Source organism: Streptomyces sp. MI02-7b, assembly GCF_033793585.1.
Taxonomy (GTDB): domain Bacteria; phylum Actinomycetota; class Actinomycetes; order Streptomycetales; family Streptomycetaceae; genus Actinacidiphila.
Window position 1 is genome coordinate 55,473 of sequence record NZ_JARAWX010000002.1, and the last position, 57,030, is coordinate 112,502.

Here is a 57,030-nt window from a genome sequence, read left to right on the forward strand (position 1 = left end):
TAGCGGACCGTGCCGGCCTCCCGCAGCGACGCGGGGGCGGCGCCCAGTTCCTCGGCGGTGCGGCGTGCCGCGGCGACGAAGGGCGGCTCCTGCGGGTAGGGGTGGCCGCAGCAGGTGTTGGACCACACGCCGGGGGAGTGGTACTTGCCGAGGGCGCGGCGCTGCAGCAGCAGCCGGCCCTCGCCGTCGAAGAGGAAGACCGAGAAGGCCCGGTGGAGCCGGCCCGGCGGCAGGTGCGCCGAGAGCTTCTCCGCGGTACCGATCGTCACGCCGGTCTCGTCGACCAGTTCGAGCATGATCGGAGCCGAGGCGCCGTTGGAGGAGGGGTCCGGGGCAGGGCTGAGGGGCCGGCCGGCAGCGGGACTCGTGGGCATGGCCATCCTTTTCATCGACGACTGGACCTCAGTCTGCCTCACGCGAGGGGCCGGGACGTCGTCGCAGCGCGCTCAATGTCGGTCACCGTGTGTCGATCGGCGCTGTCGCCGGGTCAGTGGCACAGCCGCGCCTCGTGCTCCGCGTGGCCGCCGGGTTCCAGCTGGAATGTGCAGTGCTCCACGTCGAAGTGGGTGCCCAGGCAGCCCTGCAGGTCGTGCAGCACCTTCTCGTGGCCCACGGCGTCCAGGGTCTCCGGGCTCACCACCACGTGGGCGGAGAGCACCGGCATGCCCGACGTGATGGTCCACACGTGCAGGTCGTGCAGCCCTTCGACACCGGGCAGCCCGAGGATGTGGCTGCGGACCTCGGCCATGTCGACGTCCCGGGGGGCGGCCTCCAGCAGCACGTCGATGGCCTCCCGCAGCAGCTTCCATGTCCGCGGGACGATCATCACACCGATCAGCAACGAGGCCCCCGGGTCGGCCTGCTGCCACCCGGTGGTCAGGATCACCACGGCCGCCACGACCACCGCGAGCGAGCCCAGGGCGTCCGCCATGACCTCCAGGAAGGCCCCGCGCACGTTCAGGCTCTCGCGCTGGCCGCGCATCAGCAGAAGGAGTGACACCGAGTTGGCCACCAGGCCGACCACACCGAAGACGACGGTGAGCCCGCCCTCGACCTCGGCCGGGGCGATCAGCCGGGAGACGGCCTGGTAGAAGATGTACGCGCCCACGCCGAACAGCAGCACGGCGTTGGCCACCGCCGAGAGGATCTCCGCCCGGGCCAGGCCGAAGGTGCGGCGCTCGCTCGGCGGGCGGTTGGCGAAGTGGATCGCCACCAGCGACATCGCCAGGCCCGCCGCGTCCGTGGCCATGTGGCCCGCGTCGGCGAGCAGCGCGAGGGAACCGGTGAGGGCGCTGCCCACCACCTCCGCCACGAGGATCAGCAGCGTGATGCCGAGTGCGATCCGCAGCCGGCCGCGGAACTCCGCCGCGGCCGTGCCGGTCAGCCCGGCCGCGGATCCGTGCGTGTGGCCGTGGTCGTGCGCGTGCCCTGCCCCCATCGCCTGGGACTCCCCTCTCGCCGTCCGTGCTCACACGCCCGCCGGCGTCGGCCGGCGTGCCCCAGTGAACAACGGTGACCGTCCGTGGGCAACTCGCCACTGGTCACCGTTGTCATGTGCGGTGACCTGCGGCGATGGTCCGGGTACGGGGCGTGTTCCGGAGAACGGCGCGGAGTCAGGGGCGGCGGGCCTCCGGATGGCGCAGGCACCAGCCCTGCCACGCCGACTCGACCATCTCCCGCACCCCGCGCACGGCGGTCCAGCCCAGTTCCTTCCGGATCAGCTCGGCCGACGCCACCACGCTCGCCGGGTCCCCGGCACGCCGCGGGGTGACCACCGGCGTCACCTCCGGGTAGCCGGCGACCTCGGTGACGAGGTCGATCAGTTCACGGACGGAGACGCCCTCGCCGCGGCCGATGTTGACGGTCAGGTCCTCGGCGGCCTCGCGGCCGGTGACCCAGCGGGCGGCCGCCAGGTGGGCGTCGGCCAGGTCCTCGACGTGGATGTAGTCACGCACGCACGTGCCGTCGGGGGTCGGGTAGTCGTCGCCGAAGATCAGCGGGGCCTCGCCCTCGGTGAGCTTCTGGAACACCATCGGGACCACGTTGAAGACCCCGGTGTCGGCGAGCTCCGGCACGGCCGCGCCCGCCACGTTGAAGTAGCGCAGACAGGCCGTGGAGATCCCGTGCGCCCTGCCCGCCGCCCGCACCAGCCACTCGCCGGCCAGCTTGGTCTCCCCGTAGGGGCTGATGGGCAGGCACGGCGTGGACTCGGTCACCAGCGGCACGTCCGGCAGGCCGTACACCGCGGCGGAGGAGGAGAAGACGAAACGGCCGATCCCGGCCGCCGCCACCGCCTCCAGGAGAGTGCCGAGGCCGCCCAGGTTCTCCCGGTAGTACCGCAGCGGCTGCTCCACGGACTCGCCGACCTGCTTCCGCGCCGCCAGGTGCACGACACCCGTGACACCGTGTTCGGCGATCGTGCGGTCCAGCAGGTCCCGGTCGAGTGTGGAACCGGTCACCCTCGGCACGTCGGCAGGGACCCGGGAGGCCACGCCCGCCGAGCCGTCGTCGTAGACCACCACGCGCTCCCCGGCGCGGGTCATCGCCCGCACGACATGGGAGCCGATGAATCCCGTGCCACCTGTGATCAGCCACGTCATGACGCTCACCCTATCGGCGGATGCGCACCGGGGGTTGTCCCTTCGCCCGCGACCGGTGATGATGATCGCGCCACCTGCGCGAAGGTCAGGGAAACAGTCGATGAACGGAACCTTCCGGGAATCCGATACCCTCGGCCGTCGCAGCCGCCCTGACATGGCGCGCCCGGGTGACCGGCGGGCATGTCCGGAGCCCGGCGCCGCCCGCCCGTCCATTGTGTGTCCCAGGGAGTGAGTCCGTCTGTCGACCGCCATCCTCACCGGTCCGCCGGTCGCGGGTTCACCGATCGAGGGCGACCTGCGCGGCCTCGGTTTCGACGTGGTCGCGGCGGACGACGCCGGTGCCCTCGCGGCACGCCTCGCCGCCGTCCCGCCCGCCGAGCGCGTCGCGGTCGTCGACCCGCGCTTCGTCGGCCATGTGCACGCGCTGCGGCTCGCGCTGACCGACCCCCGCTTCGACGCCGCCGCCGTGCCGGGTGCCCTGTCCGTCCAGCCGGCCGCCCGTCCCGCGCTCGTACGGGCGCTGGCGCCGGCCGGCGACCGGGAGCGGGTCGCGGGCGGTACCGCCGTCGCCGTCACCGCGAGCCTGCCCGACGAGCTCGCTGTCGCGCTGGACGCCGAGGGCGTCGCGGTGCGGCGTCCGGAACTCGGCGTCCTGGTCGCCCGGGTACCGGCCGACGCGGAGGAGCGGGTGCGGGCCGGCGAGGCCGTCGCCGCCGTGGACGACGAGGCGGTGCGCCTGCGCAGCGCCGTGAAGTCCGAGGACGGCTTCTTCACCACGCACTTCATCAGCCCCTACTCCCGCTACCTCGCGCGCTGGTGTGCCCGGCACGGGCTCACGCCGAACCAGGTGACGACCGCCTCCCTGCTGGTCGCCCTGGTCGCCGCCGCCTGCGCCGCCACCGGCACCCGTCCCGGGTTCGTCGCGGCGGGTGTGCTGCTCATCGCGTCCTTCGTACTGGACTGCACCGACGGGCAGCTCGCCCGCTACTCGCTGCAGTACTCCACGCTCGGCGCCTGGCTCGACGCCACCTTCGACCGTGCCAAGGAGTACGCGTACTACGCGGGCCTCGCGCTCGGCGCGGCCCGCGGCGGCGGCAGCGACGACGTGTGGGCGCTCGCCCTCGGCGCGATGGTCCTGCAGACCTGCCGCCACATGGTCGACTTCGCGTTCACCGAGGCCAACTACGACGCGGACGCGAAGACCAGCCCCACGGCCGCCCTGTCCGACCGGCTCGACCGGGTCGGCTGGACGGTGTGGATACGCAGGATCATCGTGCTGCCCATCGGCGAACGCTGGGCGCTGATCGCGATACTCACCGCGGCCGCCACACCGCGCGTCACCTTCGTGGTACTGATCATCGGCTGCGTCTTCGCCGCCTGCTACACCACCGCCGGCCGGGTCCTGCGCTCGCTGACCCGCAGGGCCGTACGCACCGACCGCGCCGCCGCCGCGCTGGCCGAGCTCACCGACACCGGGCCCCTCGCCGAGGCCGTCGCCCGCCTGCTGCGCGGCCGCGGTCTGCCGGCCGCCGCCGCGGTGGGCGCGGCAGTGATGATCGCCACGTCACTGGCGGCCCCGGCGGGCAGCTGGTGGCCGCTCGCGGCCGCCGCCGTCTCCGTCGTCACCTCGGGTCTCGCGGTCGCGGGATCGCTCAAGGGCGCTCTCGACTGGCTGGTCCTGCCCCTCTTCAGGGTGACCGAGTACGGCACCGTGCTGGCCCTCGCGGCCGTCTCCGATGTGAACGGGGCCTTGCCGGCGGCTTTCTGTCTGGTTGCCGCGGTCGCCTACCATCACTACGACACGGTGTACCGCATCCGCGGCGGTACCGGGGCGCCCCCGCGGGCCCTGGTACGCGCGACGGGCGGGCACGAGGGAAGGACGCTGCTGGTCGCGGCCGCGTCCGTGGCCCTGGCGCACAGCACGGGATTCACGGTGGCGCTGACGGTTCTCGCCGTCGTACCAGCCCTGCTGGTGCTCACCGAGAGCATCCGCTTCTGGGTGTCCTCGGGGGCGCCCGCCCTGCACGACGAAACAGGAGAACCCGCATGATCGGCCTCGTGCTGGCGGCCGGCGCCGGACGGCGTCTTCGCCCCTACACCGACACCCTGCCCAAGGCCCTGGTGCCGGTGGACCCGGCGGGCGAGGGCAGGACAACGGTCCTGGACCTGACCCTGCGCAACTTCGCCGAGGTCGGGCTGACCGATGCCGTCGTCGTCGTGGGCTACCGCAAGGAGGCCGTGCACGAGCGCCTCACCGCGCTGGAGGCCAAGTACGGCGTCAAGCTCCACCTCGTCGAGAACGACAAGGCCGAGGAGTGGAACAACGCCTACTCCCTGTGGTGCGCCCGTGACGTGCTGGCCGAGGGCGCGATCCTCGCCAACGGCGACACGGTGCACCCCGTCTCCGTCGAGCAGACCCTGCTGGAGGCCCGCGGCGGCGCCCGCCGCATCATCCTGGCCCTGGACACGGTCAAGAAACTGGCCGACGAGGAGATGAAGGTCGTCACGGCCGAGGGGCAGGGCGTGCGGCGGATCACCAAGCTGATGGACCCCGCCGCGGCCACCGGCGAGTACATCGGCGTCACGCTCATCGAGAGCGCCGCCGCCGCCGACCTGGCCGACGCGCTGAAGGCCACCTACGAGCGCGACCCGCAGCTGTACTACGAGGACGGCTACCAGGAACTGGTCGACCGCGGCCTGCGCGTCGACGTCGCGCCCATCGGCGAGGTCCCCTGGGTCGAGATAGACAACCACGACGACCTGAACCGGGCCCGGGAGATCGCGTGCCGGTACTGACGAGGCTCATACCCTCGCCGGTCGTCGTCGACATCCGTGCCGGGGCACTCGACGACCTGGCGGTCGTCCTGGCGGACCAGCGGATATCCAGCTCCGGCCGGCTGGCCGTCGCGGTCAGCGGCGGCTCCGGCCAGGTGCTGCGCGAGCGGCTGGCCCCGGCGCTGCCCGGCGCCGAGTGGTTCGAGGTGGCCGGCGGCACCATCGACGGCGCCGTCGGACTCGCCGAGGCCATGCGCGGCAAGCGCTACGACGCCGTGGTGGCCCTGGGCGGCGGCAAGATCATCGACGCCGCCAAGTACGCGGCCGCCCGCGTCGGCCTGCCGGTGGTGGCCGTCGCGACCAACCTGGCGCACGACGGCCTGTGCTCGCCGGTGTCCACGCTGGACAACGACAACGGCCGCGGCTCCTACGGCGTGCCGAGCCCGATCGCCATGGTGATCGACCTCGACGTGGTACGCGAGGCCCCGGCCCGGTTCGTGCGGTCCGGCATCGGCGACGCGATCTCCAACATCTCCTGCATCGCGGACTGGGAGCTGTCCCACCGCGAGACGGGTGAGCCCATCGACGGCCTGGCCGCCGCGATGGCCCGTACCGCCGGCGAGTCCGTGCTGCGCCACCCCGGAGGCATAGGGGACGACGAGTTCCTGACCGTCCTCGCCGAGGCGCTGGTGCTCACCGGTATCGCCATGTCGATCAGCGGTGACAGCCGGCCCGCTTCGGGCGCCTGTCACGAGATCAGCCACGCGATCGACCTGCTCCACCCGCGGCGCGCCGCCGCCCACGGTGAACAGGTCGGCATCGGCGCCGCGTTCGCGATGTTCCTGCGCGGCGCCGAGGAACAGTCGAAGCTCTTCGCGGAGACGCTGCGCACTCATGGACTGCCGGTCACGCCGGGCGAGATCGGCTTCACCGAGGACGAGTTCGTCGAGGCCGTCGCCTACGCACCACAGACCCGCCCGGGGCGCTACACGATCCTCGAGCACCTGGAACTTTCCACCGACGAGATCAGGGACGCATACGCCGACTATGCCAAAACCATCGGTAGCTGAACTGCGCCCGGTCGTTCACCCCGCAGGGCTGAAGGACCGCCGCAGCGGTGAGCACTGGGCCGGGCGCATCTACATGCGCGAGATCTCCCTGCGCTGGACCCGCCATCTGGTGAACAGCCGGGTGACGCCCAACCAGCTCACGTATCTGATGATCGTCGCGGGCATCGCGGCCGGCGCGGCACTCCTGGTGCCGGGGCCGGTCGGAGCGGTGGCCGCGGCACTGCTGATCCAGCTGTACCTGCTGCTGGACTGCGTGGACGGCGAGGTCGCCCGCTGGCGCAAGCAGACCTCGATCACCGGCGTGTACCTGGACCGGGTGGGCCACTACCTGTCCGAGGCCGCGCTGCTGATCGGCTTCGGCGTGCGCGCCGCCGACCTGTTCCACCGGGACGGCGCGAGCACGCAGTGGGGCTGGGCGTTCCTCGGGACGCTGGCCGCGCTGGGCGCGATCCTGATCAAGGCGGAGACCGACCTGGTGGACGTCGCCCGCGCCCGCAGCGGCCTGCCCGCGGTGCAGGACGAGGCCTCCGTGCCGCGTTCGTCCGGTCTGGCGCTGGCCCGCCGTGCCGCGGCCGCCCTGAAGTTCCACCGCCTGGTCGGCGGGGTCGAGGCCTCGCTGCTGATCCTGGCCGCCGGTGTCGCGGACTCCTTCCACGGCGACCTGCTGTTCACCCGGATCGCGGTGTGCGCCCTGGCCGCCATAGCCGTCCTGCAGACGCTGCTGCACCTGGTCTCGATCCTCGCGTCGAACAGGCTGAGGTGAGCGCGGTGGGGACGTCGGCGGAATCCGTCCGCCTCGGCGCGGTGATCATCACCATGGGCAACCGTCCGGAGGAGCTGCGCGACCTGCTGGACTCGGTCGCCAAGCAGACCGGCCCGGCGATAGAGGTCGCCGTGGTCGGCAACGGCTCGCCGCTGCCCGAGCTGCCGCCCGGCGTGCGGTCCGTGGAACTGCCCGAGAACCTGGGCATACCCGGCGGACGCAACGTCGGCATCGAGGTCTTCGGGCCGGGCGGCCGGGACGTCGACGTCCTGCTGTTCCTGGACGACGACGGGCTGCTGCCAAACGAGGACACCGCGGTCCTGGTCCGTGAGGCCTTCGCCGACGACCCCCACCTCGGCATCGTCAGCTTCCGGATCGCCGATCCGGAGTCCGGCGTCACCCAGCGCCGCCACGTCCCCCGGCTGCGGGCCTCCGACCCGATGCGCTCCTCGCGTGTCACGACCTTCCTGGGCGGCGCCAATGCCGTCCGGACCAAGGTCTTCCAGCAGGTCGGCGGGTTGCCGGACGAGTTCTTCTACGCCCATGAGGAGACCGACCTCGCCTGGCGGGCCCTCGACGCGGGCTGGCTGATCGACTACCGCTCGGACATGGTCCTCTACCACCCGCTGACCGCCCCGAGCCGCCACGCGGTCTACCACCGCATGGTGGCCCGCAACCGCGTGTGGCTCGCCCGGCGCAATCTGCCCTGGACGCTGATACCGGCGTACCTGGGCGTCTGGATGCTGTTGACCCTGCTGCGGCGGCCGTCGCGACCGGCGCTGCGCGCCTGGTTCGGCGGGTTCCGGGAGGGCTGGACGACCCCTTGCGGCCCGCGCCGGCCCATGCGGTGGTCCACCGTCTGGCGGCTCGCCCGACTGGGCCGGCCCCCGATCATCTGACAAGCTCGAAAGTCGACAGGACACGGCGCGTCCGGTGCCCCCGCCGGACGCGCACCCACGGGACGAAAGTGTCGACAGTGAGCGAGACAACGCACGACGGTACGGTCGCCACGGGTGCCGGATCGGCGTCGTCCGCGGACGACGGTCTGACCCCGGCCGAGCTCGCGGCCAAGTACGGCCTCGCCGTCAGCGGCGCCCGGCCGGGACTGCCCGCCTACGTGCGGCAGTTGTGGGGCCGCAGGCACTTCATCTCGTCGTTCGCCAGGGCCCGGGTCTCCGCGCAGTACACCCAGGCCCGGCTGGGCCAGCTGTGGCAGGTGCTGACGCCCCTGCTCAACGCCGCCGTCTACTACTTCATCTTCGGCCTGCTGCTCGGCACCGACCGCGGCGTGGACAACTTCATCGCGTTCCTGGTCACCGGGGTCTTCGTCTTCACCTACACGCAGTCCTCGGTGATGGCCGGGGTCCGCTCGGTCTCCGGCAACCTCGGCCTGATCCGGGCGCTGCACTTCCCCCGGGCCTCGCTGCCGCTGGCGCTCACGCTCGTGCAGTTGCAGCAATTGCTGATGTCGATGTTCGTGCTGCTGGCCATCGTGCTCATGACCGGTGAGGTGCCGCGCACGGCCTGGCTGCTCGTCGTGCCGGCGCTGCTGCTGCAGTCGCTGTTCAACGCGGGACTCGCGATGGTCATGGCACGGCTGGGCAGCAAGATGACCGACTTGGCGCAGCTCATGCCGTTCATCCTGCGCACGTGGATGTACACCTCGGGCGTGATGTACAGCATCACGCACTTCACGGCCCACGCCCCGGCGCCGGTCCAGCTGGCCCTGCAGCTCAATCCGGCGGCCGTCTACATCGACCTCGTACGCTTCGCGCTGATCGACAGCTTCACCGCGGACCAGCTGCCCCCGCATGTCTGGGCCGTCGCACTGGGCTGGGCTCTGGCGATGGGTGTCGGCGGTTTTGTGTACTTCTGGAAGGCCGAGGAGCGGTACGGCCGCGGCTGACCTCGAAATTCACCACGTGTTGGCCCCGCTGTAGTGAGGCGTGCGGTCGAAACGGTCATTCGGGACCTGTGTGGCTCCTGATTTTTACGGGACTTTGCCAGCACCCTGGAAGGCAACCCTCCGAATGTGCGTTGGAGCTTGCGGATCGACATCGTTGTGCACCCCGGCGCACGCCGGGGTGGCCCTGCGCCGTAAGCTGTAGCGGTACTCAATCGCCGGATCTCAGGTGATACGTCCGGAGAGTCGGTTCGGGTGCGCGGTGGCCCGGAGCAGGAGATATGGCAGCGGCGTGTCCGAAATTGGGTGTTATGGGCTATCAGTGTAGAACGGGGGATGTGACGGCTATGGCTCTGTGGACCCCTGGGGAGAAAGCGCCCACCGCCCGAACACCGGGATGTCCACGGTGACCGGCCTGCGCCCCGCGGCCTCGGGCGACACGGCCCCGGACACCCATTCACAGGCCGTCCTCGCCAAGGCGACCAGGGAGAACTTCCCCGTCGCCCCCTTCTTCCTGCCCCGCTCCTGGCGGGGTGACCTCATGGCGGTCTACGGCTACGCCCGGCTCGTGGACGACATCGGCGACGGCGACCTGGCCGGCGGCGGCCGCGAGGACGCCCTGCGCCTGGGGCTGCCCGCCGACGCCGCCGACGACCGCGTGGCCATGCTCGACGCCTTCGAGGCCGATCTGCGCCGGGTCTTCGACGGCCCGCCGGACACCGTCCGGCACCCCCTGCTCCGCGCCCTGCGGCCGACCGTGCAGCGGCACGGCCTCACCCCGGAGCCCTTTCTCGGCCTCGTGGAGGCCAACCGGCAGGACCAGCTCGTCCGCCGCTACGCCACGTACGAGGACCTGCTCGCCTACTGCGAGCTGTCGGCCAACCCGGTCGGCCGCCTCGTGCTGGGCATCACCGGCACCTCCACCCCCGAGCGGATCCGCCGCTCGGACGCGGTCTGCACCGCACTGCAGATCGTCGAGCACCTCCAGGACGTGACCGAGGACCTCGGCCGCGACCGCATCTACCTGCCCGCCGAGGACATGAAGCACTTCGGCGTGACCGAAACCGATCTCACCGCCGCGACCGCGGGCGCATCGGTGCGCGCGCTGGTGGCCCATGAGGCGGAACGCGCCCGCGATCTTCTGAATGAAGGCACCCCCTTGGTGGGTAGCGTCCACGGCAGGCTCAAGCTGCTGCTCGCCGGATTCGTCGGGGGAGGCCGCGCCGCCCTCCGGGCGATCGCGGACGCCGGGTACGACGTGCTGCCTGGGCCGCCGAAGGCGGGCAAGTACAGCCTCCTGCGCGAGGTGGGGTCGACATTGCGAAGAGAGGGGTGAGCCGGACAGTGAACGGCTCCGATCGCATGTCCGGACCGGTGCTCGCGGCGTACGCCTACTGCGAGAGCGTCACCGGCCACGAAGCCCGCAACTTCGCCTACGGCATCCGGCTGCTGCCCACCCCCAAACGGCAGGCGATGTCGGCTCTGTACGCCTTCTCCCGCCGGGTCGACGACATCGGCGACGGTGATCTCGCGCCCGCCGACAAGCAGGCCAGGCTGGACCAGACGCGCGCGGCGCTGGCCCGGGTCCGCGCCGGCGAGGTCACCGAGGAGGACACCGACCCCGTGGCGGTGGCCCTCGCCGACTCCGCGCGGCGCTTCCCGATCCCGCTCGGCGGGCTGGACGAGCTCATCGACGGCGTCCAGATGGACCTGCGCGGCGACACCTACGAGACCTGGGAGGACCTGGCGGCCTACTGCCGCTGTGTCGCCGGCGCCATCGGCCGGCTCTCGCTCGGCGTCTTCGGGACGGCGACCTCCGCGGAGGAGCGCGAGCGCGCGGCCGAGTACGCCGACACCCTGGGGCTCGCCCTGCAACTCACCAACATCCTGCGGGACCTGCGCGAGGACGCGGGCAACGGGCGTACCTACCTGCCCGCCAACGACCTGGCGAAGTTCGGCTGTTCGGAGGGATTCCACTCCGACACCCCGCCGCAGGGCGCGGACTTCGCCGGCCTGATCGAGTTCGAGGTGCGCCGGGCCCGCGCCCTGTTCGCCGACGGCTACCGGCTGCTGCCCATGCTGGACCGCCGCAGCGGCGCCTGCGTCTCCGCGATGGCGGGCATCTACCGCCGGCTGCTGGAGCGCATCGCCGCCGACCCCGAGGCCGTGCTGCGCGGCCGGGTCTCGCTGCCCGCCCACGAGAAGGCGTACGTCGCGGCCCGCGGCCTGGCCGGACTCGACGCCCGCCGGGCGGCCAGGAGGCGCGTGTGACGCCCGCCCCAGCGGCCACGGGCGCGGCCGCCGCTCCCGGCGGCCCGTCCGGACCGGGCACGGAATCCGCTCCGCCGCGGACGAACCTGTTTTTCCGCCCCGGCGTGGCAACCGGCACCGTGTCCGGCGCGTCACTGTCGGCAACGGTACGGTGCGCCCCGCGGGGCGTGCCGAGGGGGAGGGCGCATGGCTGAGCACACGGCGGTCGTGGTCGGGGGCGGGCTCGCGGGCACGACCGCGGCCCTGGCCCTGGCCGACGCCGGGCTGCGCGTCACCCTGCTGGAGACGCGGCCCCGGCTGGGCGGCCTCGCCTTCTCGTTCCGGCGCGGCGACCTGACCGTCGACAACGGCCAGCATGTCTTCCTGCGCTGCTGCGACGCCTACCGCGGCTTCCTCGACAGGATCGACGCGAGCGACCTCGTCACCGTGCAGGACCGGCTCGACGTGCCCGTGCTCGACGTCGGCGGCGCGCGACCGCGGCTCGGCCGGTTGCGCCGCGCCGCGCTCCCGGTTCCACTGCACCTGGCCGCGAGCCTGGCCACCTACCCGCACCTGTCGCTCGCCGAGCGCGCCTCCGTCGGCCGGGCCGCGCTGGCGCTGCGCGGACTGGACCTGGACGATCCCGCGCTGGACGCCGTGGACTTCGGCAGCTGGCTGAGCCGGCGCGGGCAGTCGCCCCGCACGATCGAGGCCCTGTGGGACCTGGTCGGCGTCGCGACGCTCAACGCCACCGCCGACCGGTCCTCGCTCGCGCTGGCCGCGAAGGTCTTCAAGACCGGCCTGCTCTCCGACCCCGGCGCCGCCGACATCGGCTGGGCCGCCCGTCCGCTCGGCGAGCTGCACGACGACCGGGCCCGCACGGCCCTGGACAAGGCGGGCGTGCGCACCCTGCTGCGCGCCCGCGTCACCTCGGTCACCCGCACGGACGCGGCCGAGCCGGTACGGTCCGGCGCGGCCGCCGACACCCGCGGGAGCGGCGAGGGCGGCGTGGTCTGGGAGGTCGAGGCCGAGACCGGCCCCGGCCGCGGCGAGCGCGTCACCGCCGACGTCGTGGTGCTGGCCGTCCCGCAGCAGGAGGCGCACGGACTGCTGCCCGCGGGCGCCCTGGAGGACCCGGGCGCCCTGCTGCGCATCGGCACCGCGCCGATCCTCAACGTCCACGTCGTCTACGACCGCGAGGTGCAGCGGCAGCCGTTCTTCGCGGCCCTGGGCAGCCCCGTGCAGTGGGTCTTCGACCGTACGGAGCCCTCCGGGCTCACCGGCGGCGGCCAGTACCTCGCCCTGTCCCAGTCCGCGGCCGAGGAGGAGATCGACCTCCCGGTGGCGGAGCTGCGCAAGCGGTACCTGCCCGAGCTGGAGCGCCTGCTCCCGGCCGCGCGTGACGCGGTCGTCCGCGACTTCTTCGTCACCAGGGAGCGGACGGCGACCTTCGCGCCCGCCCCCGGTGTCGGCGCCCTGCGCCCCGGGACCCGTACCCGGGCACCGGGTGTGTGGCTCGCCGGTGCGTGGACTGCCACCGGCTGGCCCGCGACCATGGAAAGCGCAGTCCGCAGCGGTTTGCAAGCCTCCCGAGCAGCTTTGACCGCACTCCGCCATCCCTTCGACCCACGCCCCTTCGAAATCGAGGGCCTGGAGCCGGCATGAGCCTCACCAGTGCAACCCGAGGAGACAATGTGACCGCTGGCCACGAGCAGATGAACGCGGGCGTCGACAGAGCGACCGTGACCGCGCTGCTGGAGCGCGGCCGCGAGCTGTCCACGCCGGTGCTGCGCGCCGCCGTGGACCGTCTCGCACCCCCCATGGACACCGTCGCCGCCTACCACTTCGGGTGGATCGACGCCGCGGGCAACCCCACCCACGGTGACAGCGGCAAGGCCGTCCGTCCCGCACTCGCCCTGCTCTCCGCCGAGGCCGCGGGCGCGGGCCCGGAGACCGGCATCCCCGGCGCGGTCGCGGTCGAGCTGGTGCACAACTTCTCGCTGCTGCACGACGACCTGATGGACGGCGACGAGCAGCGCAGGCACCGCGACACGGTCTGGAAGGTGCACGGCCCCGCCCAGGCCATCCTGGTCGGTGACGCGCTGTTCGCGCTCGCGAACGAGATCCTGCTGGAGCAGGGCACCGCGGAGGCCGGCCGGGCCACCCGGCGGATCACCACCGCCACCCGGAAGCTGATCGACGGTCAGGCACAGGACATCTCCTTCGAGCACCGTGAGCGGGTCACCGTCCAGGAGTGCCTGGAGATGGAGGGCAACAAGACCGGCGCCCTGCTGGCCTGCGCCTCGTCCATCGGCGCGGTGCTCGGCGGCGCCTCCGAGGCGGATGCCGACGCCCTGGAGGAGTACGGGTACCACCTGGGCCTGGCCTTCCAGGCCATCGACGACCTGCTGGGCATCTGGGGCGACCCGGCGGCGACCGGCAAGCAGACCTGGAGCGACCTGCGCCAGCGCAAGAAGTCGTTGCCCGTGGTGGCCGCGCTGGCCGCGGGGGGTCCGGCCTCGGAGCGCCTGGCCGAGCTGCTGGCAGCGGATGCGAAGGCCGCGGATTCGTTGGACCGTAATGATATTGAGTCCTTCGACGAGGAAGAGTTCGCGACGAGGGCGGCGTTGATCGAGGAGGCTGGGGGTCGGGAGTGGACATCCCAGGAGGCCCGACGTCAGTACGCCACCGCAATTTCCGCACTCGACAAAATGGACATGTCGGGTGAAGTTCGCCGTAAGCTCGTGGGCCTGGCGGATTTTGTGGTGGTTCGCGAGAAGTAAGGACGTAGGTGGAGCGCAGTACGTCGCCGGCCGGTAGCCAATAGCGGCCGACGGCAGCCCCAACACCGCAGACAGAACGACTGTGCAAAGGGGAAGCCATGACAGCGACGACCGACGGCGGTTCCGGGGGCATCGCGGCCTCCGGGACACCCTCGGCCAGCACGAAGGCAGCGGGCAGACCGACGCGTCAGACGTCCGGTTCGTCACGGGACGGTACGACACGTCCGGTCGAGGAGGCGGCGGCACACGCGGCGCGCCGCGCCACCGACCACCTGCTGGCCCGTCAGCACCCTGACGGATGGTGGAAGGGCGACCTCGAGACCAATGTGACGATGGACGCCGAGGACCTGTTGCTCCGTCAATTCCTCGGTATCCAGGACGAACGGGTCGTCGCGGCCGCCGCCCGCTGGATCAGGTCCCAGCAGCGCGGCGACGGCGCCTGGCCGACGTTCCACGGCGGCCCCGGCGACGTCTCGGCCACCGTCGAGGCGTACGTCGCGCTCCGGCTCGCGGGAGACGCGCCTGACGCTCCGTGGATGGCTTCGGCCTCCGCCTTCGTGCGCGAGCAGGGCGGTGTCGCCCGGGCCCGGGTGTTCACCAGGATCTGGCTCGCCCTGTTCGGCTGGTGGCGCTGGGAGGACCTGCCCGAGCTGCCGCCGGAACTGATCTTCCTGCCCAAGTGGGCCCCGCTCAACATCTACTCGTTCGCCAGCTGGGCCCGGCAGACCATCGTGCCGCTCACCGTCGTCGCCGCCCACCGGCCGGTGCGGCCGGTCTCCTTCGGACTCGACGAACTGCACGTCGACCCGGCGCGGCCGAACCCGCCGGTCAAGCGCGCCTTCCTCGGCAGCTGGGACGGGGTGTTCCAGCGGATCGACCGGGCCCTGCACGCCTACCGCAAGGTCAGCGTCCGCCCGCTGCGCCAGGCCGCACTGCGCTCCGCGGCCCGCTGGATCATCGAGCGGCAGGAGAACGACGGCTGTTTCGGCGGCATCCAGCCTCCCGCCGTCTACTCGGTGATCGCGCTCCATCTGCTCGGCTACGACCTCGACCACCCCGTGCTCCGCGCCGGCCTGCGGGCGCTGGACGACTTCGCGGTCTGGCCGGACGACGACACGCGCATGATCGAGGCGTGCCAGTCGCCGGTCTGGGACACCTGTCTGGCCGCCATCGCCCTGGCCGACGCGGGGGTCCCGGCCGACCACCCGGCACTGGTCAAGGCGGCCGAATGGATGCTCGGCGAGCAGATCAGCAAGCGCGGCGACTGGGCCGTGCAGCGGCCCGACCTGCCGTCCGGGGGCTGGGCGTTCGAGTTCGAGAACGACACCTACCCCGACATCGACGACACGGCCGAGGTCGTCCTCGCCCTGCTGCGCGTCGACCACCCCGAGCCGGGCAGGGTGCGGTCCGCCGTCGAGCGCGGCGTGCGCTGGAACCTGGGGATGCAGTCCAAGAACGGTGCCTGGGGCGCGTTCGACGCCGACAACACCAGCCGCTTCCCCAACCGGCTGCCCTTCTGCGACTTCGGCGAGGTCATCGACCCGCCCTCGGCCGACGTGACCGCGCACGTGGTCGAGATGCTGGCCGCCCTCGGTCTGGAGCACGACCCCCACACCCGGCGCGGCATCGACTGGCTGCTGGCCGAACAGGAGCCCAACGGGGCCTGGTTCGGCCGCTGGGGCGTCAACTACATCTACGGCACGGGGTCGGTGGTCCCCGCCCTCGTCGCGGCCGGGCTGCCGGGCAGTCACCCCGCCGTCCGGCGGGCCGTGTCCTGGCTGGAGTCCGTGCAGAACGAGGACGGCGGATGGGGTGAGGACCTGCGGTCCTACTCCTCCGCCGACTGGGTCGGCCGCGGCGAGTCCACCCCCTCCCAGACCGCCTGGGCGCTGATGGCCCTGCTGGCGGCCGGGGAGCGGGAGAGCGAGGCGGTCACGCGCGGCGTGCGCCGGCTCGTCGACACGCAGAAGGAGGACGGCTCCTGGGACGAGCCGTACTTCACGGGCACCGGCTTCCCGCGGGACTTCTCCATCAACTACCACCTCTACCGCATGGTGTTCCCGCTCACCGCCCTCGGGCGCTATGTGCACGGGGAGCCCTTCGGCGGAGTTCGGAAGGGGGACTGATGGGGCCGTCCGGCCCACCTCTGCTCATCGTCTGCGCGCTGCGGATGGAACGGTTCGCGCTGCGCGGCGGAGGCCGTGCGCGCGCCGCGGCGGGGGTCTCCCCGCGCCGTGCCAAGGGGGAGGGACCTCCGGTCGTCTTCGTGCGCACGGGCATGGGACCGCAGGCGGCCGAGCGCGCCGTCACCGAGGCGCTGCGCGACCCCGCGCTGGACGGGGCCCCCGTCCTCACCACCGGCTTCTGTGCCGGACTGGCCACCGGAATGCGGCCCGGCGACGTGGTCGTCGCCGACGGCCCGCAGGACGGTGCAACACTGGCCGCCGCGCTCAAGGCGGCCGGGCACACCGTGCACATCGGCCGGCTCGCGGAGTCCGACCATGTGGTACGGGGACCGGAGCGGTTGGCGCTCCGGTCCACCGGCGCCATCGCCGTCGACATGGAGTCGGCGGCGATGATGCGGGCCGCGCTCGCCCGGGGTCCACGCCCGGTCGCGGCGGCCCGTGTGGTCGTCGACACGCCCGAGTTCGAGCTCGTGCGCCTCGGCACCCTCCGCACCGGGATCACCGCGTTCCGTGTACTGAGGGATCTTCTTCCCGCGTTCCTTGATTGGCACCGCTCTACCGCGCTCCCCTGGAGGTGAGCTAGATGGCCATGCCTCTTCGTCAGTCCATCCGGGTCGGCACCTATCTCTTCGAACAGAAAATGCTCCGCAGGCGCGAGAAGTTCCCTCTCATCGTCGAACTGGAGCCGCTCTTCGCCTGCAACCTGAAATGCGAGGGCTGCGGGAAGATCCAGCACCCCGCCGGCGTGCTCAAGCAGCGCATGCCCGTCGCCCAGGCGGTCGGCGCCGTACTGGAATCCGGTGCGCCGATGGTCTCCATCGCCGGTGGAGAACCGTTGATGCACCCGCAGATCGACGAGATCGTGCGGCAGTTGGTGGCGAAGAAGAAGTACGTCTTCCTCTGCACCAACGCCATGCTGCTGCGCAAGAAGATGGAGAAGTTCACACCGTCGCGGTATTTCGCGTTCGCCGTGCACATCGACGGCCTGCGCGAGCGGCACGACGAATCGGTGGCCAAGGAGGGCGTCTTCGACGAGGCCGTCGAGGCGATCAAGGAGGCCAAGCGGCGCGGCTTCCGGGTCACCACGAACTCGACCTTCTTCAACACCGACACCCCGCAGACCATCATCGAGGTGCTCAACTTCCTCAATGACGAGCTCGAGGTCGACGAGATGATGATCTCGCCGGCGTACGCCTACGAGAAGGCTCCCGACCAGGAGCACTTCCTCGGCGTCGAGCAGACCCGCGAGCTGTTCCGGAAGGCCTTCTCCGGCGGCAACCGGGCGCGGTGGCGGCTCAACCACAGTCCGCTCTTCCTGGACTTCCTGGAGGGGAAGGTCGACTTCCCCTGCACCGCGTGGGCCATTCCCAACTACTCGCTCTTCGGCTGGCAGCGCCCCTGCTACCTGATGAGCGACGGGTACGTGACCACGTACAAGGAGCTCATCGAGGACACCGACTGGAGCAAGTACGGCCGCGGCAAGGACCCGCGCTGCGCCAACTGCATGGCGCACTGCGGCTACGAGCCGACGGCCGTGCTCGCCACGATGACCTCCCTCAAGGAGTCCATCAGGGCGGGCCGCGAGACCGTCGCCGGAAACCGCGGGAAGTGACGTCGCGATGACAGCAGTCGAGCGTGTGTCGCTCGGCCTGCCCTCCGTACCGGCCCGACCGCTCGCGGAGCGCCGCCGTTCGCGGCGCATCCAGGTCGGGCCGGTGGCGGTGGGCGGCGACGCCCCGGTCTCCGTCCAGTCGATGACGACGACACCGACCGCCGACGTCAACGCCACCCTGCAGCAGATCGCCGAACTGACGGCGGCCGGTTGCCAGATCGTGCGGGTCGCCTGCCCCTCGCAGGACGACGCGGACGCACTGCCGCAGATCGCGAGGAAGTCGCAGATCCCGGTGATCGCGGACATCCACTTCCAGCCGAAGTACGTGTTCGCGGCGATCGACGCGGGGTGTGCGGCGGTGCGGGTGAACCCGGGCAACATCCGGCAGTTCGACGACAAGGTGAAGGAGATCGCCAGGGCGGCCTCCGACGCCGGTACCCCGATCCGGATCGGGGTGAACGCCGGGTCGCTGGACAAGCGCCTGCTGGAGAAGTACGGCAAGGCCACGCCGGAGGCGCTGGTGGAGTCGGCGCTGTGGGAGTGCTCGCTGTTCGAGGAGCACGGTTTCCGTGACATCAAGATCTCGGTGAAGCACAACGACCCGGTGGTGATGGTCAACGCGTACCGTCTGCTGGCGGCGCAGTGCGACTATCCGCTGCACCTGGGGGTGACCGAGGCGGGTCCGGCGTTCCAGGGCACGATCAAGTCGGCGGTGGCGTTCGGTGCGCTGCTGAGCGAGGGGATCGGGGACACGATCCGGGTGTCGTTGTCGGCTCCTCCGGCGGAGGAGGTCAAGGTCGGTATCCAGATCCTGGAGTCGCTGAACCTGCGGCAGCGGCGGCTGGAGATCGTGTCGTGCCCGTCGTGCGGGCGGGCGCAGGTGGATGTGTACAAGCTGGCCGATCAGGTGACGGCGGGTCTGGAGGGCATGGAGGTCCCGCTGCGGGTCGCGGTGATGGGTTGTGTCGTCAACGGTCCCGGTGAGGCGCGCGAGGCGGATCTGGGGGTGGCCTCGGGCAACGGCAAGGGGCAGATCTTCGTGAAGGGCGAGGTCATCAAGACCGTGCCGGAGTCGAAGATCGTGGAGACCCTCATCGAGGAGGCCATGAAGCTCGCCGAGCGGATGGAGGCCGACGGGGTCCCGTCAGGGGAGCCGCAGATCAGTGTGAGTTGAGCGAACCAACCCCGGAGGGGAGCGAGGTGGGAAAGTGTCGCTGCTCGAAAACATCCGCGGTCCGCGCGATCTGAAGGTCCTCCCGCAGGAGCGGCTGGACGAACTCGCTGTGGAGATCCGCGACTTCCTGGTGCAGGCGGTCGCCAGAACCGGTGGTCACCTGGGGCCCAATCTCGGCGTGGTCGAGCTGACGATCGCGCTGCACCGGGTCTTCGACTCGCCGGCCGACCGGATCCTGTGGGACACGGGTCACCAGTCCTATGTGCACAAGATCCTGACGGGACGTCAGGACTTCTCCAAGCTGCGCGGCAAGGGGGGGCTCTCCGGCTATCCGTCGCGCGCCGAGTCCGAGCACGACGTCATCGAGAACAGCCACGCCTCCACCGTGCTGGGCTGGGCGGACGGGCTCGCCAAGGCCAACCAGGTGCTGGGCCGCCAGGACCACGTCGTGGCCGTGATCGGTGACGGCGCGCTGACCGGCGGCATGGCCTGGGAGGCGCTGAACAACATCGCCGCCGCGAGGGACCGCCCGCTCATCGTCGTCGTCAACGACAACGAGCGCTCCTACGCGCCGACCATCGGAGGCCTCGCCAACCACCTGGCCACGCTGCGCACCACCGACGGCTACGAGCGCTTCCTCGCCTGGGGCAAGCAGGTGCTCAACCAGACCCCCGTCGTCGGCAGGCCGCTCTACGAGTCCCTGCACGGCGCGAAGAAGGGCTTCAAGGACGCCTTCGCGCCCCAGGGCATGTTCGAGGACCTGGGGCTGAAGTATGTCGGCCCCATCGACGGCCACGACGTCGCCGCGGTGGAGTCCGCGCTGCGCCGGGCCCGGCGCTTCAGCGGACCGGTCCTGGTGCACTGCCTCACCGAGAAGGGCCGCGGGTACGCCTTCGCCGAGCGCGACGAGGCCGACCGCTTCCACGCGGTGGGCGCCATGGACCCGTTGACCTGCGAGCCGCTGACCCCGTCGAGCGGGCAGAAGTGGACCTCGGTCTTCGGTGACGAGATGCTGAGGATCGGCGCCGAGCGGCAGGACGTCGTGGCGATCACCGCGGCGATGCTGCAGCCGGTGGGCCTGGAGAAGTTCGCCAAGGCCTTCCCCGAGCGCGTGTACGACGTGGGCATCGCGGAGCAGCATGCCGCGGTGTCGGCCGCGGGCCTGGCCACCGGTGGCCTGCACCCGGTGGTCGCGGTCTACGCGACGTTCCTCAACCGGGCCTTCGACCAGGTGCTGATGGACGTGGCGCTGCACAAGTGCGGGGTCACCTTCGTCCTGGACCGGGCCGGTGTGACGGGCGACGACGGCGCCTCGCACAACGGCATGTGGGACATGTCGATCCTCCAGGTCGTGCCCGGCCTGCGGATCGCCGCCCCGCGCGACGCCGACCAGTTGCGCGCCCAGTTGCGCGAGGCGGTCGACGTGGACGACGCGCCGACCGTCGTCCGCTTCCCGAAGGCGACGGTCGGCGAGGCGCTGCCGGCCATCGACCGGGTCGGCGGCATGGACGTCCTGCACCGCGGTGATCGGCCCGACGTCCTCATGGTGTCCGTCGGCGCGCTGGGGCCCGTCTGCCTGGCCGCGGCCGCCCTGCTGCGCGAGCGCGGCATCGGCGTCACCGTCGTCGACCCCCGCTGGGTCAAGCCGCTGGACGCGGCCCTGCCGGGGCTGGCGGCCGAGCACCGCATGGTGGCCGTCGTCGAGGACAACGGCCGTGCGGGGGGCGTCGGTTCCGCGGTGGCCCAGGCCCTGCGGGACGCCGACACGGATGTGCCGGTGCGTGATTTCGGCATCCCGCAGCAGTTCCTCGCCCACGCCAAGCGCGGCGAACTGCTGGCCGACATCGGGCTGACGCCGGCGGAGATCGCGGGCCGCATCGGCGCGACCCTTGCCCGTATCGGGGCGCACACGGAGCAACGGACCGAGGAGTACACGAGCGATGACACCGCCCGATCCTGAGCCGAAGGGCTTCGACCTGGCGACGCTGCTGGCCGAGCGGGGCGCGGAGCGCTACGACCTGCACGGCCGCTACCTCAACCATCAACTGCCGCGGATGCTGCACACCATCGGCTTCGACAAGGTCTACGAGCGGGCGGAGGGCGCGTACTTCTGGGACGACGAGGGCCAGGACTACCTGGACATGCTCGCCGGGTTCGGGGTGATGGGCCTCGGCCGCCACCACCCCGTCGTCCGCAAGGCCCTGCACGACGTGCTGGACGCCGGGCTGGCCGACCTCACCCGCTTCGACTGCCAGCCGCTGCCCGGCCTGCTCGCCGAGAAGCTGCTGTCGTACACCCCGCACCTGGACCGGGTGTTCTTCGGCAACAGCGGCACGGAGGCGGTGGAGACCGCCCTGAAGTTCGCCCGCTTCGCCACCGGCAGGCCGCGGGTGCTCTACTGCGACCACGCCTTCCACGGGCTGACGACCGGCTCCCTGTCCGTCAACGGCGAGGGCGGCTTCCGCGACGGCTTCGCCCCGCTGCTGCCGGACACGGCGGTCCCGCTGGGCGACCTGGCGGCTCTGGAGCGCGAGCTGGCCCGCGGAGACGTCGCTGCGCTGATCGTCGAGCCCATCCAGGGCAAGGGCGTCCACGCGGCGCCCCCGGGCTACCTGCGGGCCGCGCAGGACCTGCTGCACCGTCACAAGGCCCTGCTGATCGCGGACGAGGTGCAGACCGGCCTCGGCCGCACCGGCGACTTCTTCGCCTACCAGCACGAGGAGGGCGTCGAGCCGGACCTGGTGTGCGTCAGCAAGGCGCTCTCCGGCGGCTACGTGCCGGTGGGCGCCACCCTCGGCAAGGACTGGATCTTCAAGAAGGTCTACTCCTCGATGGACCGGGTACTGGTGCACTCCGCCAGCTTCGGCGCCAACGCGCAGGCGATGGTGGCGGGCCTGGCGACACTGTCCGTGATGGAGGACGAGCAGATCGTCGCCAACGCCCGGGCGGCCGGTGACCTGCTGCGCACGCGGCTGGCCGCCCTGGTGGACCGCTACGAGCTGCTGCACGAGGTCCGCGGCCGCGGCCTGATGATCGGCATCGAGTTCGGCCGCCCGAAGTCGCTCGGCCTGCGCAGCCGCTGGACCATGCTGCAGGCGGCACGCAAGGGGCTGTTCGCGCAGATGGTCGTGGTGCCGCTGCTGCAGCGGCACCGCATCCTCACCCAGGTCTCCGGGGACCACCTGGAGGTGATCAAGCTGATCCCGCCGCTGATCATCGGGGAGCCGGAGGTGGACCGCTTCGTGACCGCCTTCACCGCCGTGATGGACGACGCACACGGCGGCGGTGGCCTGATGTGGGAGTTCGGCAGGACACTGGTGAAGCAGGCGGTCGCCCACCGCTGACCGCCCGCCCTGCTGCTTTTGCCCCGGAGGCAAGTTTTTTGCCTCCGGGGCGAACTGTGTCTATACCTGGAGCATGACCTCGACACCGGGGCAGGACGAGCCCCTGCCGGATGTCGCCCCCCAGCTGCGGGATCTGCGCCGCCGCGGCGGCCTGACCCTCGAAGCGGCCGCCGCCCGTGCGGGGCTGTCGCCCGCCCACCTGTCACGGCTGGAGACCGGGCAGCGGCAGCCGTCGCTGCCCATGCTCCTCGCTCTCGCCCGCACCTACGGCACCACCGTCTCCGAGCTGCTCGGCGAGACCGCCCCGGAACGCGACCCCGTCGTGCGCGCCGGGTCCGTGGAGCCCGCGGACGCCGGCGGCTGGACGTACTGGCAGACCGGCAACCCGGGACGGGCGATGCAGGCCCTGCGCCTGCACGTCCCGCCGGGACCGCAGGACGGCCTGGTGCGGGTGCACCCGGGCGAGGAGTGGCTCTACGTGCTGAAGGGGGAGCTGCGGCTCACCCTCGGCGAGGCCGTGGAGCGGCTCGCGCCCGGTGACAGCGCCCACTTCGACTCGACGACCCCGCACCGCATCGCGGCCGCCTCGCCCGGTGGCGTCGACCTGCTGTTCGTCCACACGCTGCTGCGCAGCCCCGTCGCGGACCTCTGCCTGGGTGACGGCCGGGCACCGCGACCCCATGGCGCCTGACGACCCTATGAGAGGACTCCCTGTGTCCGCCAAGATCTCCGGCTCCGAGAAGGCCCCGATGGGCTTCAAGATCCGTGCCTTCATCTACCTGGTGGGGGTGCACATCATCGCCGCGTTCTTCTTCCTGATCTTCCACCTGGCCGGGGCCAAGTAGGCCCCGGGCGGGCGGCTCAGGCGGGTCCGGCGTCCTCCAGCAGCAGCGCTCGCAGCCGCTCGCGGCGCTCCGGGGTGAGGCCGAGCCCGTCCTCCAGGTAGCGGTCGGCCGATCCCCAGTGCTCCTCGATGGTGTCGAACGCGGCCTCGAGGTACTCCTGGCGGGCGTCGAAGAGCGGGCTCAGCAGCTCCATGACCTCGGGGGTCCCGGCCGGCTCGGCGTGCTCGCCGCGCTGGACGCGGTAGCGGCGGTGCGCCTCGTTGCTCTTGAGGTAGTCCGCCACGATCGCCTCCCGCTCGACGCCCAGGGCCAGCAGGATCACGGCCACCGAGGTGCCCGCGCGGTCCTTGCCCGCGGCGCAGTGCAGCAGCGCGGGCACGGACTCCTCCTCGGCCAGCAGCTCCAGCATGCGGCTGTGCTCGGCGGTGCGGTCCAGCACGATGCGGTGGTAGGCCTGCACCATGCGCTCGGCGGCCCGGCCGTCGCCGAGGGTGCCGCGCAGCGCCTCGATGTCGCCCTCGCGGACGGTGGTCCAGAACTCGGCGCCGTGGGCGGGGTCGCTCAGCGGCATGTTCACGTTGCGCACGCCGGGCAGGTCCACGTCGGGGCCCTCGAGCTTGATGTCGGAGGAGTTCCGGAAGTCGAAGATCGTGTGCAGCCCGAGGGAGGCCAGGAAGGCGGCGTCCCGCTCGGTGGTGTGCGCCAGGTGCCCGCTGCGGAAGAGCCGTCCGTGCCGCACCCGGCGGCCGCCGGTCGTCGGGAGTCCGCCGAGGTCACGGAAGTTGCGCACACCGGTCAGCTCGGGCTCCGACGAGGCGGTCTGCGGCGTCTGCTGGGTCACCGGCGCTCCTTTGCTCACAGGCCGGGCGGTGCTGGTCACCGGCGACCGGACCATTGCTGACCCTACGACACACCGGATCCCTTGCCGTACCGCGCGGTATGTGGCGTCCGGCCCGCGGCCGCCGGCCGCGGGGGAGGCGCTCGCGGGCCGTCCGGCACGACGCCCCGGGGCCCCGCCGTATTCCGCCGGCGGCGGAATTGGCCGGGTGGGATGAATCACCCCGCGTCAGGCCCTGGTTACGGTGGCGTAGGCCATTTGAAGAGGTGAATCATCTGCTGGCGTGGCAGACGATTCGACAAGAAACAACAGTGGCGCGATCGGGTCGTACACAGCCGTCGGGGACAGCTTCACGGAAGGTGTGGGCGACCCCGGACCGGACGGAAACCTCATCGGCTGGGCCGACCGGCTCGCCGTCCTCCTCTCCGATCGCCGCCCCGAGCACGACTTCCGGTACGCGAACCTGGCGGTGCGCGGCCGGCTCCTCGACCAGATCGTCGACGAGCAGGTGCCCCGGGCCATCGAACTCCATCCGGACCTGGTGACCTTCTGCGCGGGCGGCAACGACATCCTCCGCCCGGGCAGCGACCCCGACGACGTCGCCGAGCGCTACGAGGCCGCGGTCGCCCGCCTCAGGGCCTCCGTCGGCACCGTCGTGCTCTGCACGGGCTTCGACACCCGCGGCATCCCCGTCCTGCGCCACCTGCGCGGCAAGATCGCCACGTACACCGCCCACGTGCGGGCCATCGCCGACCGCCACGACTGCCCCGTGCTGGACCTGTGGTCGCTCCGCTCGGTGCAGGACCGCCGGGCCTGGGACGCCGACCGGCTGCACCTGTCGCCGGAGGGCCACACCCGCGTGGCGCTGCGCGCCGGGCAGCTGCTCGGACTGGACGTACCGGCCGACCCGGACCAGCCCTGGCCGCCGGAGCCCTTCCGCGCGCCCGCGGAGATCCGCAGGGACAACATCCAGTGGGCACGCGAGTACCTCGTGCCGTGGATCGGGCGGCGGCTGCGCGGCGAGTCCTCGGGCGACCACGTGGAGCCCAAGCGCCCGGACCTGCTGCCGCTCTAGGCCCCCAGCCGGGACCGCCCGGCCGGTGCGTTCACGCGGCGGTCCCGCCGGCGACGAGTTCGGCCCAGACGACACGGCCCAGGCCGTCGTCCGAGGGCCGGACTCCCCACACCTGCGACAGCGCGCCCACCAGCAGCAGTCCGCGGCCGCCCTCCTCGTCCACGCCCGCCGCACGCGGCCGGGGCGCGGTCGGAGCGCGCCCCTGGTCGGTGACTTCGAGACGCAGCCGTTCGCCGTCGAACCACAGCGCGCAGGCGATGTGCTCGCTGCCCGTGTGCCGAACGGCGTTGGTGAAGAGCTCGGAGACGATCATCTCGGCGTCGTCGCGCAGACCCTCGTCCGCCTCCCACTCCCGCAGCCGCGCCCGCACGCGATGGCGTGCCGCGGCGACCGAGGACCCGTGGGCGGGCAAACGGAACAGGTCGTGACAGCGACGGGCGTCGAGGTCGCCACGGCGCTCTAACCGCAGAGCGTCTGGTGAGGAGGCCACGTCGCTACTATGCGGTTTCGTTCGAACGGTTGGCAAGGTGCGATCTGTAATTTGCAGAACGGCCCTCGCGCACTGTTCGTTTCCGATGACGGCATGACACACTGCTTTCGGTTGAGGGGAGTTGGGGAAGTGGTCGTGACGGACGCGAGGACGGCCGGTGCTCCCACCGTCCTGCGGGTGGTGCTCGGGAAGCGGTTGCAGGACCTCCGCGAGAAGGCGGGCCTCACCTTCGAGGACGCCGGCCGGGCGCTGGACGTCACCCATGCCACCATCCGGCGCATGGAGAAGGCCGAGGTCGGCCTGAAGATCCCCTACGTCGAGAAGCTGCTGCACACCTACGGGGTCCTCGACCCGGCCGAGGTGGAGGCCTTCGTCTCCCTCGCCCGCGAGGCCAACCGCCCCGGCTGGTGGCACCGCTACCGTGATGTGCTGCCCGACTGGTTCAGTGCCTTCGTCAGCATCGAGGGCGAGGCCAGCGTCATCCGCGCCTATGAGCCGCACTACATCCCCGGACTGCTGCAGACCGAGGACTACGCGCGCGAGGTGCTGCGCGCGGGCCGGCCGCGCGCCTCCGCGGAGGAGGTCGAACGGGTGGTCGCGGTGCGCCTGGAGCGGCAGGCACTGCTGACCCGCCCGAACGCGCCGCTGGTGTGGATCATCATCGACGAGACGGTGCTGCGAAGACCGATCGGCGGCCCGGAACTGATGCGCGCCCAGATCACCCGGCTCATCGAGAGCTGCTCGCTGCCCCAGGTGCGGCTGCAGATCATGCGGTTCTCCGACGGCCCCCACCCCGCCATGTACGGGCCGTTCCACATCTTCCGGTTCCAGACCGACGAACTGCCGGACGTCGTCTACTCCGAGAACCTGGTCGGCTCCGTCTACTTCGACGACCGCGACGACGTCTCGGCCTTCCTCGAGGCGCTGGACCGGATGTGCGCCCAGGCCGCCCCGGCCCAGCGGACCGAGGAGATCCTCCGTGACATCCTCCGGGAGACCTGACGTGCGGCCGGACCACGACCGCAGGCCCGGGAGCCGGCGTCCGGAAACCACCTGCCCCAGGGGCACCGGCCGGGGGATGATGTCATGCACACGGAGCACCGGAGCCGGCCGGGCGGTCCCGCACCACCCGGCTCGGCCGCACGCGTCGCGACGCACCCCACCGCACCCCACCGCACCGACCTGGATCCACCCGGACCAGAGGATTCCGAACGGAGCACGGCGTTGACCGACAAGGGCTTCTCCGCGGACGAGATCGACACCAGCAGGCCGCACCCTGCCCGGATGTACGACTACTACCTCGGGGGCAAGGACAACTACGAGGCCGACCGCGAAGCCGCCGAGATGGTCATCCGCATGACCCCGGACGCGCGCCCCAGCGCCCGCGCCAACCGGGACTTCATGCGGCGCGCCGTGCGCCACGCCGCCGGGCAGGGCATCCGGCAGTTCATCGACATCGGCACCGGTATCCCCACCTCGCCCAACACCCACGAGGTCGCCCGCGAGGTCGTCCCCGACGCACGCGTCGCGTACGTCGACAACGACCCGATCGTGGCCGCCCACGCCGGCGCCCGGCTCACCAACACCGGCAACGCGGGCTTCTTCCTCGGCGACGTGCGCGACCCCGACTCGATCCTCGAGCACACGACGCTGCGTAAACTCATCGACTTCGACGAGCCGGTGGCGCTGATGCTCGTCGCCCTCCTGCACTTCGTGCGCGACGAGGAGGACCCCGCGGGCATCGTGCGGACCCTCGGCAAGAACCTCCCGAGCGGCAGCCGGCTGATCCTGTCCCACGGGACCACCGACTTCCACCAGGACGTGGACGCCGACGCCCGCGAGGCGTACAAGAACGCCACCTCCACGCTCACGCTGCGCGGCAAGGCGCAGATCGAGCCCTTCTTCGAGGGGTTCCCGCTGGTCGAGCCGGGCCTCGTGCAGGTTCCCAGCTGGCGGCCGGACAGCCCGCTCCCCGAGACCGGTGAGCACACCCGGATCGCCTTCTGGGGCGGCGTCGGTCACAAGCCCTGACCGGCGCGCCCCGCGGGCCCGCCGTCAGGCGCCGAGCAGGCCCGGGACGGGCGTCGGGCCCGCGTACGGCGGCGCGGCGGGTATCCGCTCCAGGACCCCGCCGGCGAACACGTCGTACAGCGGCAGCGTCTCCAGGTGGACGTAGCCGATGTGGCAGTCGCACGCCGCCAGCGGGCAGGCGCGCGGCCCCAGCGCGGCCCGGTAGGAGCCGTCGTAGAGGTTGCCCAGCTCGGCCCTGACGAAGTGGCAGCGGCGGACCGTGCCCCCGCCGTCCACGGAGATCACCGACTCGCCCGTGCGGCAGGGCAGGCCCGCGCTGCGGTGCGGGTGGCGGCTGTAGGGGAAGAGCGGGTCGAGGGCGGTCCACTCGTCCGCCTCGGCGTCGGTGTAGGTGTGGCCCTCGGCCGCGTTGACCCACAGGTAGACATGGGCCGGAAGGTCCCCGCGCAGCCGGCGGGCGGCCTCCAGGTGCTCCGGCAGGCCGACCACGCCCACGCTGAAGCGGGCGCCCCGGTTCGCCAGTTCGCGGGTCTTGCCGAGGAAGCGGTCGTAGGGCGTCTGCCCGGGGTGGAAGGTGCACCACAGGGCGAGCGTGGACAGGTCGGCGGTGTCCAGCCAGTCGGTGCGGCAGCTCAGGTTGGTCTGGATCGCCACCCGGTCGATGTGCGGCAGCCTGCTCAGTTCCGCGAGAGTGCGCCGGTACCAGGAGCGCACCAGGCCCTCGCCCCACGGCGTGAACAGCAGCGACAGCCGGTCGCCGCGCTGGGCGGCCGCCCAGCCCGCGAAGCGTTCGAGCGCGGCCCGGTCGGCGGTGAGTTCGGCCCGGCTGTCCCGGCGCTTGGCGAAGGGGCAGTACGGGCAGTCGTAGTCGCACGAGGCGAGCGGGCCCCGGTACAGCACCGTCAGATCCATGGTGGACGACCTCACTTCGGCTCGTAACCGGCCATGCGGGCGCGCACGGCCGCGGAGAACAGCGCCGGTCCGAGTGCGTCGGAGTGCGCCAGGCCCTCGGGGGACAGGCGCAGCAGCCCGGGACCGGCGGCCGGGTCCAGCCAGCCGCGACCGGCGAAGCGCTCCAGTTCGGCGGGGAAGTCCTCGCCGGGCGCGGTGCCGAAGCGGGCGCGGTAGTCCGCCACGCGCAGGCCCTCGGCCTGGAGCAGCGACTGCAGGAGGTGGCGGCGCCGGCTCTCCTCGGCGTCCATCGCCCAGCCGAAGTCGGCGTCCTCGAAGTCCTCCTGGGGGCGGGCGGTGTAGTCGTCGACGATCCTGCGTATCTCCTGCATGCCGACGGCGTAGTCGAACGAGTAGTGCAGCGCCGAGGTGTACGAACGGGCGCCGCAGCCGAGGCCGACCATGCCGTCGGTCTGGCAGGCGTAGTCGCCACCCCCGTCGGCCGGCGCGCCGGACCTGCGGAACATGCGCATCGACACCTGCTCGTAGCCGTGCGCGAGGAGGTGGTCGCGGCCGCGGCGGTACAAACGCAGCCGCTGCTCGTCCCACGCGGGGTCGCCGGACCCCGTGCCCGCCTGCCGGCCGAGACCGGTCAACGGGCGTACGTACAGCGGGTAGAGGTACAGCTCCTCGGGGCGCCACGCGAGGGCCGCGTCGAGGGAGCGCTGCCAGGACGCCTCGGTCTGGCCGTCGATGCCGTAGATCAGGTCGATGTTGAGCACCGGGATGCCGGCGTCCCGGACGCGGCCGAGGGCCGCCTCGACGTCGGCGCGGCGCTGTGGACGCACGGCGGCGCGCGCCTCGGCGTCGTCGAAGCTCTGCACGCCCAGGCTCAGCCGCGTCGTGCCGCGGGCCGCCAGTACGGAGAGCCGGTCCGCGGTCGCCGTGGCGGGGGACGCCTCGACGGACAGCGGCACCGCCGTCAGGTCGGCACCGAGGCCGTACTCCGCCAGATCGCACAGTCGCTCCAGCTCGGCGGCCTCCAGAAAGGTGGGAGTGCCCCCGCCGAACGCCGCGTTGGCGAACCGAGCCTCTCCGCCGAGCGCCTCGCGCACGGCACGCGCCTGGCGCTCCATGGCGTCCAGATAGGCCGTGGTCAGGCCGTCCGGGGCACCGATCCGGGTGAAGAGGTTGCAGAATCCGCAGCGCACTTCGCAGAAGGGGATGTGGAAGTAGAGGGACAGGGCGTCCTTGGGCTCGTCCGCCCACAGGTCGCGCAGCCGGGCGCCGCCGCGGGGCAGCGGGCGGTAGGCCGTCTTGTGCGGGTAGGCGTAGACGTAGTGCTGGTACGGGCGGTCCGGGTCGGGCGCCGGCTGCGCCGCGGATGCCGGGGAGAGGGTCACGTCGGTGTGGGTCATCGGGCCTCGTCGAGGAAGAAGTGGGCGTAGGGGACGGTCCAGACGACTTCGTGGCCGATGCGGTGGCCGGTGTGCCCGTCCTCCCCGTACGCGGTGCCGTGGTCGGAGCAGACGACCGCGAAGCAGCGGCGGCGGCTCGCGGCCGCGGTGAACAGCCGCCCGATGTGCCGGTCCACGTACTCCAGAGCGGCCGCGTGCGAGGCGCGGGTGTCGCCCGACTCCCGGGTGGCGCCGGGCAGGTGGAACCAGTTGGGCTGGTGCAGCGCCGAGACGTTCACGTAGAGGAAGAGCCGCTGCTCGCGCGGCAGCCCGGCCACCACCTTCTCCGCACAGGCCACCTGCGCCTCGAAGGAGGTGGGGGAGGGCACCCCGAACTCCGGTTCCCAGTGGCTCTCCTGGAACATCCCGGGCAGCACCGAGCCCAGCGGCCCCTGCTTGTTGAAGAAGCCGACCCCGCCGACGCACACCGTGCGGTACCCGGCCGCGGCCAGTCCGGACACCAGGTCGGGCGTGTCGTACACGAAGGTGCCGTCCGCGGTGCTCTCGCTGCCCGCGAACCGGGCGGCGAAGAGCCGCGGGTGCGGGCCCGGTACGGCGGGCGTGGGCAGGAAGCCCGCGAACATCGCCTGGTGCGAGGCGTAGGTGAAGCTGCCGGGCGCGTGCCGGCGCTCCCACCGGCCACCGGGCAGCCGGCGCGCCAGGTGCGGTATGCGGCCTGCCGCCGCCAACTCCTGCGCCACGTCGTAACGGAGGGTGTCGAGGACGACCATCAGGAGGTCGTGGCTGCCCACGACCTCGTTCATGTCAGGCGTCGGCCGTGCCGACCGGGTTCTCACGGTCTTGCTCCTTGCGTCGTGCGTGCTCGCGCTCCATCACGGCCGGTACGGCGGCGACCTGCGCGGCGTAGGTGTCCAGGCCCTCGGCTCCGCTGCCGGGCAGCCCGGTCAGCCGCGGCAGCAGGTCCCCGAAGGCGTTGACCTCGCCGACGGCGAAGCGCCGCCAGCCTGTCGCGGGCAGGACGTCGACGCCCACACAGAGGGTGCCGGGGAAACAGGCGGCCGCACGCTCGGCGAGGTGCAGCGCGTCGTCCAGGGCGCCGCCTGCGGCCCGGATGGCCGCGCGGGCCGCGCCGAGGTCGCCGCGGGCGCCGCCGAGGTGGAGGTTGGTCATCGGGTGCCGGCTCGTGCGGACGACCGCGTGTGTGGCGCGGCCCGCGACGACCACCACCCGCAGATCGGCCGCCCGGCCGCCGAGGGAGGCCTTGGGCAGCCACCGCTCGATGTGGAGGCCGTCCGGGGCCAGGGCGTCGACCAGGGCGGCGACCTGCGGTTCGGTCGTGTAGTGCCGTACCCGCAGGGAGTTGAACAACCGCCCGTCCTGCGTGGTCTCCACCGAGGTGGTGGCCCGGACCCGGCCGGGTCCGGCCACGGCGAGCGCCACGACGCCGGAGGCCGACGACCCGTGCGCGGCCTTGACGAATGCCCGCGGGACACCGGCGTCCCGCAGTCCGTCCCGCAGGTCCGCCCAGCCGTCGACCGCGCCGCTCAGGGCGGGCGGCACCGGAACCCCGGCGGCGGCGAGCCGGGCGTGGCAGCGCCGCTTGTCGAACATCACGGCGACGTCCTCCGGGTCCGCGGACGGCACCGCGCCGGCCCGGCGCGCCGCGTCCGCGACCTCCCGCACCGCCGCGGTGAAGCGGCGGTACCACAGCGCCGAGCCCTCGACCCGGGCCGGATCGCCGGCGCCCCGCAGCAGCCGGTCCACGTCGGCGTTCTCGCCGGGGGAGTCGATCCGCACGAACTCGCCCGCCTCGAATCCGTACCCCCCGTCCAGCACCTGGCGCCAGGGCAGCACTCGCGGCGCGGGATGCCCGGCGGCGCGTACGGCGTCGGCGAAGAGCGTCGTGCGGCGGTTCTCGGGATTGCCGACGACGGCGAAGCGGACCGTGCCCCCGGCCGGCCCGGCGTTCCGCGGAGGGCTACTCGGAGACGGCGACATAGCGCCACTCCTCGTCCCGCCGGCGGTGCGGCGTCCGGGGCTCGGAGAGGTCGACCTCGGTCCCGGTGGCGCCGAAGACGCCGCGCAGGCGCTCGACCACGGCCTCGCTCAGATAGTGGTGGTGCAGGTCGAGCCGCTTGAGGCGGGTGAGGGGCTGGCCGCTCAGCAGTGCCTCGGCCCCGGTGTCGGTGAGGGTGCCCATGGACAGGCTCAGCGACTCCAGCTGCGCCACCACCGGGGCTGAGGCGACGGCGGCGGCGATCTCGTCCTGCAACTCGCTGTCCTGCAGACCGAGATGGCGCAGCGCCGGATACCGCCCGCCGGCGAGCAGCGGCGCCAGGTCGGCGACGGTCGCGTCGCCGCCGTACTCGGACACCCCTAGCCACAGCTCCAGGCGTTCCAGGGCCGGAAGTTCACAGGCACCGACGGCCCGGACGACCTGCCCGGGCAGCCCGCCGGACTCGAAGCGCAGCACGCGCAGCCCCTCGTGCCGCACCGGGCGGAGCGTCAACGGCTCGTCGCCCAGACCCTGGGAGTCGCCGCCCCGCACGCCCAGCTCCTCCAGCAGCGGGAAGCGTTCCAGGACGGGGGTGACGTCGGTCAGCTGGAGCCAGGAGATCTCGCACTCCTCCCCGATGACGTCGGCGAGGAAGAGGGCGCGCAGGGCCGGGAAGCGTGCCGCGTCCGCCAGGAGCAGGTCCAGTGCCGGGCGCAGCTCGGTGTACTCGTCGTGCCACCACGGGCCGATGACGAGGGCCCGCACCCGCTCGGTGTCGACGGCGCCCGTGAAGGCGCGCCACAGGTCGGCGAAGGGCTCCTCGTCGGTCGCGTAGCAGTCCAGCCGCCAGGCCACGTCGCCGGCCGCGGGCAGATCGGCCGCGTCGGTCCCGGGCAGGGTGTGCACGGGCAGCCCGTGCAGGGTCTCCAGGTGTTCGGCGAAGGTCATCGGTGCCTCACTCCGCGACGGCGGTGTAGCGGAAGACGGTGCCGTCCTCGTCCTCGTCCTCGTCACCGGGCTCGGACAGGTCGACCTCGACGCCGGAGGGCTCCAGCGCCGCGCGCACCCGCTCGGCGAACGGGTCGCTCACGAAGTTGTGGTGCAGGTCCAGCCAGCTCAGGTGGGTGAGCGGCTGACCGGCCAGCAGAGCGCCGACGCCCTCGTCGGTGAGCACCCCCAGCGACAGGTCCAGCGACTTGAGCTGGGCGACGACCGGGGCGGCGGCGACCGCGGCGGCGATCTCGTCCTGTATCTCGCTGTTGCGCAGGCCGAGATGGCGCAGCGCGGGCAGACGGCCCCCGGCGAGGATCGGGGCGAGGTCGGCGACCGTGGCGTCTCCGCCGTACTCGTCGACGCCGAGCCACAGCTCCAGGTACTCCAGCGCGGGCAGTTCGCTCGCCGCGACACCGCGGACCACCTCGCCGGGCAGACCCCCGGCCTCGAAGCAGAGCGTGCGCAGGTGCTTGTGGCGGACCGCGGGGAAGCGCAGCCCCGTGCCGCCGCGGACGCCGAACTCCTCCAGCAGCGGGTACGCGTCGAGGACCGGGGTGACGTCGGACTGCTCGATCCAGGAGATCTCGGCCTCCTCCATCTCCAGGTCACCGATGAACACGGCCTGCAGGCCGGTCAGCCGGTCCCGGGCGTCGACGAGCCGCCGCACGACGACGGCGGAGTCGTTGTCGTAGGGCTCGCCCCACGACCCGATCACCAGGGCCCGCACCGACGCGGTGTCCACCGTGTCCAGGAAGCGGTCCCACAAGGCCTCGAAGGCCTCCGGGGCGCTGTCGTTGTAGGGGTCGACGGCCAGCCGCCAGGCCACGGCCCCGGCCTCCGGCAGCTCCCGCCGCGCGTCGGGACCGGGGAATTCGAAGGCCGGCAGGCCGTGCAGTTCCTGCAGGTGCTCGACGTGGGACATGTCGCTGGTCTCCTGACGTGGACGGGCCGGTGCGGTGCGCTCGCGAAGAGTTGTACCAAGCCCCGCCGACAGCGGTGCGCCCGGGCTGTGGACGGCGAAGCGCCGCGAGGGCGTTGTCGGACCCCCCGCGTAGCGTCGTGGACATCGGGCGGCGAGGCGCGCCGACGGCGAAGGGAGACAGCCATGTACCGGCAGGGGGACGTCCTGATCGTGCCCGTCGCGCAGGCCGCCGTGCCACCGGGCACGGACCGGCTGCCGCGGCAGCCGCGGGACGGGCGGGGCAGGCTCGTGCTCGCGCTCGGCGAGGTCACCGGCCACGCCCACGCGGTCGTCGGGCCGGGCACCCTGGTCCGCGAGCCGGGGCCCTTCGGCGCGGCGTACCTCCATCTCCCCGACGGGGGACGTGTGGTGCACGAGGAGCACGCCGCCATACCCCTGCCGAAGGGCTGGTACCGGGTGGTGCGGCAGCGCGAGTACGTGCCCGGCGCGGTGCGCGTCGTGGCGGACTGACAAGGACCGGGGAGCGGGAGCGATGACGGTGACGGAGACGGTGGCGGTGGAGACGGAAGCGGCCACCGCGGTGGAGACGACGGCGGTGTGGCGCGAGGTCGCCGCGGCGACGGGCCCGGCCGACCGCGCGGCGGCCGAGGACGGGGTGCGGCTGGCCTACCGGCTCGCGGGTCTGAGCGGGCCGGAGCGCATCGTGTGGGCGGGTTCGCCCCGCGAGGGCGCGGCCCTGGCGGCACGCCTGAAGGAGGAGGGCTCGGCGGGTGCCGGCGTCCGTGAGCGGGTGCGCACCCTGCCGTGGGCCGCCGCACGGGAGCGGGTCTCCGAGCGGATGGGTCCGGCCGGATGGGCGGCGCACTGGGCTGTGACGGGGGCCCCGTTGTGGGACGGCACGGTGCTGCTGACCGAACGGATACGGACCGGGGTGGTGGAGTCCGCCGCCGACCTGCCCGGCGGGGAGCCGGCGATCCGCGCGGCCCTGCTCGACGCGGTCCTCGGCCAGCACGACGCGGCCTGGCTGGCGGCGTTCGACGGCCAGGAGGGCACCGGGGACCTGGCGGGGCTCGGTGCCGTGGCCCGTTCCGCGGGCTGGTGGTGGCCGTACGAGCGGGTCGCCGTCGTCGCCGAACGCCCCCTTCAGCTGCACCGGGACGAGGCCGGCCGCCTCGACCGCGGCGACGGTCCCGCGCTCGCCTTCCCCGACGGCTTCGCCCTGCACGCGTGGCGGGGCATGCCGGTGCCGGCCGCGTTCCTCGACGGGCTGTCGGAGCTGACGCCCCGGCGGATACGCGAGGAGGAGAACGCCGAACTGCGCCGGGTGATGCTGGAGTACTACGGATACGACCGCTACTTGGAGGAGTCCGGCGCGCAGCCGGTGCAACGCGACGCGGCCGGAGTGCTGTGGCGGATCGAGCTGGAGGGGGACGAACCGCTCGTGATGGTCGAGGTCGTCAACTCCACGCCGGAACCGGACGGCACCCACCGCACGTACTGGCTGCGGGTGCCGCCGCGGACCCGGACCGCCCGGGAGGGCGTGGCCTGGACCTTCGGCCTGGAGGAAGCGGACTACGTGCCGGAACGGGAGACCTGAGCGTCCAGGGTCTCCGCGTCGACGAGGGAGAGATTGCCCTCCGCCACGCAGGCGTGCGCGCCGGCGACCGCGCCGAGCCGGGCGCACTCGGCGAAGTCCAGGCCGCGCGCCCGCCCGTACAGGAAGCCGCAGACGAAGGCGTCGCCCGCCCCGTTGGAGTCCTTCACGGGGCCGGGCGGGGGCACGGTGGGGATGTGCCGGGGGGTGCGGCTGCCGTCCCGCTCGAGGAGGTAGGCACCGCCGGCGCCCGCGGTGGCGACGACCGCCGTGGCACGGCCGTCGCGCAGGATGCCGCGCATGACGTCCGCGATGCGCTCACCCGAGCCCGCGGCACTGAGGAACACCAGGTCGGAGCGGCGGGCGAACTCCCGCTGGTGCTCGGCGAGTCCGTCCCAGTCGTGCAGGTCGGTGGAGACGGGCAGGCCCAGCTGCTCGATGTCGTCGTACAGGAAGCGGGTGAAGTGGGAGATCGACAGATGCACGTGCCGGGCGCGCCGCAGGTGCGGGAGGTAGAGGTCGCGGGGCATCCGCAGGTCCGCCGGATCGCGGCCGTCGTAGAAGGACATCCGGCGGCCGGTGCTGTCCACCAGGTTCACCGCCCGGCGGGTGCCCGCCGGGGAGATCAACGGCTCGAAGTCGACGTCGCCCTTGGCGAGGCGCTCGCGGACCAGGCCGCCGAGCCAGTCGTCGCCGACGAAGTCGAGGAACTTCACCGTCATTCCGAGCGCGCGGCAGCCGAGTGCCACGTTCCCGCCCGTCTGTCCCGGCCACTCCAGGATGGGCGGCACGCCGAGGGAGTCCGCGGGCGGCACGGGCAGGCTGTCGACCCGCACCACCGTGTCCACTCCCGAACCGCCCACGACGAGCATGTCGTACGGCGACTCATCCGTGGTCATGTCCACCTCCAATAGGCCACCCCGGGCGCCATGTTACGGCTGGGACGGCCGTTCGGTCGTGTGTTCGGCGATCCGTTCGGCGGCCCCTTGGGCCCGCTCCTTCCGCACACGGGTGCAGCGGAGACCCACTCCAGGGCGAGCCGGCCGTGGAGGGAGAGGTCGCCGCCCTCGTCCCCGTCGGTGGACCGTTCCCCTGCGGAGCGTCCGGTGCCCGGCCGGTTCGTCGCGGTCCGGCCGGGCAGGACCCGGCCGTTCGCGATCCGCCTGTTCGATCCGCCTGTTCGTGATCCGGCCGTGCACGGACCGGTCGCCGGGCGGACCGTCACCTGGCGGCCGGACGCTCAGTGTGCCGTGGCGCCGGTGAGCAGTTCGGTCCACGCGGCACGCACCTTGTCCAGGCCGAAGGACTTCTGCAGCCAGCCGCGCGCGTGCCCGGCCTCGGCCTCCCAGCCGTCCTCGGCCAGGGTGTGGATTGCGTCCGCCATCGCCTCGGGGGAGTCGTGGATCCACCGGCGGTCGTAGATCGCGTCCGCTCCCGGCCAGGGCAGCAGCGCGGGGACGGCCCCGGAGGCCATGCCCTCGGCCGGAGCGAGGTGGAAGCTCTCGTCGTCGCTGGTGGACAGCACGAAGCCGATCCGCCGCAGCCAACTCGCCACGTCCGGGCCGAAACTGTCGAAGACCACGGCGTCCTCCAGCAGCGGGCCCGACTGCACCCGGCGCAGGATCGCGTCGTAGTGCGTGCGCTCCTCCGGCTTGTTCCAGATCCACCAGTAGTCCCACGGCATCTTGGACTTCACCGACAGCTGCCAGCGCGGATCCCGGGCGCGCAGTGCCTCCAGCACGTCCAGCCCGAGGTCGAGCCGCTTGCGGGCGGGCGCGATGCCGATCATGCCGAGGCGGTAGCGGGCGTCGGCGGCCTTGGGGCGGTCCAGCTGGCGGTCGTCGACCCAGTTGGGGATCGTCACGATCTTGGCGTCCGGCCAACCGGTGCGCTCGCGGGTGAGCTCGGTGTAGTGCGGGCTGACGCAGACGACCCGGTCGACGGCGTCGATGTCCACCTGGTCGGGGTAGCCCGCGTACAGCTCGAAGCGGTGCAGCCGCACCAGCAGCCGCGAGCCGCGCCGCTTGTGGCGGCTGTACCAGATGGCCGCGGGGCCGCACCACTCCACGACCACCACGTCCGCCCAGGCGGCGAGTTCACGGCTGGCCGCCACATCGTGCTTGGCCAGCGCCGACCAGGCGTCGATGCGCACCTCGACGCCGGGCAGCGCCTGGAAGTGGTCGAGCAGCCGGGTGAAGAACTTCAGGTCGTGGCTGGCGACCACCACGCGCAGCGGCCGGGTGCGCTTCTCCAGTCCGTCCGGTGTCGCGGGGAAGGCCCGGTCGAGGTGCCCCCGCAGCCGCTCGGCGGCCCGTTCCAGCGAGAAGTGCGCCGCGGCCTCGCGGCAGCGCCGCGCCGCCGTCCGGTACGCCTCCTGGGAGCCGGCGGCGACGGCCACGGCCTCGGCCGCGTCGTCCAGGGTCCCGCGGCCGGGGACGAAGAGCGGGTAGTCGGCGCCGAGCAGGGCCTCGTGCGCGGGGGTGCGGTTCAGCACGACCGGCAGCCCCAGGGTGCCGAACTCCAGAACCTTCGTGGACAGTTCGAGGCTCGCGTCCAGATCAGGATGGCGCCAGCCCAGCCCCACGTCGCAACCCGCAGCGATCCGCATCGCCTCCTGGCGGGGCGTGCCGCCGTGGTGCACCACACCCGTGGTGGTGGTGAGCGCGCGCTCCATGCGGTCGTGGAACTCGGGGTGCAGCGGATCGTCGTGGATCTTGTCGCCGACGGTGTGCAGTTCGGCCCGTACGCCGCGCCCGGCGAGCGCGCGCGGCAGCTCCGTCATCTCCAGGGTGTTCCAGCGCGGCGCGAACTTTCCCGTGTAGACCAGGCGCACGGGGTCACCCGCCGACTCGTGCTCCGGCACGTCGAAGTCGGGCACCGGCACGCTCGGCGGGTAGAGCACGCACTTGCCGCAGGCCTCCGGCACCCACGCCTCGATGAAGCAGCGCAGTTCCTCGGTCTGGCACAGCAACTGCCGGGAGGCCTCGGCGATCCGGGCCAGGTCCTGGGCGGCCTCGCCGGTCATCTCCGCCGCCGACTGCGGGATGTCCGTCAGGTACGCCCAGATCCTCCCGTCGAAGTCGCCGTCCGCCACGATCTGCGTGACCGCGCGCCGGCCGCGCAGCACCAGCAGGTCGCACGGCTCCTCCTCGTCCAGGGCGCGCAGCTTCCGCGAGGCCTGGACGGGGGAGAGCACGCGGTCCGTCCTCAGGACCGTGACGCCCGGCAGTTCGGCAAGCGGGTCGACCAGCCGCCCGGTGCGCACGGGCGCCTTGAGTACCAGCCGGGTCTCGCACCCGGCCAGCGACAGCGCCTGCACCATCGACTGCGCCCAGACCGCGGAGCCGTCGATGAGATTGAGGTCCACGTCCCCGTAGACCATCGCGCGGATCGTGCGCGTCCCCGTCATCGTGCGTCCTCCCGGCGGATCGTGAACAGCCGTCCCGCGCCCTCGGGGGCACGCCACAGCGACTTGCGGACGAGAGCGGGCCTGAACCCGTTGACGTGCGGCACGAAGCCCGTGCCGTCGGCGCTGTAGCCCACCGCGTCGGCCCCGGAGCACTCCTGAGCACACATCAGGTCCAGCAGGTGGGCGGCCTCGCGCTCCTCGCCGAGGTCGGTCCAGTCCGCCACCCAGGGCGTGCTCGGCCCGTCGCCGGAGGCCCGTACGGTGACGCCGCCCGCGGTGAGCTCCGCCAGCGCGGTGCCGGGACTGGGGACCAGCACCTCGGCGGGCCGGTGCAGCTGCGCGAGCACCTGCCCGATGAGCCGGGAGATCTCCGCGCTGTCACGCGGGTCGGCGAGTACCGAGACCCGCCGGGCGTCCAGCGGGTCGGTGGCGCCGGCGATCCGGGCGAGTTGCGACAGCCGGACCCGGGTGGCCCGCGAGGCGAAGATCTCCCGCAGGTCGGCCCGCGCCGTCGTCGCCGGGTCCAGCCGGGCCGGCTGCACTCCGGTGTCGCCGTCGAGGACGGCGTCCCAGGGGAAGCGGGACAGCCCCGGGGCGGCCGACGCGGGGCCGTCCCGCCACAGGACCGTCGGGCGGCCCGCGGCGTGCGCGGTGGCCAGCAGTTCGGCGAGCCGCCGGTCCAGGTCGGGGGCGAGCCCGGTGCCGGTGTGGGCCCAGGGCCCGGGCCCCGTACAGGCGCTGAGCTGGACGACCAGGACGTCCGGGTCGGTGCGTTCGGCGACCAGCGCGGCGTCGTGCGGCAGCGCGCGGTTGACGACCGCGTCGTGGGCGAAGTCGGCGGCCGTGGCCGCGTCGAGCACGCCGGCGACGACGAGGCGGTCCCGGGGCCCCGCGGAGAAGGCGCGGTGCGCGAGGTGCAGCCGGTCGCCGTCGGCCGAGGCGGCCTCCGGCAGCGCGGGGAGGGCCGGGCCGGCCGGACGGGCCGCGACCGGCCGGCCGCCCTTGCTGCGCCCGCGCCACATCCCGTACAGCTCGCGCGGCAGCCGCGCCGAGCCGCGCAGCGGGGAGCGGGCGGCCGAGACGAGCACCTGGCCGACCCGCAGCGAGGTGGAGCCCTGCAGCATGGCGACCCGGGCCTCCAGCACGCCGACCCGCTCCCGGGCCTGGCGCAGCGCCGCGGCGATCTGGTCGCGTTCGCGGACCGCGGCGGCCGCCCGGTCCGCGCCGGTCTCGTCGCGCAGCGTCTCCAGGGCCCGGCTGTCCTGCTCGTGGCGCCGTTCCAGGTCCAGCAGCCGGTCGCGCTGCGCGCGGGAGACGAAGTCGGTGAGGACGTACTCGTCGGCGATCCGCAGCGCGGTGCCGAGGGGGTCACCGCCGTCACTGCCGTCGCCGGGCGCCGGGCGGCCCGCGCTGTCGTGGAGCGGCAGCAGGTGCTCGGTGCAGGCGAAGACGGCCCCGCCGTGCAGGTGGACGTAGCCCAGCCCGGCGGCGCGCAGCACCTGGCAGCGGTGGGCGACCAGCCCGTCCAGCAGCCGGTGGTAGGGCAACTCGGTCGTGGGGTGGCCGAGGACGACGAGACCGCGCCCGCCGGGCCGCATCCGCCCCAGTGCGGCCGCGAACGCCGCCTCGTCCCCGTGCCGTGCCGGATCGGGGCCGTACGACAGCAGGAGCAGCCGCCCCTCGCCGACCGGTTCGGGGTCCGCCGGATCGGAGCGGCTGAGCCGGACGCCCTCGGGCAGGTGCAGGTACGGCTCGAGTGGAATGCCGCCGCCGGTCGCGTCGACGACCTCGGTCACGCCGTCCAGGTGCGGGTGAAGCAGATCGAGCAGGCGCATCAAGAGGTCCTCGTGAAGACGTGGAAGCCGACCCTGTTCTCCCGGAAACCGTACGGGGTGAAACCGGTGTGGCGCAGGCCGAGCGGTTCCACGACGGCACGGTACTCGGCCGTGGGCCGGTGCATGATGTAGTCGCCCCGGGGCGTCCGGCGCGGCGCGTCCTCGTCGGAGACGATCAGACGGCCGGTCAGCCGGACCAGGGAGGCGAGATTGACCAGGGACGACTCCCAGAGCGCGTCGTCCATGACGTGGAAGAGCACGTCGACGCCGAGCACCACGTCGTACAGCCACGGGCTGCGCCACGCGTCGAGCTCCGAGACCGCGTAGCGCGGGCCGCCGCCGAGTTCGCGGGCCTGCCCGACGGCCTCGGTGCTGGCGTCGAAGGCGTCGACGCGGTGACCGCAGCGGGCCAGGGCGCGGGAGAACCATCCCTTGCCGCACCCGGCGTCGAGCACGAACAGGGGGTCGGTGCCGCTGCCCGCGTCACCGGTGTGGCGCAGCAGCTCGGCCAGGCGGACGGCGTAGAAGATCTCGTTGCCCGCGCGTTCCAGGCCGATGTGCCCGCTGGAGGCGAGATCGTCGTGGCGCCGGTGGCGTTTCTCCCAGTACTCCCGGGTCCTGTGCGCCGACGGATCAGACATGGTGCTCCAGCCATTCCGTCATGATGCCGGCGATGCGCTCGCCGGACCGGCCGTCCCACAGGGGCGGGCCCTCGGCGGCGGCCGAGCCGCCGTCGAGCGCCTTGAGCAGTGCGGGTACCAGGCTGCCGGGGTCCACCAGCCGGTTGGTGCCATGAGTGACCGTCACCGGGCGCTCGGTGTTGGGACGCAGCGTCAGGCACGGCACACCGAGCACGGTCGACTCCTCCTGCACGCCGCCGGAGTCGGTGATCACGGCGGCGGCGCCGCGCAGCAGCCCCATGAACTCCAGGTACCCCAGCGGCTCCACGATCCGCACGCCGGGTGCCCCCGCGAGGCCCGCCGCCTCCAGGGCGGCGCGCCCGCGCGGGTGCAGCGGGATCACCAGCTCCACGTGCTCGGCCGCGGCGCGCAGCGCCCGTACGGCGGCACCGGCGGCGGCCGGGTCGTCGACGTTGGCCGGGCGGTGCAGGGTCACCACGCCGTAGCGTTCAGGTAGTCCGTGCGTGGCGCGGGCGGCCGCGGGGTCGAAGCGCGGCAGGTGGGCCATGAGGGTGTCGATCATCGGGTTGCCCACGAAGTGCACCCGTGCCGGGTCCACACCCTCGTTGGCGAGGTGGCCGACCGCCTCGGGACTGGTGACGAAGAGCAGGTCGGCGAGTTGGTCGGTCAGCCGGCGGTTGACCTCCTCCGGCATGGTCATGTCGAAGCTGCGGAGCCCCGACTCGACGTGCGCGACCGGCAGTCCCAGCTTGGCCGCCACCAGCGCGGCCGCGAGCGTGGAGTTGACGTCGCCGTAGACGGTGACGAGCGCGGGGGAGCGGGCGGACAGCTCGTCCTCCAGGGCGACCAGCAGCGCGGCGGTCTGCCGCGCGTGGGTGCCGGAGCCGACGCCGAGGTCCACATCCGGCTCGGGCAGGCCGAGTTCCCTGAAGAAGATGTCCGACATGCGCTCGTCGTAATGCTGCCCGGTGTGCACCACGGCCTGCGGCTGACCCGCCGCCCGTAGTGCGGCGACCACCGGTGCGGCCTTGACGAAGTTGGGCCTGGCGCCGACAACATGGACTACCGAACCGAGCACGGTGCCTCCCGTGGCTGGAGGTGCTTAGGTGGGGATGTGCGACGTCGTAATCTTCGTGCCTTGATTCTCGCCGCCTCTGTGGCGGTCCGTCATCTGCGGGCCGACCCGGTGCGGGCGGCCGGCCTCGCCCTGCGGCTCGCGCCGGGGCCGGCCCGCCGGCCCGCCGGGTGGGCCCTTGCCCGGTTGCCCGCCCGCGACCCGCACCGGGTCCGCGGCGGCGCGGGTCGTGCCTACGGGCCGAGCGCGGTGGCCGCGCCGGGCGGCGCGCCGGGAACACCCGTACCGGGGCGTGTGCTGCACCTGGTCACCAACTCGCTGCCGTACCGGAATGCCGGTTACACCGTACGCACACATGCCATCGCGCGGGCCCAGCGACAGGCCGGGCTCGATCCGCAGGTGGTCACCCGGCTGGGCTTCCCGGTGGCGCAGGGCGTGTGGGACGGCCGGTCCACGCAGGTGGTCGACGGGGTGCCCTACCACCGGCTGCTGCCCCTGCGGATGCCCGCGACGCCCGGCGCGGTCCTGGCCCGCAACGCGGAGCTGGCCGCCCGGTTGGTCGAACGGCTGCGTCCGGAGGTGCTGCACGCGGCCACCGATCACCCGAACGGCCGAGTCGCCCTGGCCCTGCGTGAATCCTTCGGTATCCCGGTGGTGTACGAGGTGCGCGGCTTCCTGGAGGAGACCTGGCTGACCCAGGGGCCCGGCCGCAGCCCGGACGACGCGTCCTTCCGCGAGCGCCGTGCGCTGGAGACGCACTGCATGCGCTCGGCGGACCTGGTGTTCACCCTCGGCGAGGCGATGAAGGAGGAGATCGTCGCGCGCGGTGTGCCCGCGGAGCGCGTGCGGGTCGTGCCGAACGCGGTGGACGACGTCTTCCTGGAACCGCTGCCCGACGCGGGCCCCTTGCGCGCCCGGCTCGGCATCGGCCCGGACGAACTCGTCGTCGGCACGGTCTCCACGCTCACCCCGCACGAGGGCATCGGCACCCTGCTGCGCGCGGGCGCCGAAATGCGCCGCCGGGGGGTGCCGCTGCGGCTGCTCATCGTCGGCGACGGCCCGCTGCGGCCGGCCCTGGAGCGGCAGGCGGCGGAACTCGGTCTCGGTGACGCCGCGCTGTTCACCGGTCGCGTTCCCTACACGGAAGTTCGGTCGTATCACGCGGTATTGGACGTTTTCGCGGTACCGCGGACGCCCGATCGGGTATGTCAATTGGTAACGCCTCTCAAGCCGGTGGAGGCGATGGCGAGTGGACTTCCCGTCGCTGCCAGTGATCTCAAGGCCATGGGGGAGCTGGTGGAAGACGAGGTGAACGGAAAACTAATTCCATCAGAAGATCCTCACGCCTGGGCAGAAACGCTCGAAGTATTGCTCTATAGTGCAAAACGGCGACGGACGATGGGTGAAAACGCCCATAACCGGGTGGCTCGCGACCGTACGTGGGCACACATCGCCGTGCGGACGCGCGACGCCTACTGCAGTCTTGGGGCCGGATAGCACTCGGGATGGTGCGCATGACGGTGGATCTCGCAGTCGTAGGCCTCGGATACGTGGGGCTGCCGCTCGCCCGCGAAGCCGCGGCGGTGGGACTGAGTGTGGTGGGTCATGACCTCGATCCGCGTGTGGTGGCCGGTCTGAACGCCGGCCATTCCCATGTGGACGACGTCTCCGACGACGACCTCGCGCGCATGCTGGGCGCCGGCTTCATCGCCAGCACCGGGCAGGAGTGCCTGGCGGACGCTCAGACGATCATCATCTGCGTGCCGACCCCGCTGTCCGCCGACGGCGGACCCGACCTGACCGCGGTCACCGGCGCCGGCGAAGCCATCGCGGCGCGCCTGCGGCCCGGGGTGCTGGTGGTCCTGGAGTCGACGACGTACCCGGGGACCACGGACGAGGTCCTGCGGCCCATCCTGGAAGGCTCGGGACTACGTGCCGGACGGGACTTCGCGCTCGCCTTCTCCCCCGAACGGATCGACCCGGGCAACAAGACGTACGGCCTGCGCGACACGCCCAAGATCGTGGGCGGTCACACTCCGGAGTGCGCGGCGCGCGCGGTGGCGTTCTACAGCAAGGTGGTCGACACCGTCGTCCAGGCCAAGGGCACCCGCGAGGCCGAGATGGCCAAGCTGCTGGAGAACACCTACCGCCACGTCAACATCGCGCTCGTCAACGAGCTGGCCGTGCTCTGCCGAGAACTCGACGTCGACATCTGGAACGCCATCGACTGCGCGGCGACCAAGCCCTTCGGCTTCCAGGCCTTCCGGCCCGGCGCCGGGGTCGGCGGCCACTGCATCCCCATCGACCCGAACTACCTGTCGTACAAGATCCGCACCCTCGGCTACGAGTTCCGCTTCGTGGAGCTCGCCCGGGAGATCAACCACCGGATGCCCGAGTACGTGGTGCGCCGTTCGCAGGACCTGCTCAACGACGTGGGCAAGCCGGTGCACGGCTCGCGGGTGCTGCTGCTCGGCGTCACCTACAAACCCGACGTGGCCGACCAGCGGGAGACCCCGGCGGTCCCCGTCGCACGGCTGCTGCGCAAGCTCGGCGCCGACGTGAGCTATGACGACCCGTTCGTCCCCGCCTGGGCGGTCGACGGCGAACCGGTGGCGCCCGCCGGCGACCTGCCCACGGCGCTGCGGGAGCACGACCTGACCATCCTCCTCCAGGATCACAGCGCGTACGACCTGCAGGACGTCGCGCGCCACGCGCGCCTGCTGTTCGACACGCGCGGACGCCTGAACCGGCCCGATGTCGAGGTGCTGTGATGCACGTGCTCGTCGTGACCGTCGTGCACCACCCCGAGGACGCCCGGATACTGCACCGGCAGATCGGGGCGCTCCTGGACCGCGGGCACACCGTCACCTACGCCGCGCCCTTCGGCGCGCGGGGCGTGACACCGCGCCCCGAGGTGGAGGCGGTCGACCTGCCGCGTGCCATGGGACGCGACCGGCGCGCTGCGGTGCGGGCGGCGCGGCGGATGCTCGACGCGCGCGGCCCCGCGGCGGACGTCGTGCTGCTGCACGACCCGGAGCTGCTGCTCGCGCTGCCCGGCGCGCTGCGCCACTGGCGGCGCATCGGCGCCCGGCGGCCCGCCGTGGTGTGGGACGTGCACGAGGACACGGCGGCCGCGATCGCCATGAAGGGCTGGGTGCCGCGCGTGCTGCGGCCGCCGACGCGGCTCGCGGTGCGCGCCGCGGAGCGGATCGCCGAACGGCATCTCCACCTGCTGCTGGCCGAGGACGCCTACCAGGCGCGGTTCCGGCGCATCCACCCCGTCGTGCCGAACCTGGTGACGGTGCCGCCGGGCAACCCGGTTCCGCCGGGCGACGACCGGGTGGTCTACCTCGGGCAGCTGTCCCGGGCCCGGGGCGCGGAGGAACTCATCGCCATGGCGCGGCTGCTGGCCCCGGAGGTCCGGGTGGAGGTGATCGGGTCCGCCGACGGCGACGTGCGCGCGCTGCTCTCCTCCGCCGACCGCGACGGCGTGCTGCGCTGGCACGGTTTCCTGCCCAACGACGAGGCGCTCGGGCGGCTGCGCGGCGCGCTGGCGGGGATCTCCCTGCTGCGCGACGAGGCCAACTACCGCCACTCCCGTCCGACCAAGGTCGTGGAGTACATGGCCTACGGCATCCCCGTCGTCTGCACCCCCAACCCGCTCGCCGTCGAGCTGGTCGAGGCGCACGACTGCGGGCTGCTCGTGCCGTACGAGGACCCGTCCGCCGCCGCCGAGGCGGTGCGCAGGCTGCGCGCGGAGCCCGAGCTGCGCGGCCTGATGGGCGCGCGGGGGCACGCGGCGGCGCTTTCTGGGCTCAACTGGCCCGACCGGGCCGCCGAGTTCGTCGCCGGGCTGGAGGACTGGGCGGCGGCGGCCGCTGCCGCCGCCACCCGGCCCGGTGCCGCGGCGGTCAGCTCACGGTGAGCGCCGTGTCGTCGATGACGAAGGACGTCTGGATCTGCGAGCCCTCGGTGCCGGTGAACTTGACCGTCACCGTCTGGCCCGCGAAGCCGGCGAGGCTGAAACTCTTCAACGTGTAGCCGGAGTTGGCGTTGAGGTTGGAGTAGGTGGCCAGGGTGGTGGAGCCGGCGGCCACGGTGAGCTTGTCGTAGGCCGTGGTCGTGGTGGTCTCGTCGGTGTCCACGTGCAGGTAGAAGCTGAACGTGGCGGTGGTGCACCCCGCGGGGATCGTCACCGTCTGCGCGAGGGTGTCGGTGTGCGCGGAGCCGTAGCCGTCGAGCCACGCCTTGTACGAGCCGGTGCGGGCGGCCTGGTCCGCGGACTCGGTGATGACGCCGCTGGACGCCGTCCAGGTGGTGCCGCCCGACTCGAAGCCCGGGTTGCCGAGCAGCTGGGCGGCGGCACAGGTGCCGCCTCCGCCTCCGCTGCCGGTCGCGCCCGACAGCCACTCGGTGGCGTTCAGGGCGAGCGCGGCGTTGGTGGCGCCGGAGTCGTTCCAGCCGTCGTAGAGGGTGTTGCCGGAGGCGCCGGTGCCGTCGTCGATGGGCGAGCTGTCGCCCCAGAAGGCGACCCGGCCGCTGCCGAAGGTGCTGGTGGCGAAGAAGGCGCCGGTGGTGCCTGAGTAACCGGTCCGGTAGAGCAGGCCCTTGACGGAGGAGTTGTCGGCGGGCTTGAGGGTCGCGGTGGTGCCGCTGGCGATCAGGCTCTTGGAGACGGTGCCGAAGGAGCCGTGCAGCACGGCGTTGGTGCTGTCGGTGATGGCCTTCGGGTAGTCCGAGGCGATGCTCAGCGTGTCGACGGAGAAGCCGAACGGGTCGGTGCTGTCGACGGAGTTGTTGCTCATCAGGTCGTTGATGACCTCGACCGCGTCCTCACCGTCGTTGTTACGGTCGGCGCCGGTGTGGTCGGAGACGAGGAAGAGGCCGCCGCCGGCCTGCACGAACTTCATCACGGCGGTCTTCTCGGCCGTCGTCAGCAGCACGTTCGGCTCGGGCAGCACGAAGGTGTCGAAGTTCTTCAGGTCGGTGGCGCTGGACGTGCCGTAGGTGATGGAGCCGCCCGAGGGCAGCGTCTTGAGCGCGTACGCGCCGGTCCGCTGCAGGGCCACGCCCCAGGAGGACAGGGCGCCGGTCCAGTCGGTCTCGGCGGACGGGGTGGCGTCCTGGCCGAGCGGGTCGGGCTGGCTGGTGCCGATGACCCAGTCGGCGTTGCCCGCCGTCTCGGCGTGGGCGTTGTCGAACAGCACACGGTGCGGGGTGGCCGCGTGGGCGGTGGTCGGGGTGGCCGCCTGCACAGCGGTGACCGCGAGCAGCGCACCCAGGGCAGCGGCGGACGCGGTGAGTCCGCGGCGGGTCGGGGCAGATCCGAGCATCCTGCATGACCTCCTGTGTGGGGGCGTTCAGAGAGGCGGTGCGGGCGCCAATTCTGCGCGCGTAGATCAAGGGGGGACGTGCGTCAGGGATGGCGAGCGGTTGAACGGTACATGGCAACTCTGTCGCCGGGCAACGCTCGGCCCCCGCGCCGCCGGCGTGACGGGCGAACCGTCAGCCGAAGTGCGGCCCGTTGCGGCGCACGCCGTCCAGTTCCAGGACGAAGTCGGCGCCCAGCGCGGAGGAGGGGGTGTGCGTGCCGCGCGGCAGGTCCGGCAGCCGCGGCATGATCCGCAGCACCGAATCCACCGTCAGGGCATAGCCGTTGGGTGCGGACAGCGCCGCCTGGGCCTCGCTGCCCCGGGGGTCGCGGGCACGCGCCCACACCTGCGAGCGGGTGCGGGCCAGTGCCCGCTCGCCCGGGCCGCGCACAAAGCGGTCGACCCCGGCGCGGGCCGCGCGCCGTACGGGCGCGACCGCCAGCAGGCGTTCCACGAGCGGGGCGGCGGGCAGCCAGGTGTAGGTCGAGATGTTCGGGATGCCCGTCGAGTGGTAGGCCGTGCTCACGTCGCCCCACGCGACGCTCGCCACCGAACGGTCGCCGGTACGGAAGGACGCCGTGACCCGGTGCCACCCGAGCGGCACGTCGCGGATCACGCCGTTGATCCTCGCCCGGCCGCCGGCCCCCTTGTCCAGCGCCTCCAGCGCGGAGCGCGCGGTGCCGGGGCTGGCCCCGCCCCCGGCGACGAACGCCAGGTCCAGGTGCGACGCGCCGGGCAGCGCGGCCGCGACGGTCGCCGCAAGGCAGTCGGTGGGCACGACGTCGAAGCCCGCGCCGGGCAGCAGCGTCACCCCGGCGGCGCGGGCGCGGTCGCCCAGCGCGTGCAACCGCTCCAGCACGTCGATCTCACCGGTGATGTCGAGATAGTGCGTCCCGGTGTCCAGGCACGCCTCCACCATCGGCAGCGCCGTCGTCGAGAAGGGGCCGGCGCAGTGCGCGACCGACGGCACCGCGGCCAGTGCCTCCCGGAGACCGGTCGCGTCGTCGAGGTCCAGCACCCGGTACGGCAGCCCGAGTTCCGCCGCGAGCGGTTCCAGCACGGCGGCGGTGCGCCCGGCCAGTACCGGGCGTTCCCCTCGGGCCACTGCCTCCCGCGCGATCAGGCGTCCGGTGTACCCGGTGGCCCCGTACAGCATCCACGTCACGCGTGCGGCTCCCCTCGAAGCGGCGGTCCGGAGGCCGATGTTACCCGTCGGTCACCGGGAGTGCCGCCCAGGGCGTGGGAGGGCGGGCGGAGGAGGTGGTCCGACGAACCGCTGAAACGACAATGACACGCCCTCGAACGAGGGGGGCGTGCTCACCCGATCCAGTGGCGCGGCGGGGCTGGGACGTACCACCGGCGTACTCGCTGCGTTGCATGGGGGCATGGACAGCACATCCGTCGCCCAAGGGTGCCTTCTCCTCGGCCACACCGACCACCACCGCACCTACGCCGAACTCACCGGCGCGTACTGGCTCGACCCGCCGATCTACTCGGAACTCGTCGCCGATTGGCGTGCCGGGGGGCGGACGGTCCCGCGCCGCACGGCGGTGGACGAGCCGGAGCCGGACGAGGTCAGCGGAGGCACTCGGCGGCGACCGCGGCCTGGAACAGCGCCAGTTCCACCACGGTAGGGGTGTACAGCGTCCCGTTGCCGTCCGGTGGCACGAGCCACCGCAGCGCCCCGCCCCCCGCCGCCCGGTACGGCGGCGGGACCGCGATCCAGGCGCCCGCGCCGGCGTACCGGATGCCCGAGCCCACCCATCTGCTCGCCGGATCCGGTGGCAGGAAGAAGCCCACCCGGTGGGACGCCGCGTCCGCGAGCGTCGGGCCGGGTTCCGCTCCCGGCATGCGCAAGAGGGCGTCCAGGGCGAGCAGTCCGAGATCCTCGGGCACGCTCAGCACGTCCCAGAACCGTCCCGCGGGCAGCAGCGCGGTGCCGCTCTCCCCGTGCTCCCACTCCCGCTTGCACGCCCGCGGGTCCGCCGCGGCGGCGGCCAGCCACTCAGTTGCCTGCTTCGGTGCCGTATTCCTCATGTGCCTTACCTTGGTAGATATTTCTACCTGGCGGAAGGGGTGGCGGGGCCTGGCGTTTGGGGGTCGAAAACACGCGTTTCCCGTACGTGCGTACGCCCCTGTGAGCTGCGGCGCATCGGCAATTGCCCATGCGGACGGGTGAATTCTCGCCAGCAATTCCTAATTCCCCCCGGACCGGGAGGGCGGGCCTTTTCCGGTCCTTCGGAACGTGAGCACGCGAGTGCGGAACTTTCCCGTAGCGCCGGAGGGGGAGACGACGGCTACCGGCGGTGTGTGCGGCCTGCCCGGGGGTGCGTGGGCGGGAGGGGGTGTGCGCCCGCGGGGCTGCTTTCACGCATCGTGGGTCGGGCCGGGGGTGGGCTGATGCGCGGCGTCGGCCGGTTGGAGCGGTCGTGGCGGCGACGCGTCGCGGCGGGCGGGGGTGTGGCGTCCGGCGCCGAGTCCGGACCCGGTCGCGGGCGTGGGCTGGCCTGTCGGCTCGGCTGCCGGGCCGTGCGGGCCGCCTGCCGGGAGGAGCGTGGGCGGGGGCGGTGTGCGCGGCTGCTCGCACGTCGTCGGTCGGACGCTGGTTGTCGGACCCCCGGTCATGTGCTGGCGCGTCGCGTCGGCCCGCTCGGGTGGTCGTGGCGTCGATGCGTCGCGACGGGCGAGGGGTTGGGGCGCCGGCGCCGCGCCCGGACTCGGTCGTGCGTCTCGCGTGTCGGCGTTCCGCGTGTGCCCGCGCGGCAGTTCTCGTGCGTCGGTCGGGCCGGGGGTGGGCTGATGCGCGGCGTCGGCTGGTTGGAGCGGTCGTGGCAGCGACGCGTCGTGGTGGGCGAGGCTGTGGCGCGCGGCCCACGCGCCCGGAACCGGTCGTGCCTGCCGTCCGCCGGGGTTGCGTGGGCGGGACGGCGTGCGCGGCTGCCGAGTTCGGCAAGCGGGGGCGGACCGGTCGCCGCGGCGGCCCCCGCGGGGATGCCGCGGGGGCCGCCGGGGAGGGAGGCGGTCAGAGAGCAGGGGGCGGGGGATCCCCCTCGTAGGCGGCGGTCAGGATCGCGCGTACGTCGTCCGCGAGGGCGGGGCGGGGGTTGGCGTACGGCGCGGCTGTGGCGATCTCCGCGGCGCGGTTGAGGTCCGCCCGGGTGAGCCCGAGATCGGCCAGGGAGCGGGGGGCGCCGAGCCGGCCGCCGAGGTCGTGCAGGGCGGCGGCCGGGTCGTCGGTGGCCAGGGCGCGCCGGAGTGCCGCCGAAGTGGCGGGGGTGGCGAGGGCGTTGAAGGCCAGGACGTACGGCAGCAGCACCGTGTGGGTCTCGGAGTGCGGGAGCCCGAAGGTGCCGCCGAGCACGTGGGCCAGCTTGTGGTGCAGGCCCATCGTGGTGGCGCCCAGGCACGCCCCGCACAGCCACGCCCCGTACAGGGCGTCGGCGCGGGCCCCGGGCGCGGCCGGGTCCTCCACGACGCGGGGGAGCGCGCCGGCCAGGGCCCGTACGCCCTCCTCGGCCATCAGCGAGACGATGGGCGTGGCGTCGGGCGCGTACAGCGCCTCGACGGCGTGGGCCATCGCGTTGACGCCGCTGGTGGCGGACAGCGCGGGCGGCATCGACACGGTCAGTTCCGGGTCGTAGACGACGCTGCGCGGCAGGACGCGCGGGTCGCGGCCGGTTCGCTTGACGCCGTCCTCGGTCAGCCCCCACACCGGGGTCATCTCCGAGCCGGAGTAGGTCGTCGGCACGGCGATCAGCGGCAGGCCGGTGCGCAGCGCGACCGCCTTGCCGAGGCCGACCGCAGAGCCGCCGCCGACCGCGACCAGGCCGTCCGCGTCGACGCCCAAGGCGACTTCGACGGCCTCGTCGGCGACCTCCACCGGCACGTGCATCACCGCGCCCGGGTGGACGCCCGCGCAGGCCGCGCCGAGCGAATCGGCGACGGCCCGCGCGGTGTCCAGGCCGTGCCGCCCGGACACCACCAGCACGCGGCCCAGCCCGAGCCGGTCCGCCTCGCCGGCGACGGCGGTGCCGGCGGAGCCGGCGCGGAAGACCACCCGCATGGGCAGCGACTCGTGGACGAAGTCCAGGCTGCCGGGGCTCATGACGCCCGCAGCACGATGTCGAAGTCGGCCAGCCGGAACGGGGCCGGCACCCCGTACTCCGCCGCGAGCCCGGCGTCGTCGACCTCGGTGAACGTCTGCACCAGGCTCTTCTTGACCGCGAACACCGCGTCCGAGTCCAGGTACGGGCTGTCCTCGACGAAGATGTGCGTGGTCACCGGCTGGAATCCGGCGTGTCCGGCGATGAAGTGGATGTGCGCCGGCCGGTACGGATGCCGCTCGGTCGCGCCCAGCAGTTCGCCGACCGGGCCGTCCGTGGGGATCGGGTAGTGCGCCGGGACGACCGTGCGGAAACGGAAGCGGCCCTCCTCGTCGGTGCTGAACAGACCGCGTCCGTTGCCCTGCGGCTGCGCCCCCGGCTGCTGGACGTCGTAGAAGCCCTGGTCGTCGGCCTGCCACACATCCACCATCGCGCCCGCCAGCGGGGTGCCGTCCGTGGAGAGCACCCGCCCGGTGACGACGCACGCTTCCCCTGTTCCCACCATGTCGATCGAGTCGCCGAAGGCACGCTCGGGGGAGTCGACCATGTGGAACGGGCCGAGCACGGTGGACTCGGTGACCGTTTCACCGGCCGCCCGCGCCGCCTTGCGCTGGTTGATCGTCTCCACGAGCATCGACACGCCGAGGACGTCGGAGAGCAGGATGAACTCCTGCCGCTTGTCGTCGCACTTCTGGCCGGTGCGGGTCAGGAAGTCGACGCCCCACTCCCATTCCTCCATGGTGGGCTCGACCTCGCGGATGAAGTCGTGCAGATGGCGCGTCAGGCTGCCCAGGATCTCGCGCAGCCGCGGATCGGGCGTGCCGGCGAAGCTCTCCACGACCGCGGCGGTGGCGCTCTCTTCGGTGAAGTCCATCAATGGCTCCTTGTCAGTCCCGTCCCAGAATGCGCCGCAGCGCCCCGCCGAGCACGCTGCGCGCCTCGGCCTCGTCGGCCGCCCCGGCCGCCTGCCGGAAGGCGACGTACAGGTCGGGGCGGACCAGCAGCACCCCGGTGTCGCCGGTCTCGCGCAGCCGCGCCCAGTCGCCGTAGGGGTCCTCGTAGTCCTGCCCGGGGCCGATCACCGCGGTCGCGATGTCCAGGCCCAGGTCCGCGCCGACGCTGCGCGCGGCCGCCACCCAGGTGGCGCCGCCGATGCCCGTGAGCAGGGTGAAGCGCCCGCCGCCGCCCAGGTCCAGGGTGGACAGGGTGCGGCTGCCCGCCGTCAGCCAGGCGTGCGGCAGCTTCGCGCCGGGCCGGCTGCTGGGCTGGTGGTGGAGCTCGGGGTCCCGGTCGAAACCGGGGTCGGGGCTGCCGTCGGGGACGACCGCCGCCGAGGAGTAGCGCTGGTTGAGCTCGACGCCGTGGGCGTTGAACTCGTACCGCTTGAAGTCGATCGCTTCGCGGAGCCGCTGCCTGCGCTTCTCGCCGGCGGGCGTGGCGTCCTTGCGGGAGGCCATGTTGGCGACGAGCTGCTCCGGGCTCTGCGGGGTGAGCAGGTCCAGCGCCTCGAAGACCGGGGCGGTCTCCCCGATGGACTTGTTGGCGCGGGTGACGATCTGCCTGCCGACGGGGGCGCGCTCGGCGGTGTAGCTGTCGAGCAGCGAGGGCGCCGCGGTGCCGTCGAGCACCAGCTTCAGCTTCCACGCCAGGTTGTAGGAGTCCTGGATGGAGGTGTTGGAGCCCAGTCCGTTGGACGGCGGGTGCCGGTGCGTGGCGTCGCCCGCGCAGAAGACCCGGCCGTTCGCGTACGTCTCGGCGTACATCTCGTTGACGGTCCAGGACGAGCTGGAGCGGATGGTCACCGGCACGTCGTCGTCGCCGATCAGCTGGCGGACCACCGACAGGGCGTACTCCTCGGTGAGGTCCGGCGGCGCGGCCTCGACGTCGTAGCCCCACACGATCAGCCACTCGTTCCACGGCTTGACGTTGCGCACCAGGCCCGCGCCGATGCCGCCGACCGTGGCCCCGGGGGTCAGCACCCAGTAGAGGGTGCCGGGACGGTGGGCGGTCCAGCGGGACAGGTCGGCGTCGAAGAGGATGTTGATGCTGCCCGCCACCCCCATCTTGCCGCCCATCGGCAGGCCCGCGTCCTCGGCGACCTGGCTGCGGCCGCCGTCGGCGCCGATGAGGTACTTGGCGCGGATGGTGTACTCGCCGCCGCGCAGGGTGTCCTCGACGGTCACGGTCACGCCGTCCGCGTCCTGCACGAAGGACTTGTAGACGGTGCCGTACCGCAGCTTTGTCCCGCGGGCGACGGCGGCGTCGACGAGCACCGGCTCCATGAGGTGCTGCGGCATGTCGCACATGCGGGTCGGGCTGGCGAGCTCGTGCGCGGCCTGGACCAGCGGGTCGTTGCCCCAGGAACGCAGGCGGCCCAGCTCCTCGCCCGCGAGGCTGGTGCAGAAGACCGTGTTGTCCATCAGGGGCTGGGGTGTGGCCTTGGCGATCACTTCCTGCTCGACGCCCAGATCGCGCAGGACCTCCATGGTGCGCTGGTTGGTGATGTGCGCCCGGGGTGTGGCCGACAAGCGGTCGTACCGGGTCACGACGACGTTCGGGACTCCGTAGCTGCTCAGGGCGAGCGCGGCGGTCGCCCCGGCCGGCCCGCTCCCCACGATCAGCACATCGGTTTCGACGGTGTCCATCAAAGCGGCTCCCTGACGGATAATTGAAATGGCAACGAACCGAATGGTTAACCAGCGGGAGGTTTCCGGCGTGTCTCAATCCGATACACCGCACGAGGCACTGCTGCTCGGTGCCTACCTGCGCGAGCGGCCGGAGGCCCGCGCGGTCGTGGCCGCCGACGGCAGGTCGCGGCTCGTGAGCGCCGAAGCCGCCCGGCGGCTCTCCGAAGAAGCCCTCGACCTGCTGGAACGACGGGCCGGTGGCATGGTGCGGGACGGCCGGGCGGAAGGCTGCGAACTGCCTCTGCCGGGCGGCGGCTGGACCGCCCGGCTGCGTGCCGTGCAGGACGCGGGCGAGGTCATCGGCGCCGTGGCGATCCTCACGCCCACCGGTGACGCGGGTGCCCCGCACGCCGCCGTGCCGGACCCGCGGCTGCCAGGGCTCACCGGCGCGTCGCGGTCCTGGCGCTCAGCGCTGGCGCGCGCGGTGGACCTGGGGCGTTCGCCGGGCACCTTGCTGATCGCGGGCGAGCCGGGCACCGGCAAGACCGCCGTTGCCCGCGCGGTGCGCCCGGACGCGGTGGAGCTCGACGCGGCGCAGGCCACCGCGGCGGCGGCGCACGCATGGGTGGAGCAGCTGTCCGCCCTGCGCGCGCCGGTGCCGGTGCTCGTCCGGCACCTGGAGGCGCTGGACGCGGGCGCCGCCGCGCTGCTGGTGTCGCTGCTGGACCGCTTTCCCCGTATGCCCCTGACCGCCACGTCCACCCCCGGGGAGCCGGTGGGGGGGCCGTGCGTGGACCGTCTGCTCGGACGGCTGGCGGCGCGCTCCGTGACGCTGCCGCCGCTGCGTGAGCGCCCCGAGGACGTGCCGGGCCTGCTGGCCGCGCTCAGCCCGCGCCCCGCGCCCGGGTACCCGCCGCTGACCTGGACGGTCGAGGCCAGGCGGGTCCTGGAGCGGCACACCTGGCCGGGCAACGTCGCGGAGCTGGGGCTGATCGTGCGCGAGCTGGCCGACCGGCGCCGGGCGGTCGCCCCGGTCCGTCCCGACGAGCTCCCGGACGCGGTGCGCGGCGCGGCCGGCGGGCGGCGGCTGGGCAGTCTGGAGCGGGCCGAGCGGGACGCGATCCTGGAGGCGCTGCGCACCCACGGGGGGAACAAGGCGCGGGCGGCGCAGGCGCTGGGCATCGCCCGGGCGACCGTCTACCGCAAGCTGCGGAGCTACGGCATCCAGGGAATATAGTTTAGATTTCAACATGTTAGGTTGGCCGTAGGCACGACCCCCGCAGGAGGAGACCCACCCATGACGACCCAGCTGGACGTCCGCCGCGCAGGACAGCGGTTCCACACCCGCGCGGGCTGGCTCGACTCGCACCACTGCTTCTCCTTCAGCCGCCACTACGACCCCAAGAACACCCACTTCGGCCTGCTGCTGGTCTCCAACGACGACGTCGTCGCGCCCGGCACCGGCTTCGACACCCACCCGCACCGCGACATGGAGATCGTCACCTGGGTGCTCGACGGCGGCCTCGTCCACCAGGACTCCGAGGGCCACAACGGTGTGATCTACCCGGGCCTCGCCCAGCGCATGAGCGCCGGCACCGGCATCCTGCACAGCGAGAAGAACGACTCGTGGAAGCTCACCGGCGGCCCCGAGCACAAGGACCCCGTCCACTTCGTGCAGATGTGGGTCTTCCCCGACGAGCAGGGCATCAAGCCCGGCTACGAGCAGCTGGACATCAACGACGAACTCGCCCGCGGCGGCTGGGTCACCGTTGCCTCCGGCATGGAACGCGACCGCGACGAGCGCGCCATCTCCATCGCCCAGAAGCACGCCGCCCTGCGGGCCTCGCGCATGGCCGCGGACCAGACGCTCGCGCTGCCGACCGCACCCTTCGCCCACGTGTACGTCGCCAAGGGCGAGGTCGCGCTGGAAGGCGCGGGGCTGCTGTCGAAGGGCGACGCCGTGCGTGTCACCGGGTCCGAGGGCCAGCGGCTGACCGCCGGGGCGCAGGGCGCGGAGGTCCTGGTGTGGGAGATGGACGCCGCCGTCACCTTCGGGTGATCACGTGGTAGACCTGAGGGCCATGACCCGCACTCTCGCCAACGCGCCGATCATGGTCCTCAACGGTCCCAACCTCAACCTGCTCGGGCAGCGGCAGCCGGAGATCTACGGCCCGGAGAGCCTCGCCGACGTCGAGGCGCTCTGCGCGACGACCGCGCAGCGGCACGGAGGCACCGTCGACTGCCGCCAGAGCAACCACGAGGGACAACTCGTCGACTGGATCCACGAGGCACGCGAGGGCCACTGCGGGATCGTCATCAACCCGGGCGCCTACTCGCACACCTCGGTGGCGCTCCTCGACGCGCTGAACACCTGCGACGGGATGCCGGTCGTGGAGGTCCACATCTCCAACATCC

At 72.8% G+C, this 57,030-nt stretch carries 51 protein-coding genes (2 of these 51 running past the window's edge); 29 read left to right on the forward strand and 22 right to left on the reverse strand.

Annotation, left to right across the window (positions count from 1 at the left end; genetic code table 11):
• The 3 genes from idi to galE all read right to left on the reverse strand — a co-directional run.
• Positions 1–374, reverse strand: partial view of an isopentenyl-diphosphate Delta-isomerase gene (gene idi / locus PV364_RS02525; protein WP_319657913.1) — the 5' portion only. The gene continues 238 nt to the left of window position 1, outside the view; the window shows 374 of its 612 coding nt (coding positions 1–374); the start codon lies at positions 372–374; its stop codon lies off the left edge, out of view.
• A 113-nt stretch (positions 375–487) separates the two neighbouring features.
• Positions 488–1,438: a cation diffusion facilitator family transporter gene (locus PV364_RS02530; RefSeq protein ID WP_319657914.1), complete on the reverse strand. Its 951-nt coding sequence runs from the start codon at positions 1,436–1,438 to the stop codon at positions 488–490.
• A 175-nt stretch (positions 1,439–1,613) separates the two neighbouring features.
• On the reverse strand, positions 1,614–2,600 hold the full coding sequence (gene galE / locus PV364_RS02535; protein WP_319657915.1) for a UDP-glucose 4-epimerase GalE: 987 nt from the start codon (positions 2,598–2,600) through the stop codon (positions 1,614–1,616).
• A 238-nt stretch (positions 2,601–2,838) separates the two neighbouring features.
• Between galE and PV364_RS02540 the strand changes: the two genes are divergently transcribed.
• The 18 genes from PV364_RS02540 (at position 2,839) to PV364_RS02625 (ending at position 23,305) form a co-directional block, all read left to right on the forward strand.
• Positions 2,839–4,650 carry a DUF5941 domain-containing protein gene (locus PV364_RS02540; protein ID WP_319658340.1) on the forward strand — a complete coding sequence of 604 codons (1,812 nt, stop codon included), beginning with the start codon at positions 2,839–2,841 and terminating at the stop codon, positions 4,648–4,650.
• A complete protein-coding gene (locus tag PV364_RS02545; protein WP_319657916.1) occupies positions 4,647–5,396 on the forward strand; it encodes a phosphocholine cytidylyltransferase family protein in 750 nt (249 codons plus the stop codon). Before PV364_RS02540 ends, PV364_RS02545 begins: the two co-directional genes overlap by 4 nt.
• Positions 5,384–6,445 carry an iron-containing alcohol dehydrogenase family protein gene (locus PV364_RS02550; protein WP_319657917.1) on the forward strand — a complete coding sequence of 354 codons (1,062 nt, stop codon included), beginning with the start codon at positions 5,384–5,386 and terminating at the stop codon, positions 6,443–6,445. The genes PV364_RS02545 and PV364_RS02550 overlap by 13 nt, the downstream gene beginning before the upstream one ends.
• Entirely contained in the window at positions 6,423–7,208 is a 786-nt protein-coding gene (locus tag PV364_RS02555) for a CDP-alcohol phosphatidyltransferase family protein (RefSeq protein WP_319657918.1), read from the forward strand. The genes PV364_RS02550 and PV364_RS02555 overlap by 23 nt, the downstream gene beginning before the upstream one ends.
• 53 nt (positions 7,209–7,261) lie before the next feature.
• Positions 7,262–8,107 carry a glycosyltransferase family 2 protein gene (locus PV364_RS02560; RefSeq protein ID WP_319658341.1) on the forward strand — a complete coding sequence of 282 codons (846 nt, stop codon included), beginning with the start codon at positions 7,262–7,264 and terminating at the stop codon, positions 8,105–8,107.
• 77 nt (positions 8,108–8,184) lie between these two features.
• Positions 8,185–9,114 carry an ABC transporter permease gene (locus PV364_RS02565; RefSeq protein ID WP_319657919.1) on the forward strand — a complete coding sequence of 310 codons (930 nt, stop codon included), beginning with the start codon at positions 8,185–8,187 and terminating at the stop codon, positions 9,112–9,114.
• Positions 9,115–9,508: 394 nt separating this feature from the next.
• Positions 9,509–10,447: a squalene synthase HpnC gene (gene hpnC / locus PV364_RS02570; RefSeq protein ID WP_319657920.1), complete on the forward strand. Its 939-nt coding sequence runs from the start codon at positions 9,509–9,511 to the stop codon at positions 10,445–10,447.
• Between the two features lie 26 nt (positions 10,448–10,473).
• Positions 10,474–11,382: a presqualene diphosphate synthase HpnD gene (hpnD, locus tag PV364_RS02575; protein ID WP_319658342.1), complete on the forward strand. Its 909-nt coding sequence runs from the start codon at positions 10,474–10,476 to the stop codon at positions 11,380–11,382.
• Positions 11,383–11,568: 186 nt separating this feature from the next.
• Positions 11,569–13,026 carry a hydroxysqualene dehydroxylase HpnE gene (hpnE, locus tag PV364_RS02580; protein WP_319657921.1) on the forward strand — a complete coding sequence of 486 codons (1,458 nt, stop codon included), beginning with the start codon at positions 11,569–11,571 and terminating at the stop codon, positions 13,024–13,026.
• A complete protein-coding gene (locus tag PV364_RS02585) occupies positions 13,023–14,144 on the forward strand; it encodes a polyprenyl synthetase family protein (RefSeq protein ID WP_319657922.1) in 1,122 nt (373 codons plus the stop codon). The genes hpnE and PV364_RS02585 overlap by 4 nt, the downstream gene beginning before the upstream one ends.
• Before the next feature lie 98 nt (positions 14,145–14,242).
• A complete protein-coding gene (gene shc / locus PV364_RS02590) occupies positions 14,243–16,270 on the forward strand; it encodes a squalene--hopene cyclase (protein WP_319657923.1) in 2,028 nt (675 codons plus the stop codon).
• Positions 16,270–16,908, forward strand: coding sequence for a 1-hydroxy-2-methyl-2-butenyl 4-diphosphate reductase (locus PV364_RS02595; protein ID WP_319657924.1), 639 nt, complete (start codon positions 16,270–16,272; stop codon positions 16,906–16,908). Before shc ends, PV364_RS02595 begins: the two co-directional genes overlap by 1 nt.
• Positions 16,909–16,913: 5 nt before the next feature.
• The gene (gene hpnH / locus PV364_RS02600; RefSeq protein WP_319657925.1) at positions 16,914–17,942 is read left to right on the forward strand and encodes an adenosyl-hopene transferase HpnH; all 1,029 of its coding nucleotides are present in this window, start codon (positions 16,914–16,916) and stop codon (positions 17,940–17,942) included.
• 7 nt (positions 17,943–17,949) lie between these two features.
• The gene (gene ispG, locus PV364_RS02605) at positions 17,950–19,116 is read left to right on the forward strand and encodes a flavodoxin-dependent (E)-4-hydroxy-3-methylbut-2-enyl-diphosphate synthase (RefSeq protein WP_319657926.1); all 1,167 of its coding nucleotides are present in this window, start codon (positions 17,950–17,952) and stop codon (positions 19,114–19,116) included.
• Positions 19,117–19,150: 34 nt separating this feature from the next.
• Positions 19,151–21,076 carry a 1-deoxy-D-xylulose-5-phosphate synthase gene (gene dxs / locus PV364_RS02610; RefSeq protein WP_319657927.1) on the forward strand — a complete coding sequence of 642 codons (1,926 nt, stop codon included), beginning with the start codon at positions 19,151–19,153 and terminating at the stop codon, positions 21,074–21,076.
• On the forward strand, positions 21,057–22,460 hold the full coding sequence (locus PV364_RS02615) for an aspartate aminotransferase family protein (protein ID WP_319657928.1): 1,404 nt from the start codon (positions 21,057–21,059) through the stop codon (positions 22,458–22,460). Before dxs ends, PV364_RS02615 begins: the two co-directional genes overlap by 20 nt.
• A 73-nt stretch (positions 22,461–22,533) precedes the next feature.
• Entirely contained in the window at positions 22,534–23,151 is a 618-nt protein-coding gene (locus PV364_RS02620) for an XRE family transcriptional regulator (RefSeq protein WP_319657929.1), read from the forward strand.
• Between the two features lie 22 nt (positions 23,152–23,173).
• Positions 23,174–23,305: a DUF6126 family protein gene (locus PV364_RS02625; RefSeq protein WP_319657930.1), complete on the forward strand. Its 132-nt coding sequence runs from the start codon at positions 23,174–23,176 to the stop codon at positions 23,303–23,305.
• A gap of 16 nt (positions 23,306–23,321) precedes the next feature.
• Here the strand turns inward: PV364_RS02625 and PV364_RS02630 are convergent, their stop codons facing one another.
• Positions 23,322–24,146, reverse strand: coding sequence for a tyrosine-protein phosphatase (locus PV364_RS02630; protein WP_319657931.1), 825 nt, complete (start codon positions 24,144–24,146; stop codon positions 23,322–23,324).
• Positions 24,147–24,426: 280 nt separating this feature from the next.
• On the opposite strand from PV364_RS02630, the gene PV364_RS02635 reads away from it, so the two are divergent.
• A complete protein-coding gene (locus PV364_RS02635; protein WP_319657932.1) occupies positions 24,427–25,218 on the forward strand; it encodes an SGNH/GDSL hydrolase family protein in 792 nt (263 codons plus the stop codon).
• Positions 25,219–25,249: 31 nt separating this feature from the next.
• On the opposite strand, the gene PV364_RS02640 is transcribed toward PV364_RS02635, so the two are convergent.
• Positions 25,250–25,630 carry an ATP-binding protein gene (locus tag PV364_RS02640; RefSeq protein WP_319657933.1) on the reverse strand — a complete coding sequence of 127 codons (381 nt, stop codon included), beginning with the start codon at positions 25,628–25,630 and terminating at the stop codon, positions 25,250–25,252.
• Positions 25,631–25,843: 213 nt separating this feature from the next.
• On the opposite strand from PV364_RS02640, the gene PV364_RS02645 reads away from it, so the two are divergent.
• Complete coding sequence (locus tag PV364_RS02645; RefSeq protein ID WP_319657934.1) at positions 25,844–26,710, forward strand: helix-turn-helix transcriptional regulator; 867 nt, start codon at positions 25,844–25,846, stop codon at positions 26,708–26,710.
• A gap of 222 nt (positions 26,711–26,932) precedes the next feature.
• A complete protein-coding gene (locus PV364_RS02650; protein WP_319657935.1) occupies positions 26,933–27,739 on the forward strand; it encodes an SAM-dependent methyltransferase in 807 nt (268 codons plus the stop codon).
• A gap of 24 nt (positions 27,740–27,763) precedes the next feature.
• Here PV364_RS02650 and PV364_RS02655 read toward each other — a convergent pair whose 3' ends face one another.
• From PV364_RS02655 to PV364_RS02680, 6 genes are read right to left on the reverse strand one after another with little or no spacing between them, the layout of a single operon-like run.
• Positions 27,764–28,651, reverse strand: a complete 888-nt coding sequence (locus PV364_RS02655) for an STM4011 family radical SAM protein (protein ID WP_319657936.1) — start codon at positions 28,649–28,651, stop codon at positions 27,764–27,766.
• An 11-nt stretch (positions 28,652–28,662) separates the two neighbouring features.
• The gene (locus PV364_RS02660) at positions 28,663–30,048 is read right to left on the reverse strand and encodes an STM4012 family radical SAM protein (protein ID WP_319657937.1); all 1,386 of its coding nucleotides are present in this window, start codon (positions 30,046–30,048) and stop codon (positions 28,663–28,665) included.
• Positions 30,045–30,851: an STM4013/SEN3800 family hydrolase gene (locus PV364_RS02665; protein WP_319658343.1), complete on the reverse strand. Its 807-nt coding sequence runs from the start codon at positions 30,849–30,851 to the stop codon at positions 30,045–30,047. The genes PV364_RS02660 and PV364_RS02665 overlap by 4 nt, the downstream gene beginning before the upstream one ends.
• Before the next feature lies 1 nt (position 30,852).
• Positions 30,853–32,046, reverse strand: a complete 1,194-nt coding sequence (locus PV364_RS02670; protein ID WP_319657938.1) for an STM4014 family protein — start codon at positions 32,044–32,046, stop codon at positions 30,853–30,855.
• Positions 32,027–32,992 carry an STM4015 family protein gene (locus PV364_RS02675; RefSeq protein ID WP_319657939.1) on the reverse strand — a complete coding sequence of 322 codons (966 nt, stop codon included), beginning with the start codon at positions 32,990–32,992 and terminating at the stop codon, positions 32,027–32,029. The genes PV364_RS02670 and PV364_RS02675 overlap by 20 nt, the downstream gene beginning before the upstream one ends.
• A gap of 7 nt (positions 32,993–32,999) precedes the next feature.
• On the reverse strand, positions 33,000–33,959 hold the full coding sequence (locus PV364_RS02680; protein ID WP_319657940.1) for an STM4015 family protein: 960 nt from the start codon (positions 33,957–33,959) through the stop codon (positions 33,000–33,002).
• Between the two features lie 183 nt (positions 33,960–34,142).
• Between PV364_RS02680 and PV364_RS02685 the strand changes: the two genes are divergently transcribed.
• Both PV364_RS02685 and PV364_RS02690 read left to right on the forward strand, forming a co-directional pair.
• Positions 34,143–34,469 (forward strand): hypothetical protein, encoded by a 327-nt coding sequence (locus PV364_RS02685; RefSeq protein ID WP_319657941.1) that lies wholly within the window; start codon positions 34,143–34,145, stop codon positions 34,467–34,469.
• A gap of 22 nt (positions 34,470–34,491) precedes the next feature.
• Positions 34,492–35,556 carry a DUF6745 domain-containing protein gene (locus tag PV364_RS02690; RefSeq protein ID WP_319657942.1) on the forward strand — a complete coding sequence of 355 codons (1,065 nt, stop codon included), beginning with the start codon at positions 34,492–34,494 and terminating at the stop codon, positions 35,554–35,556.
• Here the strand turns inward: PV364_RS02690 and PV364_RS02695 are convergent.
• From PV364_RS02695 to wecB, 5 genes are all read right to left on the reverse strand, one after another.
• Positions 35,532–36,452 (reverse strand): carbohydrate kinase family protein, encoded by a 921-nt coding sequence (locus tag PV364_RS02695; protein WP_319657943.1) that lies wholly within the window; start codon positions 36,450–36,452, stop codon positions 35,532–35,534. The genes PV364_RS02690 and PV364_RS02695 overlap by 25 nt on opposite strands.
• A 341-nt stretch (positions 36,453–36,793) precedes the next feature.
• Positions 36,794–38,962 (reverse strand): glycosyltransferase, encoded by a 2,169-nt coding sequence (locus PV364_RS02700; protein WP_319657944.1) that lies wholly within the window; start codon positions 38,960–38,962, stop codon positions 36,794–36,796.
• On the reverse strand, positions 38,959–40,797 hold the full coding sequence (locus tag PV364_RS02705) for a hypothetical protein (protein WP_319657945.1): 1,839 nt from the start codon (positions 40,795–40,797) through the stop codon (positions 38,959–38,961). The genes PV364_RS02700 and PV364_RS02705 overlap by 4 nt, the downstream gene beginning before the upstream one ends.
• Positions 40,797–41,438, reverse strand: coding sequence for a class I SAM-dependent methyltransferase (locus PV364_RS02710; protein ID WP_319657946.1), 642 nt, complete (start codon positions 41,436–41,438; stop codon positions 40,797–40,799). The genes PV364_RS02705 and PV364_RS02710 overlap by 1 nt, the downstream gene beginning before the upstream one ends.
• A complete protein-coding gene (wecB, locus tag PV364_RS02715) occupies positions 41,431–42,516 on the reverse strand; it encodes a non-hydrolyzing UDP-N-acetylglucosamine 2-epimerase (protein ID WP_319657947.1) in 1,086 nt (361 codons plus the stop codon). Before wecB ends, PV364_RS02710 begins: the two co-directional genes overlap by 8 nt.
• Before the next feature lie 60 nt (positions 42,517–42,576).
• Between wecB and PV364_RS02720 the strand changes: the two genes are divergently transcribed.
• Genes PV364_RS02720 through PV364_RS02730 form a run of 3 tightly spaced genes read left to right on the forward strand, consistent with a single transcriptional unit; the run spans position 42,577 to position 46,438 of the window.
• Positions 42,577–44,010: a glycosyltransferase family 4 protein gene (locus PV364_RS02720; protein WP_319657948.1), complete on the forward strand. Its 1,434-nt coding sequence runs from the start codon at positions 42,577–42,579 to the stop codon at positions 44,008–44,010.
• Between the two features lie 17 nt (positions 44,011–44,027).
• Positions 44,028–45,284, forward strand: a complete 1,257-nt coding sequence (locus tag PV364_RS02725; protein ID WP_319657949.1) for a nucleotide sugar dehydrogenase — start codon at positions 44,028–44,030, stop codon at positions 45,282–45,284.
• Positions 45,284–46,438 (forward strand): glycosyltransferase, encoded by a 1,155-nt coding sequence (locus tag PV364_RS02730; protein ID WP_319657950.1) that lies wholly within the window; start codon positions 45,284–45,286, stop codon positions 46,436–46,438. Before PV364_RS02725 ends, PV364_RS02730 begins: the two co-directional genes overlap by 1 nt.
• Here PV364_RS02730 and PV364_RS02735 read toward each other — a convergent pair.
• The 6 genes from PV364_RS02735 to PV364_RS02760 all read right to left on the reverse strand — a co-directional run bounded on the left by PV364_RS02735 (position 46,425) and on the right by PV364_RS02760 (position 54,633).
• Positions 46,425–47,846: a hydrolase gene (locus tag PV364_RS02735; RefSeq protein WP_319657951.1), complete on the reverse strand. Its 1,422-nt coding sequence runs from the start codon at positions 47,844–47,846 to the stop codon at positions 46,425–46,427. The two genes, PV364_RS02730 and PV364_RS02735, sit on opposite strands and share 14 nt — an antisense overlap.
• Positions 47,847–48,018: 172 nt before the next feature.
• Positions 48,019–49,041: a saccharopine dehydrogenase family protein gene (locus PV364_RS02740; RefSeq protein WP_319658344.1), complete on the reverse strand. Its 1,023-nt coding sequence runs from the start codon at positions 49,039–49,041 to the stop codon at positions 48,019–48,021.
• 419 nt (positions 49,042–49,460) lie between these two features.
• Complete coding sequence (locus PV364_RS02745; protein ID WP_319657952.1) at positions 49,461–49,922, reverse strand: hypothetical protein; 462 nt, start codon at positions 49,920–49,922, stop codon at positions 49,461–49,463.
• 985 nt (positions 49,923–50,907) lie between these two features.
• Positions 50,908–51,990, reverse strand: coding sequence for a maleylacetate reductase (locus PV364_RS02750; protein WP_319657953.1), 1,083 nt, complete (start codon positions 51,988–51,990; stop codon positions 50,908–50,910).
• Positions 51,987–52,862: an intradiol ring-cleavage dioxygenase gene (locus PV364_RS02755; protein ID WP_319657954.1), complete on the reverse strand. Its 876-nt coding sequence runs from the start codon at positions 52,860–52,862 to the stop codon at positions 51,987–51,989. Before PV364_RS02755 ends, PV364_RS02750 begins: the two co-directional genes overlap by 4 nt.
• A gap of 13 nt (positions 52,863–52,875) precedes the next feature.
• On the reverse strand, positions 52,876–54,633 hold the full coding sequence (locus tag PV364_RS02760) for an FAD-dependent monooxygenase (RefSeq protein ID WP_319657955.1): 1,758 nt from the start codon (positions 54,631–54,633) through the stop codon (positions 52,876–52,878).
• 70 nt (positions 54,634–54,703) lie between these two features.
• Here PV364_RS02760 and PV364_RS02765 point away from each other — a divergent pair, with 70 nt between their 5' ends.
• The 3 genes in view from PV364_RS02765 to aroQ are tightly spaced (at most 60 nt apart) and all read left to right on the forward strand, a layout consistent with a single transcriptional unit that may run on beyond the window.
• Entirely contained in the window at positions 54,704–55,852 is a 1,149-nt protein-coding gene (locus PV364_RS02765) for a helix-turn-helix domain-containing protein (RefSeq protein ID WP_319657956.1), read from the forward strand.
• 60 nt (positions 55,853–55,912) lie between these two features.
• On the forward strand, positions 55,913–56,674 hold the full coding sequence (locus PV364_RS02770; protein WP_319657957.1) for a pirin family protein: 762 nt from the start codon (positions 55,913–55,915) through the stop codon (positions 56,672–56,674).
• A 22-nt stretch (positions 56,675–56,696) separates the two neighbouring features.
• Positions 56,697–57,030 carry the 5' portion of a type II 3-dehydroquinate dehydratase gene (aroQ, locus tag PV364_RS02775; protein WP_319657958.1) on the forward strand. 128 nt of this gene lie beyond the right edge of the window, so only the first 334 of its 462 coding nucleotides appear in the window; its start codon is at positions 56,697–56,699; its stop codon lies beyond the right edge, outside the window.

Coding starts and splice junctions, on each gene's coding strand:
- PV364_RS02585 (WP_319657922.1), top strand. CDS start 13,023: ATGAGCCTCACCAGTGCAACCCGAGGAGACAATGTGACCGCTGGCCAC.
- PV364_RS02745 (WP_319657952.1), bottom strand. CDS start 49,922: ATGAGGAATACGGCACCGAAGCAGGCAACTGAGTGGCTGGCCGCCGCC.
- PV364_RS02755 (WP_319657954.1), bottom strand. CDS start 52,862: ATGGACTTCACCGAAGAGAGCGCCACCGCCGCGGTCGTGGAGAGCTTC.
- PV364_RS02545 (WP_319657916.1), top strand. CDS start 4,647: ATGATCGGCCTCGTGCTGGCGGCCGGCGCCGGACGGCGTCTTCGCCCC.
- PV364_RS02770 (WP_319657957.1), top strand. CDS start 55,913: ATGACGACCCAGCTGGACGTCCGCCGCGCAGGACAGCGGTTCCACACC.
- PV364_RS02690 (WP_319657942.1), top strand. CDS start 34,492: ATGACGGTGACGGAGACGGTGGCGGTGGAGACGGAAGCGGCCACCGCG.
- galE (WP_319657915.1), bottom strand. CDS start 2,600: ATGACGTGGCTGATCACAGGTGGCACGGGATTCATCGGCTCCCATGTC.
- PV364_RS02750 (WP_319657953.1), bottom strand. CDS start 51,990: ATGAGCCCCGGCAGCCTGGACTTCGTCCACGAGTCGCTGCCCATGCGG.
- PV364_RS02530 (WP_319657914.1), bottom strand. CDS start 1,438: ATGGGGGCAGGGCACGCGCACGACCACGGCCACACGCACGGATCCGCG.
- PV364_RS02665 (WP_319658343.1), bottom strand. CDS start 30,851: ATGAACGAGGTCGTGGGCAGCCACGACCTCCTGATGGTCGTCCTCGAC.
- PV364_RS02660 (WP_319657937.1), bottom strand. CDS start 30,048: ATGACCCACACCGACGTGACCCTCTCCCCGGCATCCGCGGCGCAGCCG.
- PV364_RS02615 (WP_319657928.1), top strand. CDS start 21,057: ATGACACCGCCCGATCCTGAGCCGAAGGGCTTCGACCTGGCGACGCTG.
- ispG (WP_319657926.1), top strand. CDS start 17,950: ATGACAGCAGTCGAGCGTGTGTCGCTCGGCCTGCCCTCCGTACCGGCC.
- PV364_RS02685 (WP_319657941.1), top strand. CDS start 34,143: ATGTACCGGCAGGGGGACGTCCTGATCGTGCCCGTCGCGCAGGCCGCC.
- PV364_RS02560 (WP_319658341.1), top strand. CDS start 7,262: ATGGGCAACCGTCCGGAGGAGCTGCGCGACCTGCTGGACTCGGTCGCC.
- PV364_RS02555 (WP_319657918.1), top strand. CDS start 6,423: ATGCCAAAACCATCGGTAGCTGAACTGCGCCCGGTCGTTCACCCCGCA.
- PV364_RS02675 (WP_319657939.1), bottom strand. CDS start 32,992: ATGACCTTCGCCGAACACCTGGAGACCCTGCACGGGCTGCCCGTGCAC.
- PV364_RS02680 (WP_319657940.1), bottom strand. CDS start 33,959: ATGTCCCACGTCGAGCACCTGCAGGAACTGCACGGCCTGCCGGCCTTC.
- PV364_RS02730 (WP_319657950.1), top strand. CDS start 45,284: ATGCACGTGCTCGTCGTGACCGTCGTGCACCACCCCGAGGACGCCCGG.
- PV364_RS02740 (WP_319658344.1), bottom strand. CDS start 49,041: ATGCTGTACGGGGCCACCGGGTACACCGGACGCCTGATCGCGCGGGAG.
- PV364_RS02760 (WP_319657955.1), bottom strand. CDS start 54,633: ATGGACACCGTCGAAACCGATGTGCTGATCGTGGGGAGCGGGCCGGCC.
- hpnC (WP_319657920.1), top strand. CDS start 9,509: ATGTCCACGGTGACCGGCCTGCGCCCCGCGGCCTCGGGCGACACGGCC.
- PV364_RS02695 (WP_319657943.1), bottom strand. CDS start 36,452: ATGACCACGGATGAGTCGCCGTACGACATGCTCGTCGTGGGCGGTTCG.
- PV364_RS02595 (WP_319657924.1), top strand. CDS start 16,270: ATGGGGCCGTCCGGCCCACCTCTGCTCATCGTCTGCGCGCTGCGGATG.
- PV364_RS02705 (WP_319657945.1), bottom strand. CDS start 40,797: ATGCGCCTGCTCGATCTGCTTCACCCGCACCTGGACGGCGTGACCGAG.
- hpnH (WP_319657925.1), top strand. CDS start 16,914: ATGGCCATGCCTCTTCGTCAGTCCATCCGGGTCGGCACCTATCTCTTC.
- PV364_RS02620 (WP_319657929.1), top strand. CDS start 22,534: ATGACCTCGACACCGGGGCAGGACGAGCCCCTGCCGGATGTCGCCCCC.
- PV364_RS02710 (WP_319657946.1), bottom strand. CDS start 41,438: ATGTCTGATCCGTCGGCGCACAGGACCCGGGAGTACTGGGAGAAACGC.
- PV364_RS02725 (WP_319657949.1), top strand. CDS start 44,028: ATGACGGTGGATCTCGCAGTCGTAGGCCTCGGATACGTGGGGCTGCCG.
- hpnD (WP_319658342.1), top strand. CDS start 10,474: ATGTCCGGACCGGTGCTCGCGGCGTACGCCTACTGCGAGAGCGTCACC.
- PV364_RS02670 (WP_319657938.1), bottom strand. CDS start 32,046: ATGTCGCCGTCTCCGAGTAGCCCTCCGCGGAACGCCGGGCCGGCCGGG.
- PV364_RS02700 (WP_319657944.1), bottom strand. CDS start 38,962: ATGACGGGGACGCGCACGATCCGCGCGATGGTCTACGGGGACGTGGAC.
- shc (WP_319657923.1), top strand. CDS start 14,243: ATGACAGCGACGACCGACGGCGGTTCCGGGGGCATCGCGGCCTCCGGG.
- hpnE (WP_319657921.1), top strand. CDS start 11,569: ATGGCTGAGCACACGGCGGTCGTGGTCGGGGGCGGGCTCGCGGGCACG.
- PV364_RS02655 (WP_319657936.1), bottom strand. CDS start 28,651: ATGGATCTGACGGTGCTGTACCGGGGCCCGCTCGCCTCGTGCGACTAC.
- PV364_RS02735 (WP_319657951.1), bottom strand. CDS start 47,846: ATGCTCGGATCTGCCCCGACCCGCCGCGGACTCACCGCGTCCGCCGCT.